We start from the raw sequence: 57671 nt of genomic DNA, 5'->3' as shown, positions 1-57671 counted from the left end.
TTACAATGCCCATCTTAGCGGCACGTTCCACTACGGAAGCACTCCATGAAGATGCTGGAACGTCCGTAAAACTTACATCGGGAGCAGATTTCTCTTTTTCCACGATAGCCTTAACTGCGTCTACATCTACCTTATCGTTGAAGACAGGCTTCGAAGGCGTTGGTGTTGGTGTTGGTGTTGGTGTTGGTGTTGGTGTTGGCGTTGGCGTTGGTGTTGGCGTTGGCGTTGGTGTTGGTGTTGGCGTTGGTGTCGGCGTTGGCGTTGGCGTTGGTGTTGGTGTTGGTGTTGGCGTTGGTGTCGGCGTTGGCGGCTCGATTTCTGTTGTTTTCACGACAGAAAACTCATCGATCATTTTACCCTCACTCGTACGTGCTTCCACATGAATCTTATCCTCGCTAATTTCAATAGCGGAATATAGGGGAACGTCTTCATCAAAGATAAAATTCAAATAATTATATTTAGTGCCATCATAGAATTTCCAGCCCGAAGCTCCACCATCCAGATATACAGTACCCTTATTTGTAGCTTTATTGGGCTTTCCATCCAGCATTGGATAGGTGCGCGCATACACATGATCATGACCAACCAAGATCAAATCAACTTTTTTCTCTTCTAATATAGGTGCAAAATACGTTCGTGTATACTCAACAAGGGATTCCCGGCCATTTTCTGTATGGTAGGCAGGACGGTGAAACATAGCAATGGTCCATTTTTTATCATTCTGATCCAAGTCTTCCTTCAGCCATGCTGCTTGATCAATCATTTGCTCCTCTGTACCTTCTGAGTTCAATACGACAAAATGAGTATCATCGACCTCATAAGAGTAAGCATATTGCATTTGGGATTCCGGCCCGTTCTCTGGGAAATTCGCACCTTTGGTAAATACATCTTTCCCTTCACTCTTCACATCATGATTACCCAAAGTTAGAGCAGTTGGAATTGTTGTTGCATAGACCGACGAAGCTTGCCAGAACTTTTGCCATTCTTCAAATGCGCCACCTGCATCAACCATATCTCCACCATGCATAATAAACTGGGTAGATGGATATTGTGTCATAGCGTTAGTCATTAATTCTTGATAGATTTGTTGTCCTTGTAATTGATTCGTATGAGAATCCGTAATAAACAAGAATGAGGTCGGTGTTGATTTGTTCTGATCTACAGTAGAATATTCATGCCACTCCGACCAATTGCCCTCATAGCCTACACGATATTTGTAAGTGGTATCTGCTTTCAAGCCTTCAATCAGAGCATTATGAAACCGGATTTCACCCTTCGTTCCATTTTCCTTCATACTAACCACTTGGAGCTCACTCTCAGCTTGATGCTGTTTTACATGATTGACATCAGGGCTTTCTCCTGTTCCCCATTCACTTGCTTCGATGTATTGAAGATAAGTAAAGGTTTGGTCCGGATTTGTTTGCCAGGCAGCGCTCAGTTGTGAAGACATATCTTCTGCCACATAGGTTTGAATATATTGAGGTTCATCCGTACCGTATTGCTCCACGACTTCATAATGGACAACCTTGCTGTTCTGATCACCGTTGACAGCTTGAACCTGATAGGTTCCTAGTGCCAATGTAGTTAGGTCTGTCGTTAATTGTCCTTTAGCATCTGTTTTACCAATGCTGCTGTTCAATAACTGACTGCTAACATCAGCTTCAGAGATATAGCCCGTTGTTTGGCCATCTGCGAGAATAACCTCGAATAATCCATCCTCAGCTTCTGCTGAAGCGTAGTAACGTTCACCAGCTTTTGCAACCATTAATACATTAGAAGACATATTATCATCCTCATATACATTAGACGTTACAGTTTTAACTGTAACTACTGAGCTTTGCTTTAATAATCCGGTGAAAACAATATCCGCACCTTCATACGGTTTGCCCTCTCGGTCTAACACTGTAAATGTAGAAGAAGTGCCCAAACCAACTCCCGTCATTTCCAGCTGATATGGAAATGCGATTGTATAGTGAATAGGTGCAGCCACCGTTGAGCTTGTCTGAACATCGCCCGCTGTAAGACTCGAATTACTCATAGTAATAGTTTTGTACTCTTCACCGCGCTCTAACAAGGCATGAGAGCTCACTCTGAAGTTAACAGTAACGACATCATGAGCTGCTGCTGTTACCTTATCAAGTGCTACCTGAACAATTCCGTGCTCATTATCAATATTTGAGGTTAGGACAACTCCAGCCGCTGGAGTAATACTTTCAACTTGAAGGGTGTTTGCATCATAATTCAGTGCAAATTTTGCCCCTTCTGCATTCAAGTAATCTTTGATGCTGACTTGAACAGAGTAGATTTCATTACTTACTGCTTCATTGCCAGCAGTCATGAACAAACGTTCTCCTGCATTCATTGTAAAATTGTATGTTTTCCCTGCCGGGTTACCAACCTTATCCCTCACTTCAATAACAAGCTCATGGTAACCGCCACCCACATATTTCCCTGGATAGGTTAATACATTTGTATCTGGAGAATAGTGCACTTCATCCGTAATATCCGTTCCATCCAGAAGAACAGATAATGTATCCAAATCCAAACCTGATCCGTTATCGGTCAGCTCAACCTTTAATTCATCAAGCGGAGTGTTTAATGCTTCATTTTCAACAGGGGCTATAGGTTTAATGTTTGGTACGTCTTTATCCTCATTCATTTCCTCATAGATGAAGGTAATATCATCTACCCAAATAGAGCCCTTATTTTTTTTGCTCATATTCGATTGTTTCAATTGGAGAAACAATTCAAGGACAAACGGTCCTTGTTTACCCTGCGGAACATCCGCCTCGATATATTTCCAACCAGACCAGTCTATACCGATTTGATTTTCATCATAAAATTCAGCCTGGAAAGAAGATCCGCCTTTATCTCTAAATTTTGTCGTTAGCAAATGGCCTTCCTTGTTCCCATAAACCCACATACCTACTTTAGTAGGGTAACCTGTTACTGGGATATTCCCTGTTTTATACCCTACTTCAATTTGAGAGGGGTTATCTACGATACCAATCATATCGTAATCAATTCTAGCCGAGTATTGTCCATTTCTTACATGCTTCTTGTTGTCTTCCAAGTGCAGCGTCGCATCATACATACGTTTAGGATTCAATTTCACATCTGAGATTCCATCTTCAAAATCTTCAACCATGACGGATGACGCAGTTTCATCTGCTGCATAGATATGATTATTTTGACCAATACCTGTATGCAGGGTTCCTCCTAGCAACGTTACCATTGATGCAATCACTACTGTCTTTTGTAATACTTTTGCTTTCATTACTTTTCCTTCACTCCTTAGTGAAATTATCATTCTAAGAGTACTATAACAATGCAATGTAAAATTAATGCACCATTACTATTAAGGATCTTTTCAATAAGCAGGATCTTAACATGCAGGAGTCAGACTTCCCATGGTGGGCGTCACCTGCCACTGTGACAATCGTGATCGCGCTCAGCAATGCGTCAATGCGAAGCTACGCAGAGAATACAAGCTGCGTCATAACGCAACTTAACTAACCAGAAAGTTTTCAACGAACATGCCATTACCCAATTGGTACAGTTGCTTTCTTGGTGAATAACCTGAGAAAAAAACGGTTAGCCAAATCGATAAAGCAAAATGCAAGCGTCACAGAAGCAGGTTTACGGCAGCTCCTGGCAAGCTTCAATGAGCATGTGGAACTCTTACTTTGAAAATGCAAAAAATCCACAACCTCTTGCGGTTGTGGATTCGAAAACGAATATCATCCTCTGCAATCCAATGACCACCTTGTTCGACACAAGATGAAACACGGTCTATATGCATTTGAACGTCCTCAAGGCCAATATAGTATACGAAAATTTCGTAACTGTTTTCTTTTGCAATTTGCATGTGTTTCAAAACAAACGATCCAGATAATGTCGTTTCAATAGGGAAGTTTGTACCACTTTTTATGAGAGATCGGATTCTTTTCACAGCTTCCCTTCCAGCAGACAGGTCAGCACTACGTGGATCCTCTGGCTTCAACTCCCTTGCAATCTGATCAGGATCAACAAGTTCTCCAAGCCACTCTCTCATTTGCATGCTGAGTGTACTTTTCCCTGCTCCATTGGTTCCACAAACACAGTCATGACTGGTTTAGTTTCACTCATGATACTCAAACTCCTGGCGTTTCCCAGCAGTATCGAAAATAATTTCGAATTTATTACCCGCAGCATCCTCACGAACGCGTTTATTATTCTTTATATAATAAATAGAGGCACCTGATTCTTTAGCTTGTTCGCGTGCATGTTGATTTGCTTTTTTTAAAATTTCTTGGAGCTGTTCTCGATTTTCAAACATCTTGAGTCCCCCAATCTAAATTTATGTTTTATTATATCATAAACAGAAAAACCACCAACCAGAACGCTGGTTGGTGGTTTTTGACTCTAATGGAGGCGAGGGGAGTCGAACCCCTGTCCGAAGATAACGGCACATAAGCTTCTACGGGTGTAGTCACAGTTTTGATGTCACCCGAGTATCGCCCCGTAACCGGCTATACGTTGGGTCAGCCTGATTGTCTTCTTCAGCACACCCCAGGCGGAGATGTGACAGCGTATCCCACTACTAGTTAGCCCCTATCCCTGTCACATGGGCGATGCAGGGTAGAAGCACGCACACAGTTTCTTAGGCTGCGAAAGCGTAGTTTGTTTGTTGTTTGCCGTTTAATAGGCTTTAGCGTTGATAAAGCGGACGCGTCCCCACTACCCGCTACCCATGCTCGAACTATCCCCGTCGAATCCATAAACGCCCCCTCAATGAAGAAGGGCTCCAGGATTAATCCGTGAATACGGAGCAAAGGTGCTGCACATCTTTTTCCTCCAAGGTAAAAAGATGCTTCTTTCAAACTCGGCATTCCTGTCTGCTACATGAGTAATCATAACACAGGACACATCACCGAAATAGTGCAGATTGCTGGAAGACATTCCAGCAGGCTGAGCATGTGTACAAGGTTATCCAATACAACAGGCTCAATCGTCTACATATTATACCGCGTCGCCAATCGGAAGTAAAGTTTACCCAGATCGGCTCACGAACAACGGCACCTAAGTATCTTACCCACGTTTCAGGCAAACTACGCAAAAGCTAAAAATTTAGATCCATCAACGCGCCAAGCTCCATGCTCCTACCGACATCCCTTCAACACATATCAAAGGAAATCACGACACAATACACTTCAGCTATTCACATCAAATCACCTTCCCCAAATACAAATAAAAAAGCCCCAATCTTGCCCATTGCAGGACAAACCTTGAGACTCCTTAATTCATACATCAATCTTCCTAGCTTCATCACAAAAACTATCTTATACACTTAAAAGTAAAGCATTTACGCCCAGCGCTCCACTTATCGTGCAACCTTCTGCTTCTCGCGCAGTACCCGTTGGATATCACGTTGAGCATCGCGCTTCGCGGCAGTTTCACGTTTGTCGTACTGCTTCTTACCTTTACCCAGTCCAAGCAAGAGCTTTGCATATCCATTGCGGATATAGATTTTCAGCGGCACAATGCTGTACCCATCCTGTTTCGACAGCCCGAGCAGCTTGTGAATCTGCACTTTATGCATCAGCAACTTGCGCGTACGTGTTGGATCGAGCGGATTATTTCGGTTCCCTTGTTCAAAAGGACTAATATGCATATTGTGAATATGAATCTCACCGTTTCGAATCGTGGCAAATGCATCACCAATATTCGCACGGCCGTTACGAAGAGATTTGATCTCCGTTCCGGTAAGCACCATGCCCGCTTCATACGTATCTTCAATGAAGTAGTCATGGGAAGCCTTTTTATTCTGTGCAAGCACTTTACTCTGTCCATCATTCTTGCCCATGTCCTCACTCCTTCTCCGTAAAATAAGCCGGTACCATGCTCTATAGCAGCGCACCTAATGTTGCACCAAGGTACCACGTGCCAGACCTTAATTGTAGCAAGTACGGCTGTTAAAATCAAGAAAGAGGCGACCTCTGCCGCCCCTCCTCATTACACCACTTTCAGACTGTGCGAAACAACACACATCTGAAGTGACTATTTCTCTAACGCTTAACCTGGAGGAACGAATTGAATTGTGATCCAGATCTCCAAGTTACGTTAGCTTTATTTTTTCTTTTTCCGTACAAAAGCTGCCGTGCCGTTACCAGTTGCACCTTTGCTCTTCTTCCGCTTGCGTCGTGGTGCTCCGCCTTCCTGAGCGCCACCAGGAGTTGCATTCTCTCCAATAAATACGCCGCTTGGCGAAGTGTTTTTGCGCCCACTTCCGCCTTTACCGCCGCCCTTGCCGGACTTAAAGCTTCCTTCACCGCGACCGCTGTTTAGGCCACTTCCTTGACCGCTCGTTGAACCACTGTCCTGTCCACTCGATGTAGAGCCGTATCCACCTTTACCAGAGCCAAAGCCAAAGCTCACCGCACCTTTGCCCCGGCCAGTTGATCCACCAGCATCACCAGCACGACGCTCACCTTTTGGTTTGCCGCCGCCTTTACCTGCGTAGCCACCAGATGAGCCTGCGCCCGCGCCTGCACTCGCTGCTCCACCGCGACCGCCACGTCCACCTTTGCTGCTTTCTTCCGTTGATCTGCCACCACGGCTGGCTCCAGCACCTGTCGAACTGCCTTTGCCGCCACGTGAACCGCTAAAACCGCCAGACCCGGATCCGCCTTTACCACCGCTTCGTCCAACGCCGCCAGCAGGACGTCCACCTTTACCGCCACGTCCGCCACTGAAGCCGCCAGGACGTTCAGCGCGAGGTTTCATATCCACCATTTCAAAATCAATCGTATACTCTTCCATGCTTACACGTGCCACACGGATCTTCACTTCATCACCGATGCGGAAGACTTTCGAGGTACGTTCACCAATCAGAGCCATATGCTGATCATCAAAATGGTAATAGTCATCCGTGAGCGCGCTCAAGCGAATCAGACCTTCAACGGTGTTCTCCAGTTCAATGAACATACCAAAGCTGGTCACACTGCTGATCATGCCTTCGAACTCTTCGCCTACTTTGTCGAGCATGTACTCGGCTTTTTTCATTTTCTCCGTATCCCGCTCAGCTTCTACCGCCACACGTTCACGTTCAGAAGACTGCTGCGCAATATCGGACATACGTGCTGCCAAATACTCCTGACGGTTCTCCGGCAAAGCACCATTATTTTCAATGACTTCGCGAATCACCCGGTGAATGACGAGATCGGGATAACGACGAATTGGAGACGTAAAGTGACTATAGAATTCTGCCGCGAGGCCAAAGTGACCTGACATTTCAGAATCATACTTCGCCTGTTTCATGGAACGCAGCATCATCGTACTAATCACGGTTTGTTCTTTCGTTTCCTTAATATCCTCAAGCAACGATTGAAGCGCCCGTGGATGGATTGCATTGCCACGTCCTTTGACTTGGTGTCCAAAATTCGCCGCAAAGGCGAGGAAATTTTGCAGTTTCTCCTGATCCGGATCTTCGTGCACACGATAAATGAACGGAACCTTCAACCAATGGAAATGCTCTGCCACTGTTTCGTTCGCTGCCAACATGAACTCCTCAATGATTTGCTCTGCAATCGAACGCTCCCGTTTTACGATATCTACTGGTTTGCACTCTGCGTCCACAATGATTTTGGATTCTTCAAAATCAAAGTCAACCGCACCACGGCGCATACGCATAGCACGAAGCTTCAAAGCAATCTCTTTCATCAGATGGAAATCATCTACCAGATCCTTATACCGCTCGAGCAATTCCGGCTCTTCACCTTCAAGGATTTTACGGACATTAGAATACGTCATCCGCTCTTTGGTTTTGATTACACTTGTGAAAATGTCATGTTTTACAACCTTCATCTGGTCGTTAAACTCCATTTCACATGACAGTGTCAGGCGGTCTACCTGCGGGTTCAAACTACAGATCCCGTTGGACAAACGCTGTGGTAACATCGGAATAACCCGGTCTACCAGATACACACTGCATCCGCGGTTGTAAGCTTCCTGATCAAGCTTGGAATTCTCCTGCACATAATAGCCAACGTCGGCAATATGAACACCCAAACGATAGTTCCCGTTAGGAAGTTTCTCTACGTTAACAGCATCATCCAGATCCTTGGCATCTTCGCCATCAATCGTGACAATGTTAAGTCCGCGCAGATCACGGCGACCCTGTTGTACAATCTCTTCATCCGTGATGGATTCAGGTGCTTTTTCCGCCTCTTCTACCACTTCATCGGGGAAAGCTTCAGGCAACTGATGCTTGCGAATGACGGACAAAATATCAATACCCGGCTCATCCTTATGACCGAGAATCTCGATCACTTCACCCTCGGCCGCCGCACGGCCCTCCGGATAGCTGACAATCTTTGCTACGACTTTCTGTCCATCAACCGCCCCAGCAAAATTGGTACGTGGGATGAAAATATCGCGATTAATCCGTTTGTCATCCGGAATGACAAATCCGTACACCTCATGGCTCTGGAACACACCAACGACTTGGGTCACAGCACGAGTAACAATACGGACGATCTCACCCTCCAGGCGACCACCTGAAGGTCCTTGAGACGTGACTTTAACGAGTACCGTGTCACCATTCATCGCACTTTTCATATCATTGGCGTGAATGTACACATCCGGGTGCTCCCGATCCTCAGGGATAAGGAAAGCGAAACCTTTGGCGTGAGCCTGTAAACGTCCGCGTACCAAATCCATGCGCTCTGGCATGCCATAGCGATTGTTACGGGTCAGCAAAACTTTACCGGATTCCTCCAGCGTATTAAGCATAATCAAAAAGGCTTTGAAATCAGCTGCATCTTCAATAGCGAAGTGCTGTTCCAACTCCTGATAAGTCATGGGTTTATAAGCGGTTTCCCGCATGAAGTCGAGCAATTGTTGTTCTGTTATCATTAATATATTCACCTCGGGAAACATAAAAGTGTAAGCAATCTCATCTCTTTATGTATCGGAATTATTACCATTTTCATGCAATGCAATATCACTGTTGTGAAGAGCGTAGTAGTGCAACCATACTATCTCATACCCTAGTATACACGAATTCAATCCGGCCCATCCGTACCTCGCAAAAAAACCACAGTTTGCCAAGCGCTCCACTAAAATCGCGCTTTCACGTATCTCTACAGACATTTTATGCGATACACGTGCTGTGCGCATCTGGAAAAGGACGACATGCGAAAATTTTCTGTACACATGACATTCATTATAGGGAGTGAGTTCGCGCAACGAATAAGCGAGAGACATACCATACATGATAGGGGTGTATTGCATATTAAGGAAGGAAAACCGAAACAGAAGTGAGAAGAAGACCGAAAATCATGGAGTCTATAGATTAGATTATTGGAAAAGTTTGGACGCGTAAGAATTTATTAAAAAACCCCCGTTTCTTCACGAAACGAAGGTTCCTCAATTAAGCCATTAGCTTAAGCTATTCATTGAAAAGCAGTTCCGAATCTTACTTGGAAACCACCGTAACAATAATAGACAAAATCATAAATCCTGCACCCAGTACCACCGTTGCACGTTGCAGGAAGAGATCCAATCCGCGCGCTTTCGTTTTACCGAAAAGATGTTCCGCACCACCGGAGATGGCACCCGCCAAACCAGCGCTTTTCCCGTGCTGCAGCAATACTACAGTGATTAGACCGATCGAGAAAACAACGAGCAGCAATTTCAAAGCAATATCCATTCTTTCCACCTCCTACCCATGTGGGCATAACATCTCACCATAAAAACAGTTACTTTAATTGTAACATAGCTATGGTTGTACTACAAGTAGTGATACAAATGATAAGGAACTACTCATCTCATCTGTAAGTCATGATAATATGGTTGTATGGTTATAACCACATTATGTTCTCATCCGAGATAAGGACTTACTTTGGAAGCATAAGAATTTAGGGAGGGCAAAATGATTCAAAGGTTTCATGCCACTGACGCCCTTAAAGGCATCATAGATTATATATGGATTGTAGAACAAGACAAGCTCACCCCAATGAACAGACAAGACATCATTATGCCGTTAGGTCATATTAATATTATTTTCAATTATAGATCCCCCTACTACCTCATCGAGAGAAAAAAACGAATTCTCATTCCCGATTCATCCGTGATCGGTCAGATTAAAAGAGCGAAGCATGTCAAGTATGGAAAAAACTTGTACCAAATTGGTATTTCATTAACTCCTGTGGGGTACATTCAATCTTTTGAGTACCCCATTTCTCGGCTCACCGAACGAATATGCTCAGTAGTCGACGTATCCTCTGGACTAGATCAGCTACGTACCCAACTCACCAATGCCAGAGATAACGAATCGATCATTACAGCGATAAACGATTATTTCATTGAAAGAATCAAGTTAAACTCTTTGGATACACACCGTGCCGATCATATGCTTTCTTATGTGGAACAGCAATGGGGAACCCTAAATGTCTCCCAGATGGCAGCATATTTCGGAGTTTCCATCAGTACGCTGGAGCGTACATTTAAGCGATATACAGGACTTACTCCCAAAGTGTATGGAGATATCGTAAAGTTCCAAAAAAGCATTGTGAACGCAGACTGGTCCACTGACATATATGAACAATACTACGACCAGTCTCACTTCATAAAGACATGCAGAAAGTTTGCTGGTAAAACCGTAAACGAACTTGAGAAGTCGGTTGACGAACTAACCCTTCGTTTTTTATGGCGAGCCAAAAATAAATTTTAAGTCCATATTTGAATGCTTATTTTTTACAATACAGCGAGCCTTATGACCTGATATGCTTTAGCCACAACGATGATGGAGAGGAAGGCGTTCGCAACAATGATGCTTATAGCAAGTATAATCGTATTTTTAAATGTGACTTTACTGGCGATCTTGGTTCCGGGTGGCCCCATTGAAAATCGGGATTTCTCCAAGCTTAAGGGAATTGTATTCTGGGGATTTAATCTGTTTTTGATTTTGCTTGGAGCTGGATCTTATATTGCCAGTTATCTCCTGCTGATTTCTTCCCCTCATGCTTTGTGGATTGCTCAAGTAATTGCCGTTCTGTACTTTATCGTGTACGCTGTTGATCTCGCTGGCATATTTCCAAAATCCCCAACAAAAATGAGCAAGCCATTACTCTTACTCGAAATTATCAATATCTCTATGGCTATTTTTCTATTTCTCTTTGTCACAGCTATTAGTTAAGGTGCAATATACATCCCTTGAACAAGTCCAATTACAGCAACCAGTCAGGTTGCTGTTTTTCTTTTTATCTATAACACAAAAAGACAGACCGATTTCGCGGTCTGTCTAAAATTTGTAAAAACAACTTATTTTTTAAGGTTGTAGAATCCTTTAAGACCATTGTATTGAGCCAGTTCACCCAGTTGATCCTCAATGCGGAGCAATTGGTTGTACTTCGCGATACGGTCTGTACGGGAAGGAGCACCCGTTTTGATTTGACCAGCGTTAGTTGCAACAGCGATGTCAGCGATTGTGCTGTCTTCGGACTCACCGGAACGGTGGGAGATTACAGCTGTGTATCCTGCACGTTTAGCCATTTCGATTGCATCAAATGTTTCAGTCAATGTACCGATTTGGTTAACTTTGATCAGGATGGAGTTACCGATACCTTCATCGATACCTCTGCCCAGACGCTCAGTGTTTGTTACGAACAGGTCATCACCAACGAGTTGTACTTTGTCTCCCAATTTCTCAGTGAGCAATTTCCAACCATCCCAGTCATCTTCGGACATACCGTCTTCGATTGTGATGATTGGGTATTTCTCAACCCATGAAGCCAGAAGGTCAACATACTCAGCGGAAGTGTAAGATTTACCTTCTCCAGCAAGTGTGTACTTACCATCTTTGTAGAACTCAGTGGAAGCAACGTCCATACCCAAGAATACGTCAACGCCTGGTTTGTAACCAGCTTTTTCAATAGCTTCGATGATTGTAGTGATTGCTTCTTCGTTCGAACCAAGGTTCGGTGCGAAACCACCTTCGTCACCTACAGCTGTATTCAAGCCTTTGGAGCTCAATACGGATTTCAAGTTGTGGAAGATCTCTGCACCTACGCGAAGAGCTTCTTTGAAGCTTGGTGCTCCAACTGGAAGAACCATGAACTCTTGAACGTCGATGTTGTTGTCAGCATGCTCACCACCGTTGATGATGTTCATCATTGGAACTGGCAATGCTTTAGCGTTGAATCCGCCCAGGTAAACGTACAATGGCAGGTCCAGAGCGTCAGCAGCTGCGCGAGCTACTGCCATGGATACAGCCAGGATTGCGTTAGCACCCAGTTTACCTTTGTTTGGCGTACCATCCAAAGTGATCATCAATTTGTCGATACCCAGTTGATCCAATGCATCCATACCGATAACTTCTGGAGCGATTGTTTCGTTTACGTTCTTAACAGCTTGCAGAACGCCTTTACCGAGGTAACGGGATTTGTCGCCATCGCGAAGCTCAACGGCTTCGTGGGCACCAGTGGAGGCACCGGATGGAACGATTGCGCGTCCGATTGCGCCGGACTCCAGGTATACTTCAACTTCTACTGTAGGGTTACCGCGGGAGTCGAGGACTTCGCGAGCGTACACGTCAGAAATAATAGTCATTTGTGATAATCTCCTTTAAATTTGAAATTTTATTTTAATACGTTCAGAACAAACATGTTTCACCAAGCCACTCCGCGTGCAGTACCGTCCTTCGATCGCTGTTATCCCCAAATTCTTTGAACTCCTTATACAAGGTGAGAATTAGGGGATAAAGGCGAGCGCTTCGCTTCTCCAGATCGGTTCTGCCCGCTTCGTTAAAGTGTAACTTAGGTCTTATTCGACAACCTATTAAAATTATATTATTTACGGGTAGAGATGACGGATGTACCTGTCATCTCAGCCGGTTTAGGCAATTGCATCAGGTCAAGGATCGTTGGCGCGATATCTGCCAGGATTCCGCCTTCACGCAAGGTTACATTTGCATCCGTAACGATGAATGGAACCGGGTTCGTTGTATGAGCTGTGAACGGACGTCCTTGCTCATCGAACACCATATCCGCGTTACCATGATCCGCAGTGATCAGTACAACGCCGCCTTTGGCAAGTACTGCATCTACAACACGGCCCATGCACTCATCTGTTACTTCAACCGCTTTGATGGTAGGCTCCAGCATGCCGGAGTGTCCAACCATGTCAGGGTTAGCAAAGTTCAGAATGATGGCGTCATGTTTGTCTGCTTCGATCTCACGAACACATGCGTCAGCCACTTCATACGCGCTCATCTCTGGTTGCAGATCATACGTTGCAACTTTTGGTGAGTTGATCAGTACGCGAGTTTCGCCCGGAAGCTCCACATCACGACCGCCGCTGAAGAAGAAGGTAACGTGCGGGTATTTCTCAGTTTCTGCAATACGCAGTTGTTTTTTATTGTTCTGTACCAGAACTTCACCCAGGGTGTTGTCGAGGTTCTTCGGCGAATAAGCCACATAACCTTCAACCGTCTCACTGAACAAAGTCAAACATACAAAGTGCAAGCCTACAGGGAACTTCGGACCACGATCAAAACCGCGGAAATCCTGGTTCGTGAATACTTGCGACAACTGGATCGCACGGTCAGGACGGAAGTTGAGGAAGATAACGGAATCGCCGCTCTCAACCAAACCTACCGGCTCACCATCCGCTTTGACGATAACCGTTGGTTCAACGAATTCATCAAATACGGATTTCTCATACGATTCTTCAACCGCTTTGAGTGGGTCAGTGTATTTTGGTCCATCTCCATAAACGATGGCACGGTATGATTTCTCAACCCGTTCCCAACGTTTGTCACGGTCCATCGCGTAATAGCGACCTTGAACCGTTGCGATTTTACCTACTCCGACTTCTTCAATCTTAGCGATCAGCTTCTGCATGAAGTCTTTACCACTGTCTGGCATAACATCACGGCCATCCATGAAGGCATGAATATATACATCGTTCATTTCTTCTTTTTTGGCCAGATCCAGCATAGCAAACAGGTGGTCGATGTGACTATGTACGCCGCCATCGGACAACAAACCGTAGAGATGAAGCTTTTTGCCGCTTTGTTTCGCTTCGCGAACAGCTTTGACAAGTGTTTCATTGTCGTAGAACTCGCCGTCACGAATGGATTTGGAGATACGGGTCAAATCCTGGTATACGATCCGGCCGGCACCAATGTTCAGGTGACCTACCTCGGAATTTCCCATTTGCCCTTCTGGCAAACCTACAGCTTCACCGCAAGCAGTGAGTGTTGTATGTGGGAATTGGCTCATGAAACGGTCGTAGTTCGGTTTCTTGGCTTGCGCTACCGCATTGCCTTCCACCGTGTTACGCAGACCAAAGCCATCCATGATGATCAGTGCTACAGGTTTTGGAGCTGTCATCTTACTTCGCCCCCTCAACAAGCGCGATGAACGAAGCCGGCTGCAAGCTGGCACCGCCAACAAGTGCGCCGTCGATGTCGCTTTGTCCGAGGTATTCTGTTACGTTCTCCGGTTTAACACTGCCGCCGTATTGAATACGAACTGCATTCGCAACCGTCTCGTTGTACAGATCCTTCACCAGCGTACGGATGTAAGCAATAACTTCATTCGCATCTTGGGAAGTGGAGGATTTGCCTGTACCAATCGCCCAGATTGGCTCATAAGCGATAACAACTTGTGCTGCTTGCTCTGCAGACAGACCTGCAAAAGCAGCTACTGTTTGCACTTTGCATACGTCTTTTGTTTGGTTCGCTTCACGCTCTTCAAGCGTCTCACCAAGGCAGAAGATTGGAGTCAATCCGTGACGGAATGCTGCATGCAACTTTTTATTGACAGTCTCATCGGTTTCCGCAAAATATTGACGGCGCTCCGAGTGACCAATAATGACATAATCCACACCCAGGTCTTTCAGCATCACGCCGCTGATTTCACCTGTGAATGCACCGTTATCTTCAAAATGAAGATTTTGTGCACCAATTTTGATGTTTGTGCCTTTAACCGCTTCTACCAGGGATGGCAGATTTGTAAACGGTGCGCAGATTACAGTTTCTACGCCTTCAACTTCCGCTTTTCCTTTAACTTCCTGAATGAAGTCATTGGACTCGGAAACCGTTTTGAACATTTTCCAGTTACCTGCGATAATCGGTGTTCTCATGGGTTTCAACTCCTTCATGCTATAGACTACTAAAACTTACTTGTCGTTCAATGCCACTACGCCTGGAAGTACTTTACCTTCCATGAACTCGAGCGATGCACCGCCACCTGTAGAGATGTGGTTCATCTTGTCAGCCAATTTGAACTTCTCAGCTGCTGCTGCGGAGTCACCGCCACCAATTACAGTGTAAGCTTCTGTCTCAGCGCAAGCTTCCGCTACTGCACGAGTACCGTGGGAGAATGGCTCGATTTCAAATACGCCCATTGGTCCGTTCCACACAACCAATTTGGAGTTTTTGATTACATCAGCATAGATCTCACGTGTTTTAGGACCGATGTCGATACCTTCCCAATCTGCTGGGATGCCGTCGATGTCAACGATTTGTGTGTTTGCTTTTGCACTGAAATCGTCAGACACTACGATATCTACCGGCAGGTAGAAGTTTTTGCCCAGTTTTTTCGCTTTTTCGATGAAACCGAGAGCAACATCAAGTTTGGAATCATCCAACAAGGATTGTCCAATTTCATGTCCTTGTGCTTTGAAGAACGTGTAAGTCAGACCGCCACCGATGATCACGTTGTCTGCAATGTTCAGCAGGTTGTCGATTACATCGATTTTGTCCTTAACTTTGGATCCACCAATGATAGCTGTGAAAGGACGCTCAGGGTTGGAGATTGCTTTACCCAACACTTCAAGTTCTTTCTCCATCAACAAACCGGACACTGCTGGAAGCAAGTGAGCGATTCCTTCAGTCGAAGCGTGTGCTCTGTGAGCCGCGCCAAACGCATCGTTAACGAAAACGTCAGCCAGTTCAGCAAATTGTTTTGCCAGTTCCGGATCGTTTTTCTCTTCGCCTGCGTGGAAACGAACGTTTTCAAGCAACAATACGTCGCCGTTGTTCAGTTCAGCGATTTGAGCTTTAACAGCGTCACCAACAGAACCGTCAGCTTTAACAACTGTTTTACCAAGCAATTCAGACAAACGCTCAGCTGCTGGAGTCAAACGCAAAGATTCAACCACTTCGCCGTTAGGACGACCCATGTGGCTTGCCAAAATGACTTTAGCGCCTTTTTCAATCAAGAAGTTGATTGTAGGAAGCGTTGCACGAATACGTTTGTCATCTGTAATTTTACCATCTTCGAGCGGCACATTGAAATCTACACGGACAAAAGCCCGTTTTCCTGTCAATTCGATATCGCGTACACTTTTTTTGTTCATCTGTATTTCCTCCGCACCCATGTATTTGGTGGACCAATCAAGAGCTAAAATCCCTCGTCAATCCTGGTGTTTTTGAGAAATTTGCAAAATGTAGATATATAAAGAGCGGAAACAATATAGCATCTGTTTCCGCTCTATGTTATTACAGATATTACTTAATCATTTTTGCAAAGTGCTCCAAAGTGCGAACCAATTGTGCAGTGTAGGACATTTCATTGTCATACCAAGCTACAGTTTTAACCAATTGTTGGTCGCCAACAGTCAGAACTTTAGTTTGAGTTGCATCAAACAGGGAACCGAAAGTGATTCCTTGGATATCGGAAGATACGATTTCGTCTTCTGTGTATCCGAAAGTTTCTGGATCGGAAGCTTCTTGCATAGCTGCGTTAACTTCTTCAGCAGTTACTTTTTTGTTCAGAACAGTTACGAGCTCAGTCAGGGAACCAGTAGCTACTGGTACACGTTGAGCTGCACCATCAAGGATGCCTTGCAGTTCTGGGATTACCAGGCCGATTGCTTTAGCAGCACCAGTTGTGTTAGGGATGATGTTTTCAGCTGCTGCGCGAGCACGACGGAAGTCACCTTTAGGGTGTGGAGCATCCAACGTGTTTTGGTCGCCAGTGTAAGCGTGAATTGTAGTCATCAAACCTTGAACGATTCCGAATTTGTCTTGCAGTGTTTTTGCCATAGGTGCCAGGCAGTTTGTTGTGCAAGATGCGCCGGAGATTACAGTTTCAGTACCGTCGAGGATTTCATGGTTTACGTTGTAAACGATGGTTTTCATGTCGCCAGTAGCTGGTGCGGAGATAACAACTTTCTTAGCTCCACCTTTCAAGTGTTTCTCAGCTGCTTCTTTAGTTGTGAAGAAACCAGTACATTCCAGAACGATATCTACGCCCAGGTCGCCCCAAGGAAGTTCTTCTGGGTTACGGTTAGCCAATACTTTAACTTCTTTGCCGTTCACTTTGAAGAAGCCATCGTGTACTTCAACATCGCCGTCGAAGCGACCTTGAGTTGTATCATATTTGAGCAAATGAGCGAGCATTTTAGCGTCAGTCAAGTCGTTGATTGCTACTACCTCGATGCCTGCTACATTTTGAATACGGCGGAATGCCAAGCGTCCAATACGTCCAAAACCGTTAATACCTACTTTAATCATGAGTAAGTTCCTCCCAAGTTTTGATTAATTTTTTATGAAACTTATATATTCAAGACAGACGGTGAAGTCCGTCAAGACAACAATAATTGTAATGCAAAGTAAACACTTATTCCATTTCAGCAACGATGACTTCGGCAGCAGCCTCATCAATAATCAGAATATCTTCCTGACCAAATCGCAACACGGAGTGTATTGCAGCAGCTTTGCTTTTGCCACCTGCAATTCCAATCACAACATCGGTTCGTTCAATATCCTGAAGTCGCATACCCAGTGTAAGCATGGTATGTACCACCTCACCCTGATCATTAAAGTAATAACCGAAAGATTCAGATACGGCCCCTTGCTCCTGAAGTTCATCTATAATCTCCGTCGCAAGTTTACGTCTTGTCGCCATCTCTACGGCATCACCAATTCCATGAATAACAATCCGCGATTTCCGAATCAGCTGCAGAATCTCCTGAACACTAGGGTCCTGGATTAATGATTCATAGGCATGATCACTAAGCAAATCCGGTACATGCAGGAGTTTGTATTGTGCTCCTACCCGTTTTGCCATTGTGGATGCAATCGTATTTGCCTGAATTTCAAGGCTTTCTCCAAGTCCACCGCGTGCCGGTACGAACCAGACACCTTTGAGCGATGTTGGCGGAGTCAGTTGCTCTGCGACTTCGGCCGTTGTTGATCCGCCAGTAACGGCGACAACGTCGTTGTCACTCATGATATTGCCGAGAGCCTTCGCTCCGGCTCTGCCCAGTTCCCTTTTGGCAAATGGAGAAACGTCCGAATCACCAGGAACCACAACTACCTTTTGCAGACCGTAGGCTTGCTTGATGCGCTCTTCCAGCTCGGATAATCCGAACAACTCTTTGGCTACGGGCTCTAACTGCTGCAGCAAATCATACCCTGCCTCGCTGATCTTCATTCCTGCACTGTCAATTTCAATAAGTCCCTGAGCCTTTAACAGATCGGTCTCAGCCCTCAGAACCCGCTCGGTCATCTGCATGGAATTAGCTAACGTTCTCCGTCCGATCACATCCGATAACATGATCTGTTGCAGAATCGTATACCTCTTTTTCAAGATATCCATGAGATCAGGCAGAAGCTGCTTTTGTACTTCTAAAATCGTTCGCATGCTTTCCACTCCCGCAAGTTCTCGTTCTAAGCTCTCTTTCGTGGCCCTAAAACGTCCCGGGTTAACTTTTTAAGTCCCACGTCTATTCTACCTAAAACTGACGTGACATGCAAGTGTTTCAACGTGTTATTTCGACACGCATTCAGCGTTTGTACGCGCCTATTTTCACAATCCTAGTCTTCCATGATCAAGGACTAGCTCACGCATACCATATATAGAAGAAACAAATGAACTCCATCTACATATCGCTCAGAATCACATTTCATACGGCATGTCCAAAACCTCTAATAGCATTTACTTAAATACACTCTTTATCCACTCTTCTTCATCATGATCATTTTTAGGTTAATCCAAACCAACACCACAACGAACTGCTTGCAATTAAATATTTCATGAGCTATAATCATTATTGCTGTCACATAATGTGCGCCCGTGGTCCAATGGATATGACGTAGGCCTCCGAAGCCTGAGATCCAAGTTCGATTCTTGGCGGGCGCGCCATTTTTATTTAACAGCTCATAACCCATTTAACCAATGAAACCGGAAAGGTTTCTTTTTTTTGTAAGTTAGTTTGACTTTCTTTGACTTTTTGTTTGGAATTGTTTATTATGTGGGTAATACGGTAACAGTTTAAGTATAAACACCAATAACATTTACATTCCAAGGAGGTTTTTCACGTGAGTTTTATTCCAATGGTCGTTGAACAGAGCAACCGGGGTGAGCGCGCCTACGACATCTACTCCAGATTGCTGAAGGATCGTATTATTTTCCTTGGTAGCGATGTTAATGACGTAGTGGCTAATGCCATTATGGCACAGATGTTGTTCCTGGCTGCGGAAGATCCGGAGAAAGACATTCACTTATACATCAACAGCCCAGGCGGATCGATTACAGCCGGTATGGCGATTTACGATACAATGCAATTCATCAAACCGGATGTATCTACCATCTGTGTAGGTATGGCGGCTTCCATGGGTGCATTCTTGTTGAATGCCGGTGCAAAAGGTAAACGTTTTGCATTACCAAACAGTGAAATTATGATTCACCAACCACTTGGTGGTGCACAAGGTCAGGCTTCTGACATCGAAATCCGTGCTCGTCGCATCCTGAAAATGCGTGATACGTTGAACCGCATCATCTCTGAGCGTTCAGGTCAACCGCTGGAGCGGATCGAGAAAGACACGGATCGTGACTACTTCATGAGTGCTGCTGAAGCCGCCGATTACGGTATCATTGATAAAGTCATCGAAAACGTAGGTTCCCAAGGTATCTAAGTGTTATGTAGACCACGGTCTACGCGCTAACATAATCAACACCTAACGTAATCAGCAACACCTCATTGTGTTGTCTATACGGGAAGAAGCCCTCATCATAATCATGATGAGGGCTTCTTTTTTTCATTTTATAACAAAGATAACTTAAGAGTGCATAATAATTATTCTTTATTTGGTTCCATTTACATTACTGAAAGGTTCTGTGCCTTTAGGGAGAAGCTCTTTATACGTAAATGGCATTTCAGGGAAGCCCTCTGCGTACGCCGTATATTCATACAACTGGAAGAACACAACTACACCCGTTGGTGTCACATAGAAATCTTGATCTTTATTTAACCCTTTATAACCGTCGAGGTATCCACCGCGGGCTTTCAGTTGATCGCCCACTTTTTTACCCAACGTCTCGCGCATGGTTTTGTTATTTTGCAGCACATCATCTAACGTAAGCTCCTTACCTGTGTCCAGTGCAAAGGTGTGGCCCGTACGGTATGTCATCCCGTGAGCGCCAGCATAATCTTCGTATCGTTGTGTAATAAGTCCCAGCACGCCTTTTTCGTTGTATGTTACCACGTAGGAGCTCTCAAATGCATATGGACGATCGGCCGTTGCACCGCCGAATTCAGATGTTTGTTTCTTGAAGGCAGCTACATGAGCATCCACTTCATCTTTCAATACTTTGTTGATCGCCACCTCAGCTTCTTTGCTCGCAAGGCCACTCACTTGCGGATATTGAACATCCACAATAGCATTTTTCACCGTAACATTGACTGTTGCCGCTTTAACTTTCACGTTATTTTGTTTCACCTTGCTGAGGGTCAACGTTTTGGTTTTGCCATCCCAATTTCCCTGTACACCCAGATAATCTCTCATTGCCGAGAATGGGATATATAATCGACCCTGAATCAATTTTGCTTCCACCTGAGGGTAATAACCGTTAATATAAACGTTTGGCTGTCCATCCATCAGGCTAACGGTCATCGCATTGTTGGCTGCTGTTACCGTATATGACTTGGTTTTCGCATCATATTTCAGCGTTCCACCTGCCACATCTTTAACTGCCGTAAGAGATACCCAAGTTGAACCACCTTGAAGAAGCCCTTTTTGAGTCAGTGTTTTTCCACCCGATTTCAGAGTTACCTCAGCCGGGGTTGTCACTTTGGAGGATACCGATGCTGCCTGAACCGAACTGTCCTGCAATACCGAACCGCTACCTACAATAATTCCTGCTGCAAGCAACGCACTTGTCCATTTTTTCCATGATGTCATATATAAAACTCCTCTCTGAATTCACAATTAGGGATCATTGCGTATGTAATCCTGACCTGATCGCATATCTCATACGCTCACCTCTCTATTATAATTAACCCAATCTCGGAAAGGTTTACAGCTCGAGTTACAATGTTGATGAATATCAGACCGAAAATATAACGGGATATGACCTTTTTGTCACGAACAACTATACAAAAAAGATACCAATATACAGCATTTCATGTTGCTTCAAAAGGGGTTCCTCCTATCCAACTTCATCAAAGTTTGCTTTTCCAACAAAAAAAAGACTCTGTCCGCAGGACAAAGTCTTTGTCATTATTTCGTTCTACCCTTCAAATGACCCTTGAAAAGGTTACTTGAGCTTACAATCCTTAATTCACTCTTGTTTATTTCATTTCATACGTGATATTCAGGATTGTGCTTACTTTAACCTGGCCTGTTTCAATCTCAGTGCCACCTGCTGTATCTTGTGCTTTGGACATCAACGCCTCACTTGCATAGAACACAGGCACATTGGCATCACCTTGGCTTACGGAAAGAACAGCACCCAGTTGACGTTTAACTGCTTTTGCAATGGCGCCAGCTTTCACATCTGCATTGGCAACAGCTTTCTCAATCACTTGGGATTCATAACTTTCCGGATTTTCTACAGTAAAGCGCACGTTTTCAATATTGTTGGCACCCGCACCCGAAGCAGCATCGAGCAATTCGCCGATCTTGTCCATCTCACGATATGTGACTGTCAGCGTATGATGCGCTGTATATCCTTTAATTTGCTGTCCGTCTTTTTCGCTATACGTATAGTTGGGTTGTACAGAGAACTGACTCGTTTGAATGTCGTCTGCACTGATCTTCCACGTATTTTTCAGCAAGTTGGATACCTTTTGAACTTTGGCAGCATTCGCTTTTTGAGCAGATGCAGCTGTCTCTGCAGTACTGTTCACACCAATGGACAGATAAGCGATATCAGGCTTCACCTGAATCTCACCTTTACCCACAACATTAATCACATTCTGTTGTACTCCCTGAACCTCTGCAGCGTAAGCATAGTTACCTGGTGCAACCCATGCTGTTCCTCCAACAAGCAACGTACTTGCCACCAGCACCGCACCAAACGGTTTCATCCATTGTTTACCCATCACGATAGCCTCCTTATGTGTTAACATCTCAAACTTTAAACGATTTGATACCTTAACAGACGGGACAAATTCCATAATGTTGCACTTGACGATAGCATAAACGTGAAAAACACAAAAAAGTCCCTTTCGGGACTTCTTCATTGGATTGATCATATCTTATTGGTTTTCGAGCTCTTCCTTGCTTACCAGACTAACTAAAGCGTTTACAGCCTGTTCGGCATCCGCGCCTTCTGCACTAATCTGGATTTCCGTACCTGTGCTAATCGCAAGGCTCATGATCCCCATGATACTTTTTGCATTAACTTTTTTGTCGTCCTTCTCGACGAACACTTCAGACGAGTACTTATTCGCTTCTTGAACGAACAGTGCCGCAGGTCTGGCATGGAGACCCGTTTTCAAACGGACAACTACCGGGTGCTTTGTCATGGAAACTTACCCCCTATTATGAAATCTGGACATTAAATACACAATTATATTTATACAACATTATACCATTAACCCGTGCAGGACACTAGAAGAAAAAACTCAGAGTGCTTTGGAGGACATTATCTTGCCCTAATTTCATCTTTTGCACAGCGCGTCCAATGACCTAAATAAGTCCCCTAGATCCTTAACGGTTGACTTCCCCGACCTTGTTACTTTACCCTACTCCGTCTTAACCATAACGTTCTGTGCGTACTTTCTCAGCCAGCTCATCAATTTTACGAAGCCGATGGTTCACTCCTGACTTGCTAACTGTACCTTTAAGGAGTTCGCCGACTTCCTTCAAATTGATATCTGGATGAGCCAGTCGAACCTCCGCCACTTCACGAAGCTTCTCAGGCAGCGACTCCAGACCAACTTCCTTTTGCAATAACCGAATATTATCGATTTGCCTTACCGCCGCTCCAATGGTTTTGTTCAGGTTGGCGGTCTCACAATTGACAATCCGGTTAACGGAGTTACGCATGTCTCGCATTATTCGTACATCCTCAAACTTGAACAAGGCCTGATGAGCACCAATGATGCTGAGCAGCTCAATGATTTTCTCGCCTTCCTTAATGTATAGGATGAATCCTTTTTTCCGTTCTATACACCGGGCATTCAGATGAAATTCATTGGCCAGGTCAACCAGTGCCTGACAGTGCTCTTCATACATGGACGCAATCTCCAGATGGTACGAGGAACCTTCCGGATTATTAACCGATCCACCGGCCAGAAATGCACCGCGAAGATAGGCCCGTTTACAACAGTTCTGCTGAAATAACTCCGTATTAATCCCTGGCGTAAACAGAAAACCTTCCGATACAATATGAAGACTATTGAGAATCTCCTGTACCATAGTTGGAATACGAACAATATATACATTGTTCTTTTTCAGCCGCATTTTTTTGCGGACCAGTAATTCCGTATGCACTTGAAAATGCTTTTTAAGCAGAGAGTATGCCCGTCTTGCAATGGCGGCATTCTCCGTCGAAATATCCAAGATCACTTTTTTATTCGATAACTGCACTGCACCAAGCATACGGATGAGGGCTGAAAGTTCCGCCTTTTCGCAGCACGGTTCGCTCTCGATCATAGTTAACTCTTTTTTGGTCTGTGCTGCAAACGACATGGGGCTTCACCTCTTCCGTAACATCCAATTTTGTACCAGTTGGTAGATGTGATGACTTAACTTGTCGGCATCATGACGCAGATAGGTTTTGAACAGAACAAGAGTATCTGCAACCACCTGATAACCGGCACTTTCGAGTACATTCATATCCAGTACAACCGGTTTTGCTCCTTTTTCCGCATACTTATTCTGCACTTGCAGCGGAATATCACCATTATTTACGATAACATAGTCGAAGAGCTGATGACCTATATGCTCGTGTACCGCCTTAAGGTGGTCACTTACCGTATAGTTATCTGTTTCTCCCGGCTGTGTCATAACATTACAGATAAACATCTTCACCGCATCAGCCTCTACCACAGCCTCAGCCAGCTTAGGTACGAGCAGATTGGGAAGGATGCTTGTATAGAGGCTGCCTGGCCCGATCAGAATGGCGTCAGCTTGACGAATGGCCTCTACTGCCTCTGGCAACGGCTCCACGTGATCCGGTTCAAGGAAAACACGTTTGATGCGTCCACCTGCCTCAGGAATCTTGGACTCGCCTGTAATAATTGTCCCATCTTCCATCTCGGCATGCAACACAACGGCCTGGCCTGCGGCTGGCAATACCTCACCTCGAACGGCAAACACGCGGCTAAGCTCCCGCACTGCGGTCACAAAGTCGCCCGAAATATCCGTCATTGCAGCCAAAATCAAATTTCCCAAGCTGTGGCCTGCAAGCCCCGCGCCTGTATTGAAACGGTACTTCAACATATCTGAAAGCAATGGTTCTACATCAGCCAGTGCCGTAAGCACGTTGCGAATGTCGCCCGGAGGCGGCATCTGTAGCTCATTGCGCAGGATGCCTGAACTTCCACCGTCATCTGCAACCGTGACGATGGCCGTGATATCCAGCGGCTTCTCTTTCAAACCGCGCAACATCACGGATAATCCGGTTCCGCCGCCCATTACAACTATTCTCGGACGTTCTCTTCGTGGTCCGGCCTCTTTCATCCCTTCACCCTCTTTAATGACGGTCCCGGTCAGCGTCGCGATGGCTCACGGTGACAGCTTCAGTCTCGCTGCTTCCCAACATCTTGCCCAAATATTCCGATATTGCTACCGAACGATGCTTGCCTCCGGTACAGCCGATTCCAATAATAACCTGGCTTTTGCCTTCCTTCCGGTATTGCGGAATCAGGAAATGCAGCATATCCAGCAGCTTGGTCAGAAACGCCTGTGTTTCTGGCCACTTCATAACATATTCGTACACATCACTATTCTGTCCCGTATTCGGTCGCAAATGATCAATATAATGTGGATTTGGTAAAAAACGTACATCAAACACCAGATCAGCATCAATCGGAATGCCATACTTGAATCCAAACGACGTAATATTCACCGACAGCATTTGGCTCTCGAGATGAGAAAAGCGGGATATGATGCGTTCTTTCAGTTGAGCAGGCTTCATCGTACTTGTATTCAGTACCTGAGTCGCAGAGTTTTTGAGTTCCTCCAACATCTTGCGTTCCAGTCGGATGCCGTCCAGCGGCATGCCCTCAGGAGCCAGAGGATGTCTGCGCCTGCTTTCTTTGTAACGCTGAACAAGTACAGAATCTGTAGCATCCAGGAATAAAATTTCGCAATGAATGGTAAAATGATCTTTAATATAGTTCAAAGACTCGGACAGAGCCGTAAAGAATTCACGCCCGCGCAGATCGATAACCAATGCAACCTTACCAATCTTGCCGTTTGACTGTTCAATTAGTTCCGCAAATTTTGGAATCAATACCGGCGGCAGATTATCCACACAGAAGAAACCCAGATCCTCAAGGCTTTGTACTGCAATGGTTTTACCTGCTCCGGACATGCCCGTAATGATAATGAGCGTGGCGCCTGTGCCTGGTGAGCCTTCACCTTCAAGCATAAATGTCCCCTCCTTATCATATTGCTGTCTTCATATATTGTTACGAGGATACTAGGAACGCAAGAGAAGACCTGCTGCACCCACAATACCTGCATTATTACCAAGTGTAGCTTCCAGAATCTGAACCCCATCTTGCAACGGTTCTGGCGTCAGCTTAGCAAACACAGTACGGATTTCATCAAACAAGAAATTACCTGCTTTGGATACGCCACCACCGATGATGAACATCTCCGGGTTAATGACAGCTGCTACAGTAGCCATGGACTTGCCCAGGTAAAAGGCCGCACGATTCACAATGCGCTGTGCCACTTCATCGCCTGCCTTGGCAGCATCAAATACTTCTTTGGCTGCAATCTTGTCGACGAGTGCCAGTGACGTATGATCCCCGCGCTCTACGGCATCCTTTGCCATACGGATAATACCCGTTGCAGACGATACTGTCTCTACACATCCCATTTTACCACAGCCGCACTTGATGGCCTCCAGATCAGGTACAACACTGATATGACCCAGTTCTCCCGCCATACCGGAGAAACCCTGATAGATGTTGCCATTCAAGATCAAGCCTCCGCCAACACCCGTACCGAGTGTATAACATACGCAGTTGTCTACGCCTTTGCCGGCACCTGCCCATACTTCTCCCAGTGCAGCCACGTTTGCATCGTTATCTATTTTGATTGGCTTGCCCAGACGTTCTTCCAGAATCGAACGAATGGCCACATTCCGAAATCCGATGTTAGGGGCATGAACGATAATTCCCTCGCGTACATTCGTGAAACCGGCCACTCCAGCACCTACACCCTCAAGCTGTTCCCAGCTGTATGGTGATTCGGCTACGATATGTCGGACATACTTCTCGATGTTGGCGATGACCGTGTCTACGCCCTTATCCACTTCAGTCGGTCCTTCATACGTATGCATTAGCTGACCTTGTTCATCGCATATACCGACCTTGATTGCTGTTCCGCCGAGATCGACCCCAACGTAGATTTTCTCAGACATGCTGCAAGCCACCTTTATCTATCTAAAATAGTTTAAGTCCTACGTACCAACTATAATTGAAGGATACGCCTGGGTCAAGACGATAAGACCTTGTATACATCATGCTTCACCAGGGTTGTGAACCACATCACATAGCATTTTTGAATACGTATACAATCTCATTACCTTCATTTATAAACGCACGCTTTATTCCTTCCTCCATAACAGAGGAAGCCTCAACTCATGATATTGCATCTTCACCCGTTCCATTCATAAAAGATGAACTTTGCCCCCTCATATAGGTGACTCGTCTTATGTACCCCGCCACCTGTCATTCTCATACAGAGAGCTATCGAATGACGGTATTGCCAACAAAAAAGCGCCTTCCACATATAGAAGGCGCCCTTACTTTTATGAAAATTCTGAAGTTGTAGAATTGGGGTTAAACTCAGTTGATTTTTCTGCGTTATAACTTCGTTTCCACACGTACCGGCTCTTCCGTCTTCTCCATCTTGTTCACATCCAGAATATCGAGCAGGAAGACAAAGATCGGAATACCAATGATCAATCCCCAGATCCCCAGGAAGTGTTGCGACAGAATTAGAACGATAAAGGTGTAGAACATTGGCAATTTGGTCTTGTGTGCCATCAGTTTTGGATTCAGGAAGTACGTCTCCAAAGCATGAATAACAATAATCATGATGATTACAATAATGCTTAATTTCAGTCCACCCATCTGATACCCGATCAGACAGAGCGGTACAAGTGAGATGATAACCCCCGCAACGGGAACCAGACTGAGCATGAACACCAGAATGGTCAGAGCGAACAGATACGGGAAACCCAGAATCCATAAGCCAAGTATCGTCAGTACCGTATTAAACACCGCAATAAGAAGCTGTGCCTCAATGACTTTACCAAAAGAAGATACGAACTTGTCTCCCAGATAAGCAACTTCATTGTAGAACCATCCAATTTTACTTGTTTTGAACTTGGACGTGAACTTGGATATCTCCTGCTTCTGCAACAAGAAGAACAGACTCAGAATGATGACGAGCAGAATAAACTCCAGCCATTTGCTCAAAGCGAAAATATATTTCAATGCATCATTGGTGTAATTTTTAATATCGAAGGATTGAAGATAACCCGCAATTTTGGACGCAAAATTATCACCGTCTGCACTATCCAGAAATTTCATAATCTCGTTTGTCAACTGAACGACCTGATCCACGATCCGTGGTGAATATCTGGAAATGCCAAGCACAATGACTGCGATCACAATCATATAGAGTAGGATGACCACAACTTTATAATTGATTGGAAACAACCGATTCAAACCACCTGTAATGAAATGCTGTAACCTGTTCATGACATACGTCACCAGAAACAACAGCAGAATCATGTGCAGCATACTCCCCATACTGAACAAAATTAAACAGAACAAGAGCAGGATCAAAAATCGTCTCACTGTCGCATTCTGTAACCAATCTTTTATCATTTCCCCCAAAATCTTCACCTCACAGCTAATATGCCCTATATGTATACGATCTCATGCCCACTGTAGTTTCAAAAAAAGAGAAGCCTTCCGGCTTCTCTCATTTCATGAGACTTCCCGTTGTCTCTTATTCCCAGCATATGCCTAACCTCACGCATCTAATGCTTATTTATCCAACGTTTCGCTCCAATCATGGACAATGCTTCCTTCAAGGAACTTCTCACAATCCATTGCAGCCATACATCCTGATCCTGCAGCCGTAATAGCTTGACGATACTTCGTATCTTGAACATCACCACAGGCAAATACACCTGGAATATTGGTCTCCGTTGTTCCGGGTTTAACGACAACATAGCCATGTTCGTCCAGTGCAATCGCATTACCCAGGAATCCGGTATTCGGTGTGTGACCAATGGCAACGAATACGCCATCTGCTTCAAGCAACTCTTCCTGCCCCGTCTCATTGTTGCGCACTTTCAGCCCTTTGACACCCAAAGCTTCTGGTACGACCTCGAGTGGAGTACGGTTCAGCGCCCACTTCACCTTTTCATTGCTGCGAGCCCGATCCTGCATAATCTTGGATGCACGTAATTCATCCCGGCGGTGAACCAATGTCACGTCTGTTGCAAAACGAGTCAGGAAACTCGCTTCCTCCATCGCGGAGTCTCCACCGCCCACGACCACGATTTTTTTGCCTCGGAAGAAGAAGCCGTCACATGTCGCGCATGTACTTACACCACGTCCCACATTTTCCTGCTCGCCCGGAATACCGAGATAACGAGCGGAAGCACCTGTGGAGATAATGATCGATTCAGCTTCCAGTTCACCGATTCCTCCAACTTTGACCTTGAAGGGCGGTTTGCTGAAATCAACCTCTTCCACCCAACCGTTTTTGAATTCCGCTCCAAAACGTTCAGCTTGCTTACGCATGTTGTCCATCAGTTCCGGACCCATGATACCTTGCGGGAAACCGGGGAAATTCTCAACTTCCGTTGTCGTCGTCAATTGACCACCCGGCTGAAGACCTTCGATAACCAGTGGTTTCAGATTAGCACGAGCCAGATATATCGCTGCTGTCAGACCCGCAGGTCCCGTTCCGATCACAATCGTTCTGTATTTAGACATATAGATACAGCCTCCTTAATTAAGGTGAGAATGTGTTGTACTAGCGATGAACTTGCCAAGATGATATCCTACAGGCGTTTACGAAGCCCATTCGTTAAGTTTACCCGTTTTCCCGGTTGTTGTATCCTTCACCTGATGATGTCTTTCTGAAAACGAGTTGAAGCGAACTTTCTATACTAGTGGTGGCTTGCTGTTACAAACCGAATGAATCTGTTTAGCATACTTGCTAACCGTTGATGCCGATATCCCATACCGCTCAGCAATGCTTTGATAGGTAACGGGCCGACTGTGATTCTTCGCTGCCAAATATTCAAGTCCTGCAGCCCAACCCTCAATCTGCTTCGTACCCGGAACTTCCGGATGTACCCGGGATACATAATCCGTCCAGAGCCGTTCCATCTCTTGCTGCAACTCAGCCTTTGCTTCAGACATCTGTAACGCACGATCAACAACCGCCTGCCAATGGGAGGTTGAACCAGTGTCCGATTGTTCTGATGTGGATTGAACCTTCCCAATAGACTTCAAGGCTACAGGAGAAAAGGGTCGAACCACCTGAGTATTCCGATCCTCATGTTCAGCCGATTTCAATCCGTTCAGTACAGTTTGTGCTACCTCAAGCAGATCCTGTTCTTCTCCAGGCTCTTCAATAAAGGATTGCAGAGCCTGTTGCACCTCATAGTCACCGATCATCCCAAGCGCATGGATAACCTGTAGCTTGGTTGCCCGATCACCATGACGCAATGCCCAGAAGAAGGATGAGCGAATCAGTGGATCATTCTTCATTTCTTCAGGTATGCCACTACCGTAGTTCTCCCACTGTCTGAATTGCTCATCAAATGGCAGATGATAGTGATAGCTCAGCTTCTCTGGCTCTTGCTCGCCTTGTTTTACAGCCTCAAGACCTGACAGATAATACCGGGATACTTCGGAACCCGGATCAAGCTTGGACACATGATGCCATAAACGCTCAGCAGCATCATAACGTTCTGTATTATAAGCCGCCACTGCTGCATAGTGAGCAAGTGCCGGATCAGCAGCTGTCTCTTCGTCCTTGAGCAAACGCCGGAAGTGAACATAAGCCGTATCGTGTTGGCCCAGAATTCCCATCGTTGTCGCCAGTTTGTAGACTTGTTCGTGCTGGAAGGGCACGATGACCCGCAATTTTTTGATCAGAAGCAGCACTTGATCAGCCCGGTTCTCATTTTGATGGAAAATGGCCAGATTACAGAGTGCATGCAGATTACCTGGTTCCTGTTCAAGCACTTCGGCAATAGTCTCTTTTGCTTTGGGAAACAGACCCATATAATAGTAGGCGAGTGCCAGATTGTTACGGGCAGCCAAGTAATCAGGATAATCAGAAGACATGCCTTCAAGCAATTCAGCAGCCTGTGCAAATTTTCCTTCTTCCAGCAGTTCCCGTGCCTGATCGTGCTCCACTACACCTTTGCGTGATTTGATTCGATTCAGTTTGGTCGGACGATCCAGCTCATAGTACAGAAGCTCCATCATCTCTTCGGCTTCCGTCATGAACTGACCTTGAGTGTCCTCCTCCAGATAGGTAACAAGTGCTTGCTCGGCTTCCTCAAACCGATCCATATTTGCATAATTGTTCGCCATATAAAAATAACATTCCGTCATTGACGGATCTACCACTTCCAGCACGTTAGCCAGAATGGCATTGGAGGCTTCGTAATCCCCCTTCTCCGATAATATACCCGCCATATTGCAATGATTTACCGGATTTTCCGGTTCGTATTCAACAGCTTTGCGAAAATATTTTAATGCCTTGTCGACATGATTACGGTCCAGCGAGCGGACAGCTCTTTCAAAGAAGAAAGAAGCATCCAAGTGAATCGGTATAATATTGGCAAGGTGTCCCTCAGCCCGCACTAGCTTGCCCTTCATCTTCCAAGGCACCTCCTCTTTGCATTTCATTCATACTCTTCAGTATACCACATCTTAAGGCCCACTTCTCAATATGTAGTTTCATGTCGTTTATGAAAAAAATGCAAAAGAAGATGATATTCCATTTTGCGGAAACCTATCGCCTTGAAATCTCAAGAACTGGATTTAGTATCCTTTGGTATAACCGGGTATCCTTTAAAATTAAATGATGTTGTACCTGAGGTGTACTCCGTTGAAGTGCCCGTGGAAGAAGAACCATATAGCCCTGAATTTATACATTTTTATATTTTCAATTCTGAAAAGGATCGCATAAATGGGACAAAAGAATTCAATAAACACATGGAAAAAGCCCAATTCACAACATTCCCTTTTCTATATAAGAAAAGAAATGTTCTTATCGTTTACTGGAGCAAAACCAAAGATAATCCTATGTTCACTAAACCAGTCGAAACTGCGTTAGAGCAACTGAAATGATAATAGTTCATACATTACTGGACTGAGCTCGACAGTGGGAATATCATTTTAGAACGTTAATTGCAGTCATTCGTCGTTCGTAAAAAAAAGAAGACCGCTTCCATAGGCTCGGTCTTCTAACTGTTATGGCTTAAATATCTAATAAATCTAGATCTTCAACGCCATCGAAGGAGAAAGTGTAATATGAAGGGTTTTATCAAACGGCGTCATGAAATTGACCAGCACAACCTTGCACTTGTCCGGCAGTTTTGCCTCCCGAACACTTGCCGCCAGATGCCCCAGCTCGCCCCCGGTGATCTCCAACCAGTCTTCTCCGCAGGTATATCGTAATGTACCGCCTCTCCACAAGTAGTGACCCTCACTCGTTTCAATCGCGTCCTCACAGGTCAGCTCACCTTCGCTTCCGAATACAAAGGATAACTGCATCATAATGTCCTCCGGTTCCTGTCCAGATAGATGCATGGTCCATCCGTTTTCCGTTGGCTGTAATTCTGCTCCTACACGGAAGGTCTGCTCATGAGTAAGCTGACGACTCTGATGAGGCAACAAGTACCATGGACTGATGGCTGATGCAGCCGATTCTGGCAGCAGGTTTGCAGGGATTGGGCCGTAGTAACCTTTTTTCTGCTCACCAGTTAGTCGATACCCTTCGGACAGCCTCGTCATTTGCTGCATAGGTACATACCCTGGATTAAAGTAAGAGGCCAGTTGCACAGCCAGCAGGCGCACCTTGCCATGACGAAGCGCGAAGAAAGAAGGAACTTCTGTCATCACAGTCACACTAGTAGCGCCATCCCGAATTCGGGCTACCGGAGCACCAAAGTCCGTATGCATCCGACTGTGCGAGATACGTCCGTGATGCCCTACTGAATCCATCTGTTTCAAATATTCGCCCCGTACAAAATGTTCATTCAGCATGACCTCATACTGTTCGGGTAATGCATCACGTGTATCATTCGTCTGCTGAAGCTCCGGCTCAAGCATTAATCGAATGAGCGTATTCACCGAACATACTCCCGGATCGGTCAATGTATCTCCAGCCCAGGCTGCCATACCTGCAAAAAGTGAATCACCGTCCAGGCGGGCCAAAATGGCATAAGGCAGATAGTAAGGTGACAGATCATGAACACTGCCCAGATCCTGTCGTCCTGAATAGTCCGTAACAATTTCACCCGTAGGATGGACCAGATACACCATCATGCGGAGATTGAGCCTCACTGGTTCCAGCAATTCAGGACGATTGAGCAGGCGCGCAGCATGAATTAACATGATGTCGCTAACTGCGCTGTATATCCCATTGCTCCGTTCTGTCCACTCCCCATCGGGTGTAATATCCATGCCTTCATCCATCCACTGCTCTGCGCGCTGCACAGCTTCCTCCAGATCAAATATTTCATGCAGGAAACCAAGCGCCGCGCATAGCACCCAGCGATGATTAGGCGTATGACAACCTCCCGTAAGCATGGTTGGGATTGTACGTTCCAGAAACAGCCTCATATTGTTCAATACAGGTTGAAGCGGCTCCCATTCTTGCTGCTGAAGAAGCTGATACAACTGTGAATACCCTACAACGACAAATGCAGTATCCGGAGGGGAATGGTAATTGGTCCAGCCAGGCGATATTGAACCATCTTCATGTTGGAAGCGGAGTACAAATTCCGTAGCTAACAGCAGTCGATTTAACAACGATTCATCCCGGTAATAGATAGAGTCCGGATTGGAGAGCGCAGCTCCCCAGTAACACATATCCGTGGGTGTTCCAGTCGTATGGTTGACCCAGGCAACACCTGTAAAGGGATCAATTGTCCCTCCATAGTAACGGCTTTCCGGGTCAAGCATCTGCCGGGATATGCCTCTTTCTACCGCTCTGTCATTACTGTCCACCAGTTGTTTGTACATGTGCAGTCCCCTCCATACCAATGCATTCTCACGATGTGCGGAGTATATTGCTTCAGTGCCTTCAATTCAGACCGGAAGCTTACTCATACCGCCCGTAGGTGAGTTCATTTTTCTCGTCAGTATATATCATATTTCTACATAAGTCGCCAGAAAATCTGTGCTTGTTTTACTACATTATTTATGGGTCACTGTCACTGAGGAAACAGTCATTAAACACATACTGTGAACATGCAAACTGTTTCCCACATCACCGCGCCTACTCTGTCACTCCAAGCTTCTTCATTAGCAAGTCATGACTCTCATGAATCTCTTCTGCCTTACAGGCAGACTTCAACTCATACACCTTCACCTGTGCCCGGCGAATCATCGGCAGATAGGCATCATAGAAGTTCATATCCTTACTGTGTACATACGGGCACCAGTGATCCGAGAGACCAAGTGTCTCATGGATATGGACCCCTACGATATCATCCATCAGGCCTTGCATTTCTCCCACACTGTCATAAAGGCCCATTCGGTCCATCATGATGGCATGACCGGTATCGTACCAGATACCAACCGGAGCCCCTTTGAGAGCTGTGATGATGGTCTTGGCTTCGGAAAGGGTAGGAATCTGTTGTGGTCGGGATCTCGTCTCGATACCAAAACGAACATCCAGACCTTTAGCTGCCGCCCGATTACATACCTCATCGAGACTGGCGATAATTTTCTCTACATACCCTGAACTGAGAGCTTCCCGCCGCTCCATCAATTCAGCCCATTTGCTGTGATACTTCGGTGAATCCGGACCTTCCTCGTTATAGATCTTTCCAAGGTCTTTGCTGATATCCTCAGGAAAAGGTACCTCTCCCGGGTGTACAACAACAGCTTCTCCCCCATAACGTTGGGCATATTCAGCCGACTCTACCAGCAGTTCGATCGCCCGCTTGCGTTTCACTTCATCTTCGAAGCCGAGCAAGATGGAATCCGTACCGTAGTCTGGATCAGGGTCATGTGGAAAGGTGTTGTGGACACTAGAAATTCCGATCTCTCCACGCTCAATCATGGGCTCAATCGTCGTGAGCATCTCCTTCGTCACATTATAATTGAGCTCCACCCGACGAAAGCCGAGATCCGCAATCTCCCGAATCATATCTTCCCCGACATCATGTTTTCGGATATTCCAGCATGTGGAGAACGAATATATCCCCTTATCTATGTGCTGCATCTGTTTTCCTTCTCCTCCCTCTGGCTAAAATTTTTACATCAGCCTTAACTCAACCTTTTACCGCGCCAAGCATCGCACCGCTGACAAAATACTTTTGCAGCCACGGATAAACGAGTAGAATCGGAACGGTTGCAAAAATAACGGTCGCGGCCTTGAGACTCTCGGGAGTCAATGGTGTACGGTTAGCACCCTCCATCTGGGTAAGCTCGCTGACCATATTGTTCTGTACCATTTGGAATAACTTCAGTTGAAGCGGGTACAGCTTCGGATCATTAATATACATCAGGGAATCCTGGAATCCATTCCAGCGTCCAACTGCATAGAAAAGAGCTAATGTAGCCAGTACTGGCATGGATAGTGGCAATATAATTTTGAAGAGCGTGTGTACATGGGAACTGCCGTCAATCTCAGCGGATTCTTCCAGACTTTCAGGAATACCTCTGAAGAAAGAAATCAGGATAATCAGGTTAAACGGACTGACCAGTCCCGGCAGAATCAGTGCCCACACGGAATTAAGCAAGTTCAAGTCACGAATGAGCAAGTACTCGGGAATGATCCCGCCACTGAAGAACATCGTAATGATGATGACATACATGAAGAGCTTGCGCCCTTTCAATTTTTTCTTAGTTAACGGGTATGCAGCTGCCAGTGTGAACATCATACACAGGACAGTAGTAGCAATTGTCAGAACTGTCGTGTATCCCAGTGAATAGATCATCGACTGATCAGAGAACACCTGGATATACGCATCCCAATTGAATTCTTTCGGGAATATGGTCACTTCACCTGACGTTATCGCACGGTTAGAACTGAATGAGATTGCGATCGTGTGCAGAAATGGAGCCAAGCAGAATATAACAAACAAGGTGATAAAGGAGATATTAACGATATCAAAAATCCGGTTTGAGGTGCGTTCACTCATATGCGCACAGCTCCTTTACTGATGGTCTATACAAACAAGCCGATTGGCGTCTCTTCCGTTCAACCACAACCTACAAAATACCTTCACCGGTTGCTTTCTTCGAAATATAGTTAGATCCTAGCACGAATATGAGTCCCACCACTGCCTGGAACAGTCCGACGACAGTTGCCAGCGTGTATTGTCCTGATTCAAGACCAACTCTGTATACAAAGGTACTGAGTACATCGGAATATTCACGCACGGCCGTATTACCAATGATATAAGGCCGATCAAAACCGATGCTGACCATATGTCCAAGATTAAGAATGAGCAGGGTCACAATGGTTGGTTTAATACTTGGCAACGTAATATGCCAGATTCTCTTCAGCCGTGATGCTCCATCGATCTCAGCTGCTTCAAACAATTCCTTGTTGACGCCGGTTAATGCGGCCAGATATAGAATGGTTCCCCATCCTGCACTTTGCCAGACACCTGTGAAGAGATACGTCACAAGCCATGGATTTTTTTCTGTCAAAAATGGTATCGAATTTAAGCCCATACTCTCCAGTACACCGTTAACCATACCGGATTGATTACCGAACAATTGGTACACAATTCCCCCGATGATTACCCATGAGATAAAGTGAGGAATGTACAATATCGTTTGTGAGATTTTTTTGAACCATTTGAATCGAACTTCATAAAGCATGATCGCCAGAATAATAGGAGCTGGAAATGAAACGACCAGATCAAGAAAATTCAGCATAAAGGTGTTGCGCAATGTCGTGTAGAAGTCCCGCATTCCAAATACTTCACGAAATGCATCAAAACCGATCCACTCACTGCCGCTAATTCCCTGAAACAGGTTAAAGTCCTTAAAGGCGATCTGTACACCGTACATCGGTCCATAACGAAAGATTAAAAAGTAGATAATGGGCAGTGAAATCAGAGCGTATAATTGCCAATACCTCTTCAAGTATGTGGTGGTCAAGTCGGTTTCCTCCTATCAACAAGGAAACGGCTGTGCCGCCAGTCCGGCGGCACACGTTCCTTTCTAGTTAAGCCGTAGTATGGGTATCTGTCTTGGATCTTGAAATGTGAAGTTACTTACTTTGCAGGGAGTGCTTGAACTGCTTCTTCAAGTTCTTTTTTCAGTTCAGTACCACCCAGAGACATGAAATCAGCCATTTCTTTTTCATATACCGCATCGAATTCTGCCGGCTTAGCCATCGCTGTTTTTACGATAATGACATTTAATTTGTCTTTGAGAGCTGTGCTGTACTTCATCTCTGCTTCAATCGGTTTGTCGAAAATGATCGGTCCTACCGTATCGGTGTTAGCAATATCAATGGATTGTTTCAGCATCTCCTGATTATTTTGCGGGAAGCCCATAATCCATGCCTTTTCATTCGTCGCTTGATCACCAATGTTTTTACCGTTCGAGATAATGGCTGTATCCCCTGCGTTAAACAGACGATCCTGTGCTTCCTGGGATGCATCCTCTTTCACAACCGGAATGCCGTCTACCAGATCATAGTTCTCGCCTTCCACACCACTGTAGATATCAATCAGATTGTTGTCAGATGCCATCCAGTCGAGATATTTGATCGCTTCGACGGAACGTTTGCTGCTCTTCGGAATCATAATGTACATACCATTTGTTCCGTAGCGTGACTTGATATGTTTGTTGTCTGCATTTGGATTGGTGTATACATCAACCGGCAACACTTCACTGCCACTCACATTTTTACGCAAATTATCCAGTGTGCCATCTCCGTAGAACATGGCATCCACATCTTCAGACCAGTAACCTACGTTACCGTTTTGAATGTCTTTCCCTAACTGCGTTTTGTCTTCATCCAAACTGAAGTCTTTGCTGATCAAACCTTCGTTGTACAGTTTGTTCAGGAACTGCATCGATTCTTTGAATCCTTCATGCAGCGGCAATTCATAACGTTGACCATAAGTCAGGTCGCCACTAACTGGTTTGATGAATGAGTAGATGAGCGTTTCGAATTGAGCTGGTGCAAGAGCCATACCCATTGGGATGTTTTTGCTTCCTAGACCACCAGGATCTTTATCCTTGAACGCTTTCAAAGTTGTATATAATTCATCCGTGGTCTTCGGCGCTGGCAATCCCAGCTTATCGAGCCAATCCTGACGAATGTAAGAACTGTATCGGCCTGTGATCGCACGTTTACCCGGAACTGCAAACTGTTGTCCTTCCACTTGCCCGAACTTCAAAGTATCTTCACCCAGGAACTTCTTCAGGTTCGGACCGTGCTGATCAATCAACTCTCCAACATCAGTCAAACCACCCTGCTGGGCATACCGATAAAACACGCTTGAGTCATAAACAAAGACAATATCAGGGACATCCGTATTGCTAGCCATCAGGACGTTCAGCTTGGTAACTTCCTCAGAACGCTGAACGGGTACAAACTGTACATCAATATTGTTGGGATCACCGAACTTCTCCTGAATCATTTTAGATAGATAGTTGTTCGTAATTGTGTACGGTGAAGGACTGTTACCACGGTCGAAAATCTCCACCTTTAAGGTAACGCGCTCGCCATTGCCTGATGTTCCGCCTTCAGCTGATTCTTCTGATGCTGATGAGCATCCCGCAAGTAAAGAAACGCCCATTACCATCGTAAGCGCCAAACCCATCCATTTCTTTAGACTCCCTTTGGTTGCTTTGCTTGTCATTTTTGTCATCCCCTTTGGCTTTGCGTGAATGTTTAAAGCTTGCCCAGAGTATTTCACATTTTTCCGTCATCCTGCAATAAACCTCTTTCGGAAGCGCTTACAAACGGATTATGGTTTATATGCTAAGCCTATTTTCGCAGACTGATTCTTTTCCCAAAGCTACGCCGCTCTAAGCTTTGACGGTACTCTTCACCTCAAGGATCAGAACTGCCTGTCCCAAGTCGGATAAACCATTTTCACACACTGCCTATATTCGTAAACGGGAAAAAAACAGGAATATTAGCTTGCTATCCTGCGAAAACAGTTGCATCGATCTCGGGCAGCAGAGAACTGTTCAACGAAAACAGGGCGAACCTCTGCAAGCCTCTCTCCTAAGTGGAAAGTGGCTGCATGAAATTCACCCTGTGTTATCCTGATGTATAGATCTCAGAATAGGTTCACTTCTGCGTTACTCATCGGGTTCTCGATTTTCACGTTTCAAACGACGATAATCTCCTGGTGTAATACCCGTTACCCGCTTAAATACACGTCCCAACGTAATTCCATTTGCATACCCAACCTTCAGGGCAATATCCTGCAAAGAGTAGTCGGTAGTGAGCAGAAGCTGCTCCGTCTCCTTCATGCGAAGCTCTGTAACAAAATCAACAAACTTCATGTTGAATTCTGTCTTGAACAAATAACTCGCATGTTTGCCCGTAATCTGGAATCGGTCGCTCAGATGTTTCAATGAAAGATCAGGATTCGCAAACTGTTCCTCGATATAATTTTTCATTTCGTTAACCATGGCTTTGTAACTCTTGGTTTCCGTTACCGCTACATACGTTCTGAACAAGTCCGTCAGACCATCAAACAAAAGACTTTTCACATCCGTAAGCGTCTCTGCCTCTTCCACAGTACTCAACCATCTGTTGATGTTTTCTTCGGACAGCTCTTCCTGGAGTCCTTCCGACATCATGGCCACCTCTCGGCTAAGCATCTGTAACATGGCCTGAATCAGAGAACGAATCTCATCATCCGGCAGTTTGTTCTGTTCAAACGCTGTAAAGATCTCCTCCAACTGTTCCCGCCACTGTCCACTCGACATCCGGAATCGCTTAACAAAGTCCGCAATCATCTGCAGATAGGTATAGGTATCCAGCAAAGGATGCTGTGTTTCACCGCAGTCCGCTAGGCCGACATCTCCATTCATCAACAGTTTACGTTGCATTACCGCTTCTGCGGCTGCATAGGAATCTCGTATTGAACCGATTCCCTGAGCAATAGGTCCAATGCCAAAGCTTAAGGAAATGCGTAGATTTTGTTCTACCCAAGATTTGCATTCCTCAGCTACAACACGAATCTGCCCAGACATATCCAAGTTGTTATCATTCTGTTCTTTCAACACAAAAAGGATTGCAATTCGATCCACACTAATCCATTCCGTCCAGCATTGGACTCCCGTATTACGTGACAGCTCTTGCAAAACGTTCATCAAGGCAAACTTCAGCGTATTTTGTTCACCTCTCGTGTACCTCTCCTGAAATCCCTTCTCATAACGGTTAATCTCTCCAACAACAACGACAAAACGCGACGAGTCATGCACATCATTCAGTGGAGAGAGCTCCTTTAATTGCTCTGCTGCATTTTCTATATGTTCACCATGCAACAGGGCATTGAACAACTTGCTGCGCTGCATGAGTACATTTTCCCTGCTTTTTTTGTCATAATCCATCATATGATTAATCAGATTCTCAAGCACACCGTCAATCATCTTCATCTCATCCGTGCGAGCACCTGAGTGTTCAAACGCCCGAATCTGATGAGACTCAATCCGGTTCATGATGATCTGAATGGGCTTATAGTTACGGCGAGTAATATACACGATATATACAATTGCACAGATAACAGTCACAATAGCAATGATTACCCATACATAAGATATAACAGATACCCAGCCAAATAAGTTGCCGGCCTTAATTCCACTGGATACTGTCCAGCCCAGTCTTTCTAGCGATAGCCTATTCAGTTCCTGACCGTCTATCGAGCCCTCTTGGTCCGAGTGTGCATTATACACAACCTTACCGTCCCGATCCGTAATCGTCAGGAATGAGAGCTGACCATTAACCATACTATCTACACTCTGTTCAATGCTGCTCATCTTGATATTAATGACCAATGTGCCCTGTGAGCCAAAAGGCAAAGGCATGTCCTTGTTCACGGTTAATACGCGAATAGGGGTACGTTGAACAGAGTCCGCATCGAATTCCCGGACCGGCTGCCAGCCTGAACCGATAGACCCGCTACCCATCTGATCAATCCATGCCTTATCCGAGAAACCTTCCGCTTCTCTGGAACCACTTATGGTCAGAACATGTTTATTTCGCTTGTCATATAGATAGATGGATTGAATCCATGAGGACGAATTGGATAGCTCACGTAAATTCTGCGCGATTGCATACACCGTGTCCGAGCTGGTCAGGTTTGTGTTATTAAAATAGAGTTTGTATGCCTGCTGACTCTGTACCGTCTCCAGGATGGATAGTTCAATATCCCTGATTGTGCGATCCACCGTGTCGATCATATAACTGGAGGAGATCCGGTCTGCTTTTTTTGTTTCTTCTTTAGAGATGTCATTGATGAATACAAACGCAATGAAAATGAGTATGGTCACCGTAAGAAAAAAAATTGGGAAATACGAAAACAATAACCGGTAGTACCAATTACGAGACAATAGACCCCACTCCTCACTCCACGATGCCAATGTTCTCAGCCGTGGTTCTACTGTTCAGCATCCATCTCACCTTAGAGGTTGAATACTATATGATAACGCTATCATAACTGATTTTATGTTATTATAGCACAAGCCTCTGAGCAGCAAAGCAAGAATTGAATTCTAAGAGCCAAAACAAAAAAACCGTGCTGAGCAGACAACAACTCAGACACGGGACAGTTTATCTGGCAGCACACCGTTATATCCTCGATGCTCTAAATGCCAGAATCCTTAAACAATGTGGCCATGGAGCCACCATCCACAATAATGCGTACGGCGCGGGCCAGCATTGGTGCAACAGGTAACACTTTGAAGCATTCAGGATGGTCATCTGGCAGTGCGATCGAGTCCGTAACGACCACCTCTTCAATTGACGGGTGATTCAATTTACTCACTGCCCCATCGGAGAACAATCCGTGTGTTGCACATACATATACATTTTTGGAGCCACGTTCCTTCAACCCTTCCACAACATTCAGAATGGTTGTTCCGGTGTCGATCAGATCCTCAATAATAATAGGTGTCCGTCCTTCTACATCACCAATGACATGGGTAATCACCGATTCATTATGGCTTGGACGTTTCTTGATCATAATGGCAAATGGAGAATCCAGACGGTTCGCCAGCTTCTCTGCCATCGATGCTCGTCCCGCATCCGGGGAGACGACAACAGGGTTCTCGATTCCTTTGCTTAACAAATAATCACTAATCAGATCCAGTGATGTCATATGGTCAACCGGAATGTTGAAGAATCCCTGAATGGCCGCTGCGTGCAGGTCGATCGTTACCACTCGATTGGCGCCAGCCGTAGTTAATACATCTGCTACCATCTTGGCCGAGATCGGTTCCCTTGGTGCGGATTTACGCTCTTGTCGAGCATAGCCATAATACGGAACAATGATGTTCACAGTGCGCGCTGAAGCCCTCTTTGCGGCATCAATCATCACCAACAGCTCGACAAACAGCTCATTGATCGGATGAGACAACGACTGTACCAGAAACACATCACAATTACGGATTGTTTCTTCATAATGAACGTATATTTCTCCGCTCTTGAACCTGGACAGCTTGATCTTGCCCAGTTGTACACCCAGCTTGTCACATACCTGTTCTGCCAGCTTAGGGTTCGATGAACCGGAAAAAATACGTAACGAATGCTGCATAATGCCCTCCCGAGGGTTGAAGTCCCTATATAATCCCTTAGCTAAAAGGTTATTTCCCTCATTATACTCCACTGGCTTATACATTTAAAGGAATGAACGAGCGATGACGGCCTTCAAAAACAGCGACTTCCGTACAGCCCAACTCATGTAAAAGTGCTTCAGCTTCAGGCAAATAATCCCCCAGCTTCAGTGGGTCATGTGCATCAGAGCCCATGGTTAATGGAATACCCAAGCGAATGGCTTCCGTCAGCATTCTGCGACTAGGGAACATCTCGGCACAAGGCTTCGATAACCCGGAAGCATTCAGCTCCATGGCGCAGCCACTTTTGGCAATAGCCTGCAGCGCTGCGTTCTCCAGTGAGATACGTTCTTCTGTCTGCTCTGTTGAAGGAACAAAGCCAAACCGTTTAATGACATCCGTATGGCCCATAATATCGTACATGCCCGTGGCGGCTGCCTTGCTTACGGCATCGTAGTACTGACGATATACTTCAAGGATGTCTTTGCCCTCCCAGTGATGGGTCTGGCGGAAATCCGTAATGTCCCATTCCCCGAGAAAATGCACAGAACCAATCACATAATCCCATGGATAACGCTCAATGATTGCACGGATCTCTGTTTCCCAGCCTTCAATATAGTCACCTTCCAGACCAACACGTACGTCAATCTGACCACGGTAACGTTCTTTCAGGGAGAAACACTCCTCTACGTAACGTGGCAGTTCATCCATAGGCATCGCCATTTCCGGATAATATTGAGCCGGATCGACATGCAACAATGGCATGTGATCGGACAATCCAATCTGGGATAGTCCGATCTCCACACCACGTTGCACGTACTCTTCCAGTTTGCCAATGGCATGTCCACACCGCTCATGGTGTGTATGATAGTCTATACGCACGAACTCGCCCCCTAATCGCGGCGAGGCCGTTCATGACGGCGGCTCAGTTCTGACATAATGTCGTCCAGCGGCAGCTTGCGCTCTTGTAACAGGACGAGCAGGTGATACATCAGGTCACTGACTTCCAGACGAAGCTCGTCATTATCTTTATTTTTGGCGGCGATGATCGTCTCGGACGCTTCTTCACCGATTTTTTTCAGTATTTTGTCTACACCTTTATCAAACAGATACGTTGTATATGCACCCTCAGGACGCTCACGTTCACGCTCTGCAATAACGGACTCCAGTTCAGCCAATACCTCAAAGCGACTTTCGGAACCGGAATTTGCAGAAGCAGATGCCTCACCCGTTTCATCCGAAGCCTTGTCTGCCGATTTCTCTGGCAAACCAATGATTTCATTATGGAAACAAGTTACCGCCCCTGTATGGCAAGCCGGACCGTTCGGTTTCACCTCAACCAACAAGGTATCACCGTCACAATCATATTTTAGGGAAGTAATCGTCTGCACGTTGCCAGATGTTGCCCCTTTATGCCACAACTCCTGACGCGAGCGTGACCAGAACCACGTCTCACCGGATTCCAGCGACAACTTCAGAGATTCGCGATTCATATAAGCCATCATTAAGACTTCCCGAGTATCCACATCCTGCACAATGGCAGGAACCAATCCGTCACTCCAACGAATGTGTTCCACAACCTGTTCCAAGGACAACTGTTCCTTGATTTCATCGCTCACTTTAGTCACGGATCTCCACCCCTTGTTCTCTCAAATGTTGTTTTAACGCCGGTACGGCGATTTCTTTGTAATGGAAAATCGTTGCGGCCAGACCTGCGTCCGCTTTGCCTGTGGTGAATACATCATAGAAATGAGACTCCTTGCCCGCACCGCCCGATGCGATGACTGGAATACGCACAGATTCGGATACTGCTGCCGTCAGCTTCAGATCGAAACCGTCTTTTGTTCCGTCCGCGTCCATACTTGTGAGAAGAATCTCCCCCGCGCCCAAGCTCTCAGCCTGTTTAACCCATTCCAACGCCTTGATCCCGGAGGGTTTCCGTCCACCATGTGTATAGACCTCCCACTCGCCCCAAGCTTCGTTATACTTGGCATCGATCGCTACCACGATACACTGCGAGCCAAAGCGACGTGCACCATCTGCGATCAACTGCGGATTAAGTACCGCGGCTGTATTCACTGCAATTTTATCCGCTCCTGCACGAAGAATCCGCTTCATGTCCTCCACCTTGGAGATGCCACCACCTACCGTAAAGGGGATAGCGATCTCGCCAGCCGTCTGCCGCACGACTTCTTCCATCGTTTCACGACCTTCTACCGAAGCGGAGATATCGAGAAATACCAATTCGTCCGCGCCCTCGCGGTCATATAGCGCCGCCAGCTCTACCGGATCACCCGCATCGCGGAGATTGACGAAGTTGACGCCTTTGACGACCCGGCCGTCCTTCACGTCCAGACAGGGGATGATTCTTTTTGCCAGCATGCTACCTCTTCCTCTCTATCCGAATATCCCTTACTTATTGACCGCACGTACAGCTTCAGACAGATCGATGCTTCCCGTATACAGTGCTTTACCCACAATTGCTCCACCAACACCATCATCCGCGTGGCGACTTAGACGAAGCAGATCATCCATTACACTCACACCGCCGGAAGCAATAACCGTCCGTCCGCTTGCCTTGGCTAGAGATACGATTGCTTCCACATTAGGACCCTGCATCATGCCATCACGGGAAATATCCGTAAAGATAAACGTTTCTGCCCCATACGCCGCCAATTCCTTCGCGAGTACCTCTGCCTGTACTTCCGATGTTTCAAGCCATCCGCGGGTTGCCACGTAACCATTACGAGCGTCGATGCCAATTGCCACTTTGTCGCCGTAACGTCCCAGTACTTCCTCTGTAAAAGCACGATCCTCAATTGCTGCTGTTCCAATGATCAGCCGGCTAACACCCAGACCCAGCAAACGTTCTACATCCGCTACTGTACGAAGTCCGCCGCCCACCTGAACAGGTACGTTCACAGCCGAGGCAATCCGCCCGATCAGCTCATCGTTAACAGGATGACCTGCTTTCGCACCATCCAGATCCACCAGATGAACGTATGTACCGCCTTGCTTCTCCCAGGATAGAGCTACTTGAACCGGTTCATCGTTATACACGGTCTCCTGATTATAATCTCCCTGCACCAGTCTTACACATTTGCCGTCCCGGATATCAATCGCCGGATATAGGATAAAAGATGACATACAAGGCCTCCTGAATATGAATTAGATTTGTACGCTTTCTATAGTTAAGAAGAGATGATGCTTTACCTTTGTACAGGCGCTCCTGTCAGAGCCAAAAAGTTGCCGAGCAGCTTCATACCAAGCTCTCCACTTTTCTCCGGGTGGAATTGCATACCGAAGTTGGATCCTCTGCCTACAATGGCTGTCACCGGATGTCCGTAATCCGTTACCGCCAGCAGATCGTCCCTCTTTTGAGTGAGCGCATGATAGGAATGAACAAAATAGACGTGTCCTGCCTCAAGCCCCGTAAAAAGCAGGTTTTCCGCGTGCAGGAACTCCAAACGGTTCCATCCCATATGAGGAACTTTCAGTTCTCCTGGTGCGAAACGCACCACTTTACCTGGCAAAATATCCAGTCCCTCATGTTCACCATGCTCTTCACTTGAGCTGAACAACAATTGCATGCCCAGACAGATACCGAGCAGTGGCTTAGACCCGGCAGCGGCTTCCTTCACCACCGTGTCCAGTCCACTCTCCCGCAGATGAACCATCGCATCACCAAAAGCACCTACGCCTGGCAAAATGACACCATCTGCGCCAAGAATCTCTTCCCGGTCACCCGTGACCAGCGCTTCGTAGCCAAGACGTTCGACCGCTTTGCCGACGCTGTGCAGGTTACCCATACCGTAATCGACAATTGCAATCGCCATCGTCTACAGCACTCCCTTCGTGGAAGGGACACCCGTTACACGTGGATCAATCATCGTAGCTTCATCCAGTGCACGTCCCAATGCCTTAAAGATCGCTTCAATCATGTGGTGGGTGTTCTGACCATAGTGTACAATGACATGCAATGTAATCCGAGCTTCCAATGCCAATTTCCACAGGAATTCATGTACCAGTTCCGTGGAGAAACTGCCTACCTGTTGGGAAGGGTATTCTGCACGGTATTCAAAGTGAGGTCGGTTACTCACGTCAATAATGACCTGAGCAAGTGCCTCGTCCATCGGTACAAAAACACTGGCGTAACGCTTAATACCGCGTTTATCGCCCAACGCTTCTCGCAACGTCTGTCCCAGACAGATTCCGATGTCTTCAACCGTGTGATGATCGTCGATGTCGATATCTCCGCGAGCCTGCACGTTCAGGTCGAATTGTCCGTGCTTGGTGAACAGATCCAGCATATGGTTCAGGAAAGGTACATCCGTTTCAATCGTGGATTGTCCTGTGCCATCTACAGTAAAGGCCAATTGGATATTGGTCTCATTAGTTTTGCGGTCCACCTCTGCTTGGCGCACTGCACCTTTGTTTTCAAGTTCCACACCATTATTTTGCTTATCCATTGTCCGATTCCGCCTTTCCTTCCTGTTCTAACCGTACAGCAATTGCACGGGCATGCCCTTCAAGACCCTCATGGCGGGCCAACTCTATAATAGCCGCTCCGTTCTTCAGCAGCGCTTCTTTACTATAATAGATCAGACTCGATTTCTTGATAAAATCATCCACGTCCACTGGTGAACTGAATCGCGCAGTTCCATTGGTCGGAATAATGTGATTGGGTCCGGCAAAATAATCTCCTACCGGCTCCGAGCTGTACGGGCCGAGGAAGATCGCACCGGCATTCTCGATCCGGCCAGCGTATGCCATCGGCTCCTGCACCATGATCTCCAGATGCTCCGGTGCAAGCCGGTTCACCACGTCGATTCCTTCATCGATGGAATCGACCACAATAATCGCGCCATACTGCTCCACGGAAGCAGCAGCGATATCACGCCGCGGCAGCACTTCAAGCTGCCGCTGCACTTCGCCCTGCACGGCTTCCGCCAGCGTGGTCGAATTCGTGACGAGAATGGCCGATGCCATCTCGTCATGTTCCGCCTGCGACAACAGGTCGGCGGCGACATACACTGGATTCGCCGTATCATCGGCGAGCACCACAATCTCACTCGGCCCGGCGATACTATCGATATCGACCGCACCGTACACCTCGCGCTTCGCGAGCGCCACGTAAATATTGCCCGGTCCACAGATCTTGTCGACCGGGGCAATACTCTCCGTGCCGTAAGCCAGGGCGGCGATAGCTTGAGCGCCGCCAACCCGGTACATCTCGCTCACGCCTGCTTCCGCAGCAGCAACGAGAATGTACGGGTTAATACCTTCGCCACCGTTCGTTGACGGCGGCGTCACAAGAACAATCTCCGGCACGCCTGCCACCTGTGCCGGAATCACATTCATCAGCACAGACGATGGATACGCTGCTTTGCCGCCAGGTACATAGACTCCGACCCGCTTCAGCGGTCGGATGACCTGGCCCAGCAGGCTGCCGTCCGGCTGCCAATCCATCCACGAGTTGCGTTTCTGTTTCTCGTGAAACGCACGAATGTTGGCGGCGGCTTGCCGAATCGCCGTCACAAAGGATGGCTCCACGGCTGCATAAGCCGCCTGCAGCTCTTCCTGCGGCACGCGTAGCTCCGCTGCCGTCAGCTTTGTGCGGTCCAGCTGCTCCGTGTAACGCAGCAGTGCCGCATCACCCTCACGGCGAATGTCGCTGACAATACGTCGTACCGTTTCATTTTGCTCCGGCGTGCCATACTCCACTTCCCGCTTCAGATCAAACTCCCGTGCAGGTACAATTTTCATACGTACAACCTCCTCATCCTCTGTAATACCTGCCTTCTTGTGGCCGATTTGCTTCTTTATTTTGTCTCTTACTCTTACTTTTACTTTTGCTTTACATGTTTCTCATCTATGTTTCCGAAGCAGTAATTCATCCCCGAAGGCTTCCCGCCGAAATTTCATTCGATGCCGGAATGACCTGCTGAAGTGCATCACACAAAGCCTGGATTCGTGCATTTTTCATCCGATAACTTACCCGATTGGCGATAAGACGGCTGGTGATGTTCAGAATGCCTGTCATCTCCACCAATCCGTTCTCGCGCAGCGTCTGACCTGTCTCCACCAGATCGACGATCCGGTCTGCCAGACCAATCAAAGGCGCAAGCTCAATGGAACCATTCAGCTTGATCACCTCAACCTGCTGCCCCTGCTCCCGGAAATACTGTGAAGCAATCCTCGGGTACTTCGTTGCAACACGTTGCTGGATGCCCGGCTTCCAGTCGGGAAGTCCGATCACAGACATACGACACTGGGCGATTCCCAGATTCAACAGTTCGTACACGTCCCGATCTTCCTCCAGCAGCACATCTTTACCAACAATTCCGATATCGGCAACACCGTACTCCACATACGTTGGAACATCTACTGGCTTCGCCATAATGAATTCCATTCCCGCTTCCGGTACTTCAATGACCAATCTGCGTGTATCGTCCACGTCTTCTGGAATATCCAGCCCCGCTTCACGGAACAATTTGGAGGCTTTTTTATAGATTCGGCCCTTCGGCATGGCCACCTTCAGAATATCCGACATCTCAGCGTCCTCCTTCTTCAGATCCGTAAGTAATAACCTGCTCAGCCTGATCGGTTCTTGCTTCACCCGATAGGGCACTCGCCTCAGCCCCGTCTTCAGGAAGAAGGAGAGTCACTACATTTTGTCCCATACTGCGTAATCTTGACGCTTCTGTTAATGCCTCAGCCCGACGTTTCGAGGTATATTGGATAAGTACCGGTTTTTTCTCCTCAATGGTAATGCCATGAACACCATCAATAATCCGGTTCGTTTTCAGTGCAAATCCTGTAGCTGGCAGCGAACGCCCGAATTGTTGTAACAGATTGTCATACCGCCCGCCACTACATACCGGAGACCCCAGTTCTGCCGCATACCCTTCAAACGTCATGCCCGTATAATAGGAGAAATCACCGATCATCGTCAGATCAATCAGCACATGCTCGGATACACCGTACGCTTCCAACACTTCGAATACGGCACACAGATGTGCAATCGATTGAGCTGCTTCAGCGCTTGAACTTAGCTCTACCGCATGTGTACATACTTCCTTGCCACCGCGCAGACGCAAGATTGCTTCAAGCTGTTCTTTCAACTTCGGCTCCAGGTTCAATGCTTCAATCGACTGGCGATAGCCGACATAATCACGTCCGAGCAGCCCTTCCTTCAATTGCTCCTGCTCCGCTGTCTGGCCTGGAATCACTTCCTCCAGTAATCCGTTCAGGAATCCCATATGGCCCATCGCTATTTTAAAAGAAGACACACCCGCTGCCTGCAAAGAGGCAATCGCAAGCGCAACAACTTCTGCATCCGCCTCAGGTGAGTCGTCTCCAACCAGCTCCACGCCCGTCTGGAAAAATTCAGCCTCACGCCCAGCTTCCTCTTCAATAGAACGGAATACATTCGCATGATAGGATAAACGCAGCGGCAACTGCTCATCTTTGAGCATGGATGAGACTACACGTGCAATCGGAGCCGTTAGATCCGATCTGAGCACCAGCGTGGTTCCCCGGCTGTTTAGCAATTTAAACAATTTACGATCTGATGTAGAGCTTGCTACACCGACCGTATCGTAATATTCAATCGTTGGTGTAATGATCTGACGGTAACCCCAGCGTTCCATACATTCCAGTACATTGCGTTCAATCGTCCGCAGCTTGGATACTACATGTGGTGTATAGTCGCGGAATCCGGTCGGTTTTTCAAAACCTTTTGGTTTGGACATTGGTAATATTCACCCCGAGTCAGTAGTTTAAGAGTCGCACTCGTTCTATTTCAACAGGATTTATGTAGTGTAAATCCCCATTCTATCTTATAAATCTTGAATCACAGTATTATCGCATAAGCCTTCAAACTATTGGTTTAGTTCAATCTTTATCATGCTTCATTTCTCCAATAATACTTTCACATGGTAAAGTGCTAACAAACTAAAGGATATGGGATATGATAACATGAAATCCGCACTACCGTCAACAATACCAAAGCTTAATTGACCTTGGAACGACATATCGTTTTATATACACACTGTTACGCTTCCAATCGGTATTTATATACGAAAAAAGCTGCCATAAGCAGCTTTTTACTTCAACCCATCTTCATTCATTACTTTATTGACTCAATGCACACTACCCTGAGAAGAATCATCCGTGTTAAAGACAGTGTCTTCCGTAGAAGCTGCCGCGCGGGATAAATCACGTAGTGGATTACCTCCAACAAAAGCTCCTGGTGCAACGTCCTTATGTACGACAGCTCCAGCAGCCACAACGGCTCCGTCTCCTATAGTGACCCCGGGCAGAATCGTTGTGTTGGCACCAATCAGTACATTTTCCCCGATAATCACCTCACCGAGCCTGTACTCCTTAATGAGATACTCATGAGCGAGAATCGTTGTGTTGTAACCAATGACCGAGTTTTCGCCAACCGTTATTTTCTCCGGAAAAAACACATCCACCATCACCATCAGGCCAAAGGCCGTATGTTTTCCCACCTTCATACCGAGCATTCGGCGGTAAATCCAATTCTTCACCGATAGGATCGGACAATAGCGTGACAACTGGATCCAGATAAAATTACGAACGCCCTTCCACGGACTCACTGTCTTGTAGATATGCCAAAGTGCATTCTGGTCCTCTACCGGATAGCGGGTTACTTTTCTCATGAACGTCCCGTTTCAATACGGATGAGTTTCAACAAGTCTCTCATGTCATGCAACATATGGTCGGGTCCATATCCGTTCAGGATTGTTTCTCCTTTAAGAGACCATGCAACCCCCGCCGATAGAGCGCCCGCATTCTGTGCCGATTGGATATCCACCGGACTGTCACCCACCATTAACGTTTTAGCAGGATCTGCACCCAGTTCCGTCATGGCTTTCAGTACAGGTTCAGCGTGTGGCTTCGGATTCGTTACATCGGTCACTGTTACAATTGTCTTCATATATTTCAGTAGGTCAAAACGCTCCAGCACCTTTAATGTAGATGGACGAATTTTGGTTGTGACCACACCCATCACAATGCCAGCCTGATGCAACGCCTCTACTACCTCAATAACATGTGGAAAAGGTCTAACCATCGCTTCATGATGGATATCATTATAAGCACGGTAACCTTTCACGTACTCGGAGACTTCCTCCTGACCAGAGAAGGTACGCATTTGCTGCTCCAGTGTGCCACCCATATGTGGAATGATCTGTTCCCGAGTCCATGGAGCTGAATGCTCCCATCCTCCCATGACATGCTGGAATGAGCTGATGATCAACTCATTGGTATCAATAATCGTTCCGTCCAGATCAAACAATACCGTGTCAATCATGTTGCATTACTCCTTTTTATCATCAACTTGCTTGGATTCATCTTTGGCTGGAGGTGTTAACTTACTCTCTTTGCCAGCAACTGTTCCCGTATGCTCCATATCATCTGAGGTAACTTTGGACGATACAATCGGATCACTATAACGAACATCTGCTTTACCTGTCACTCTTCTCACCACAATGAATATAACAGCAACAATAATGATGCCAATCGCGAGTAGTTGTGAGATTCTTACGTTACCGTAAGCAGGGTCAAGATATCCTTGTTCGAAGCCCATTGCAGTCATTGGAGACCACAACCCGTTCACTAGTGAAGCAACCCACTGTGGAGCCTGGAAGCCCAGACTGTCCGTACGCAAAGCTTCAATAAAGAAGCGACCGATAGAGTACCAGATGAAATAAGACATGAACAGTTCAGCTGAACGCAGAAACTTCTGACGACGCAGAACCAGCAACAAGACCAGACCAACGAGACTCCACATCGATTCATACAAAAACGCAGGATGGCGGAATACCCCGTCTACGTTCATTTGATTCACAATAAAGTCCGGCAGATGGAGCTTGTCTCTCAAAAATGATTCTTCTACAGGACCGCCGTAGGCTTCCTGGTTTACAAAGTTCCCCCAGCGTCCGATCAACTGTCCAACGAGCAGTCCAGGCGCACAGATATCGGCCATACGCCAGAAGTTATACCCTTTACGACGGAAGAAAATAACTGCACAGATGATTGCACCAATAAGGGCACCATAAATGGCTATACCGCCATTCCATATTTTAAAGACATCCCAAAAATTATCCTTATAATCTTCCCACTTAAATGCTACGTAGTAGATGCGGGCACCAATAATGGCAGAAGGCACACCCAGCAGGACCATGTCCATGAACACTTCCTGTGGAATATTGTATCGTTTGCCCTCCCGGATCACGAGCAGCAGTCCTATAAGTGCAGCGGCACCAAGAATAAGCCCGTACCAGTGAACCTTTAACGCTCCAATAGAGAACGCAATCGGGTTCAACAGTAATAATGTATCCATTCATTCACACTCCTATTTATTCAATCAATCGCACGCATGACGAATGGTTGGCATACCCTGCGCCTTAAGAGAGCAGTACATGTCAACCATTTATCAGCATGTCCTTGTATAAAATATTCCTTAATCCATGTCTTCCATATCTTCCGAGATGGTTGCTGTCAGCTTGTTCGTGAATTGCAGTGCAGCATTCAGACCCATCTGTTTCAGACGATAGTTCATACCTGCCACTTCAATAATAACCGCCAAGTTCCGTCCCGGACGAACAGGGATCGTAACCAGAGGCACATCGGTATCAATGATACGTGTAGTCTCTTCATCCAGACCCAGACGATCATATTGTTTATCTTGCTGCCATGCTTCCAGACGTACAACCAAGGTAATCCGTTTGTTATTCCGAACCGCACCAGCTCCGAACAATGTCATGACGTTGATAATACCGACACCTCGAATTTCGAGCAAGTGGCGGATCAATTCAGGTGCAGTACCGTGCAGCTGAAAATCTGACGTTTGGCGGATTTCTACCGCATCATCGGCAATCAGTCGGTGTCCACGTTTCACCAGTTCAAGCGCTGTTTCACTCTTACCAATACCGCTGCTACCTGTGATCAGCATACCTACGCCATAGACATCACAAAGTACACCGTGAATGGTTGCTGTTGGTGCCAGTTTCTTCTCCAGGAATCCTGTAATCCGGCTGGATAGAATCGTTGTTGCCATATTGCTGCGAAGTACAGCCAGATTCTGTTCTTCACTGATATCAATCAGCTCTTGTGGAACTTCCAATCCACGCGTGACAACGATACAAGGCGTCTCTTCCGTACAAAGACGTTGCATACGATCCCGCCGCTCTTGCTCAGGTAACATTGCAAAGAAAGCTAACTCCGTTCTTCCGAGTAGCTGTACCCGTTCTTGTGGATGGTATTCAAAATAACCGGCCATTTCCAGACCAGGACGGTTCAGATCATCTACCGTAATGACTCTTTTCAGTCCGTGAGATCCAGAAACAACCTCCAACTGAAATTGTTGCACCAGTTCAGATACTTTCACTTTTTTCGCCATTTGTCTCTTCCTTTCAGCATTAGCTGTCCCTCTATGTACATCAGATCGTGTATCAGTTATTTCCATTATTAGCGCATTCACAACATGGGGTACAGACTGCATACCCTTCCAACAGTCGATTCTCTCAAATATATGAGAAGACAGACCTTCAAATAATCTTAAATGAATTCCGGGATGAATGCAATCGCAGCCTCCGACAACCATTAGTAAGAAAAGTCTTCTGATCGAAGCGCCATCGAAATACTACATTCGTAGTTTAACGGTTGTTTTTCTTGCCATTATTAATCCTTCAGATCCGCCGAAACTTATAATTCCAATAATCTTAAAAAAGCCCCTTCCAGCAATAACGGAAGGGGCTCTCATTACAATGTATAATTGCGTTAACTGTCAGGTTCCATCGTCACCGAGGAATCCCAGTATTATTTGTCTTGAAGAAGTACGTTCACTTCAGTCTCTTTGTCAAAGATATGAACTTTGTTCATGTCGATGGCCATTTTAACTGTAGAACCATCACGAGTGTTAGAACGTCCGTCTACACGTGCGATCGTTGTATCATTACCAACACCGCTCAAGTAGAGGAGCATTTCGTGACCCAGGTTCTCTGTAACATCTACGTGTGTAGAGAATACAGAGTTCGGGGATGCTTCCAGGAATACTGGCTCTTCGTGAATGTCTTCTGGACGAACACCCAGAATCACTTCTTTGCCAATGTATCCTCTAGATTTCAGTACTTGTGCTTTACCTTGCGGGATTTCAACATCCACACCAGGAGCTATGAAATGCATGCTAGTACCTTGCTCAGCGAGTTTACCCGAGATAAAGTTCATTGTCGGGGAACCGATGAAACCAGCTACGAACAGGTTAGCCGGCAGGTTGTACAACTCTTCCGGAGAAGCTGCTTGTTGGATGATACCATCCTTCATAACAACGATCCGATCACCCATCGTCATCGCTTCGATCTGGTCATGCGTTACGTAGATAACAGTTGTTTCCAAACGTTTCGCAAGTTTAGTGATCTCAGCACGCATTTGACCACGCAGTTTGGCATCCAAGTTGGAGAGAGGCTCATCCATCAAGAATACTTGTGGATCACGGACAATCGCACGTCCCAAAGCGACACGTTGACGTTGACCACCGGACAATGCCTTAGGCTTACGCTCAAGCAAATGCTCGATATCCAGGATTTTAGCTGCTTCACGTACACGTTTGTCGATCTCATCTTTTTTAACCTTACGCAATTTCAAACCAAACGCCATGTTTTGATATACGCTCATATGCGGATACAAGGCATAGGATTGGAATACCATCGCGATATCGCGGTCTTTAGGTGCAACATCATTAACGACACGGTCACCGATATAGAGTTTACCTTCAGAAATTTCCTCAAGGCCTGCGATCATACGCAGTGTTGTTGATTTACCACAACCGGACGGACCTACCAGTACCAGAAATTCTTTATCTTTAATGTCCAGGTTAATGTCAACTACAGTTGCTTTATCAGAACCCGGGTATTTTTTGAAAATATGCTCTAAACGTACTCCAGCCATGATTGTTGCCTCCTCAGAGATCATTTTGTAATCGAATACAATTTGTATTTTTATAATACCCTATCTACGTGAGGTTTGACTATTCGCAAACTGCACAAAAATATCAATGCTTTTTCGTCACTTTGTACATTAGTAGTAAAAACTGCACTAGAACAGCACTTTCAAAGTGCCTCACATCATAGCCAATCTCCTGTTTGATCTTATCCAGACGGTATACCAACGTATTACGATGAATGAAAAGTCGTTTTGCTGTCTCGCTGACATTACAGTCCAGGCTAAAAAAGGTCTCCAGCGTAGCAAGTGTCTCACTGTCATTGAAGATTACCGTGTCTTTACCAGTTTCCTTTATAAAACGTATACGTTGGTCATCTGGAATGCTCGCTACCAACCGCTCCAGGTGAAGGTCCCATGGGAGATGAATATGCTGCGTAACATGGAATGCTCTCCCTAAGTGAACACTCTCTCTAAGAAGAGTTGTGACCGATACAAGTTGTTGCGCAGGAATGCATGGCAGAGATGCAGACAGATGGAACACCCCAGCCCACTCACTGGCAACCAATTCATGTAACCCCAGACAAAAAGCGTTCAGTGAATCCTTTTTGGCTTCCGTTGTATCTTCTTCGGCTTCTTCAGTAACAATTTCTTTATCACCCATGAAAATCCACTCTTGCTCCCCCAAAGGAATCAAGACAATCTCCTCGCCAAAGTAACTCTCAAGCAACTTGTTGAGTTCCTTGGACCGCAAACGATGTGCATCCGGTGTATCTCCTTGCAGCAAGAAGAGAATCTTCTCAGCATTTAATCCTGCAGGCGCCACAAAGCGATCAGGAACCGCTTCAGATTTCTGCTTGTTTGGTTCTTCGATCTGCTCTTTAAGCCAGAGACCCAATTCAGTCAAATACTGCTCCCTATCATTCTCATATACAACAGGTTGTGCCTCATCGGGTAGAGCCGTGTTAGTACGGATTACAAGCTCGATCAATTGTCGTGTTTCCAAGGTAATAGATCTTGCAGCGCATCCCCAACACACAACGGTCTCTTCTTTCTCAATCATTCGAACCTTAAAAAATATACGCTTTCCCGTATTCAAACTGATCACATCGGATGAACTTGGAGATGTAGATTGGTCAGATAACTCCCGACGCTCAACTTCATCACTAAAGGTCTCTGAATTCTCATGATGACCAATCAGATTTTCCACGGATTGCATCCATTCTTCTATTGTAATTTCATATTCGTCCAAAGTTGTGCCAATAATGACTTCAATTTGCTGTTTTAGATCAGGTATGAGCTTCATATAATGAACGTCACCACTCTGCATGTTTTCTACTAGTTTATCATATCTTGCCGAGTATTAATAAATATCCATATTGAGTTAAAATCACATAACAAAAAAGAGCGACTAATCAAATTAATGATTAATCACTCTTTTTATTAAAGATGAGTCATGAAGGGCTCGAACCTTCGACACCCTGATTAAAAGTCAGGTGCTCTACCAACTGAGCTAATGACTCATAAAACTGGTGGAGGATGATGGATTCGAACCACCGAACCCGTACGGGAGCAGATTTACAGTCTGATGCGTTTGGCCACTTCGCTAATCCTCCAGGGATTAAAGGTGGCTCGGGACGGAATCGAACCGCCGACACGAGGATTTTCAGTCCTCTGCTCTACCGACTGAGCTACCGAGCCATATTTAATTTTTAGGATTAATGGCGGAACCGACGGGATTCGAACCCGCGATCTCCTGCGTGACAGGCAGGCATGTTAGGCCAACTACACCACGGTTCCAGGCATTAATGGTGCCGGCGAGAGGACTTGAACCCCCAACCTACTGATTACAAGTCAGTTGCTCTACCAGTTGAGCTACACCGGCGTATATGGTGGAGGCTGAGGGGATCGAACCCCCGACCCTCTGCTTGTAAGGCAGATGCTCTCCCAGCTGAGCTAAGCCTCCTGGGTAATATGGTAGCGGCGGAGGGGATCGAACCCCCGACCTTACGGGTATGAACCGTACGCTCTAGCCAGCTGAGCTACACCGCCATATTAATTGTGTCTTGATTGCTTGTCCATCTTTAGGTAAAGATGGCGGAGAGAGAGGGATTCGAACCCTCGCACCGCTTACGCAGTCTAACCCCTTAGCAGAGGGTCCCCTTATAGCCACTTGGGTATCTCTCCAAATAACAATCATCAACATCATTCAAGGATTGCTCCCTGAAAACTAGATTCGAAACGAAACATGCGAA

48 protein-coding genes, 9 tRNA genes and 1 other RNA gene (1 of these 58 running past the window's edge) are annotated in these 57671 nt (G+C 46.1%); 5 read left to right on the top strand and 53 right to left on the bottom strand.

Annotated features, from left to right (window positions below; genetic code table 11):
- The 7 genes from AC6CIF_RS22495 to secG form a co-directional block, all read right to left on the bottom strand.
- On the bottom strand, window positions 1-3310 hold the 5' portion of the coding sequence (locus AC6CIF_RS22495; RefSeq protein ID WP_498201610.1) for an S-layer homology domain-containing protein. The gene continues 449 nt to the left of window position 1, outside the view; the window shows 3310 of its 3759 coding nt (coding positions 1-3310); it begins with the start codon at window positions 3308-3310; its stop codon lies off the left edge, out of view.
- Between the two features lie 351 nt (window positions 3311-3661).
- Window positions 3662-4060 (bottom strand): hypothetical protein, encoded by a 399-nt coding sequence (locus tag AC6CIF_RS22490; protein WP_498201609.1) that lies wholly within the window; start codon window positions 4058-4060, stop codon window positions 3662-3664.
- Between the two features lie 60 nt (window positions 4061-4120).
- Window positions 4121-4318 carry a hypothetical protein gene (locus tag AC6CIF_RS22485; protein WP_498201608.1) on the bottom strand — a complete coding sequence of 66 codons (198 nt, stop codon included), beginning with the start codon at window positions 4316-4318 and terminating at the stop codon, window positions 4121-4123.
- A gap of 87 nt (window positions 4319-4405) precedes the next feature.
- Window positions 4406-4770: a transfer-messenger RNA gene (ssrA, locus tag AC6CIF_RS22480) on the bottom strand.
- Between the two features lie 592 nt (window positions 4771-5362).
- The gene (gene smpB / locus AC6CIF_RS22475; RefSeq protein WP_036674736.1) at window positions 5363-5845 is read right to left on the bottom strand and encodes an SsrA-binding protein SmpB; all 483 of its coding nucleotides are present in this window, start codon (window positions 5843-5845) and stop codon (window positions 5363-5365) included.
- Between the two features lie 263 nt (window positions 5846-6108).
- Complete coding sequence (gene rnr, locus AC6CIF_RS22470; protein WP_498201607.1) at window positions 6109-8895, bottom strand: ribonuclease R; 2787 nt, start codon at window positions 8893-8895, stop codon at window positions 6109-6111.
- Window positions 8896-9457: 562 nt separating this feature from the next.
- The gene (gene secG / locus AC6CIF_RS22465; protein ID WP_062837740.1) at window positions 9458-9691 is read right to left on the bottom strand and encodes a preprotein translocase subunit SecG; all 234 of its coding nucleotides are present in this window, start codon (window positions 9689-9691) and stop codon (window positions 9458-9460) included.
- 222 nt (window positions 9692-9913) lie between these two features.
- On the opposite strand from secG, the gene AC6CIF_RS22460 reads away from it, so the two are divergent.
- Together AC6CIF_RS22460 and AC6CIF_RS22455 are read left to right on the top strand one after the other, a co-directional pair.
- A complete protein-coding gene (locus AC6CIF_RS22460; protein WP_498201606.1) occupies window positions 9914-10714 on the top strand; it encodes a helix-turn-helix domain-containing protein in 801 nt (266 codons plus the stop codon).
- 96 nt (window positions 10715-10810) lie between these two features.
- Window positions 10811-11179 carry a DUF8051 family protein gene (locus tag AC6CIF_RS22455; protein WP_498201605.1) on the top strand — a complete coding sequence of 123 codons (369 nt, stop codon included), beginning with the start codon at window positions 10811-10813 and terminating at the stop codon, window positions 11177-11179.
- A gap of 125 nt (window positions 11180-11304) precedes the next feature.
- Here the strand turns inward: AC6CIF_RS22455 and eno are convergent, their stop codons facing one another.
- The 6 genes from eno to AC6CIF_RS22425 form a co-directional block, all read right to left on the bottom strand.
- Entirely contained in the window at window positions 11305-12591 is a 1287-nt protein-coding gene (eno, locus tag AC6CIF_RS22450) for a phosphopyruvate hydratase (RefSeq protein WP_062837741.1), read from the bottom strand.
- Window positions 12592-12830: 239 nt separating this feature from the next.
- Window positions 12831-14375 (bottom strand): 2,3-bisphosphoglycerate-independent phosphoglycerate mutase, encoded by a 1545-nt coding sequence (gene gpmI / locus AC6CIF_RS22445; RefSeq protein ID WP_221822440.1) that lies wholly within the window; start codon window positions 14373-14375, stop codon window positions 12831-12833.
- Window position 14376: 1 nt separating this feature from the next.
- Window positions 14377-15129: a triose-phosphate isomerase gene (tpiA, locus tag AC6CIF_RS22440; protein ID WP_036616221.1), complete on the bottom strand. Its 753-nt coding sequence runs from the start codon at window positions 15127-15129 to the stop codon at window positions 14377-14379.
- 36 nt (window positions 15130-15165) lie between these two features.
- Window positions 15166-16347 (bottom strand): phosphoglycerate kinase, encoded by a 1182-nt coding sequence (locus AC6CIF_RS22435; RefSeq protein ID WP_036616219.1) that lies wholly within the window; start codon window positions 16345-16347, stop codon window positions 15166-15168.
- A 151-nt stretch (window positions 16348-16498) separates the two neighbouring features.
- Window positions 16499-17506 (bottom strand): type I glyceraldehyde-3-phosphate dehydrogenase, encoded by a 1008-nt coding sequence (gap, locus tag AC6CIF_RS22430; protein ID WP_017691243.1) that lies wholly within the window; start codon window positions 17504-17506, stop codon window positions 16499-16501.
- 106 nt (window positions 17507-17612) lie between these two features.
- Window positions 17613-18638 carry a sugar-binding transcriptional regulator gene (locus AC6CIF_RS22425; protein ID WP_498201604.1) on the bottom strand — a complete coding sequence of 342 codons (1026 nt, stop codon included), beginning with the start codon at window positions 18636-18638 and terminating at the stop codon, window positions 17613-17615.
- 426 nt (window positions 18639-19064) lie between these two features.
- On the opposite strand from AC6CIF_RS22425, the gene AC6CIF_RS22420 reads away from it, so the two are divergent.
- Both AC6CIF_RS22420 and clpP read left to right on the top strand, forming a co-directional pair.
- Window positions 19065-19139: transfer RNA gene (locus tag AC6CIF_RS22420), tRNA-Arg, on the top strand.
- 176 nt (window positions 19140-19315) lie between these two features.
- The gene (gene clpP / locus AC6CIF_RS22415) at window positions 19316-19912 is read left to right on the top strand and encodes an ATP-dependent Clp endopeptidase proteolytic subunit ClpP (RefSeq protein WP_017691245.1); all 597 of its coding nucleotides are present in this window, start codon (window positions 19316-19318) and stop codon (window positions 19910-19912) included.
- 168 nt (window positions 19913-20080) lie between these two features.
- Here clpP and AC6CIF_RS22410 read toward each other — a convergent pair whose 3' ends face one another.
- The 10 genes from AC6CIF_RS22410 to AC6CIF_RS22365 all read right to left on the bottom strand — a co-directional run bounded on the left by AC6CIF_RS22410 (window position 20081) and on the right by AC6CIF_RS22365 (window position 31326).
- Window positions 20081-21178, bottom strand: coding sequence for a stalk domain-containing protein (locus AC6CIF_RS22410; RefSeq protein ID WP_498201603.1), 1098 nt, complete (start codon window positions 21176-21178; stop codon window positions 20081-20083).
- Window positions 21179-21567: 389 nt separating this feature from the next.
- The gene (locus AC6CIF_RS22405) at window positions 21568-22320 is read right to left on the bottom strand and encodes an SIMPL domain-containing protein (RefSeq protein WP_074092967.1); all 753 of its coding nucleotides are present in this window, start codon (window positions 22318-22320) and stop codon (window positions 21568-21570) included.
- A 156-nt stretch (window positions 22321-22476) separates the two neighbouring features.
- Window positions 22477-22746: an HPr family phosphocarrier protein gene (locus AC6CIF_RS22400; RefSeq protein WP_017691248.1), complete on the bottom strand. Its 270-nt coding sequence runs from the start codon at window positions 22744-22746 to the stop codon at window positions 22477-22479.
- Window positions 22747-22975: 229 nt separating this feature from the next.
- Window positions 22976-23914, bottom strand: a complete 939-nt coding sequence (gene whiA, locus AC6CIF_RS22395; protein WP_091038642.1) for a DNA-binding protein WhiA — start codon at window positions 23912-23914, stop codon at window positions 22976-22978.
- Between the two features lie 6 nt (window positions 23915-23920).
- Window positions 23921-24907 carry a gluconeogenesis morphogenetic factor MgfK gene (mgfK, locus tag AC6CIF_RS22390; RefSeq protein ID WP_017691250.1) on the bottom strand — a complete coding sequence of 329 codons (987 nt, stop codon included), beginning with the start codon at window positions 24905-24907 and terminating at the stop codon, window positions 23921-23923.
- Between the two features lie 13 nt (window positions 24908-24920).
- Window positions 24921-25820: an RNase adapter RapZ gene (gene rapZ / locus AC6CIF_RS22385; protein ID WP_017691251.1), complete on the bottom strand. Its 900-nt coding sequence runs from the start codon at window positions 25818-25820 to the stop codon at window positions 24921-24923.
- Window positions 25821-25871: 51 nt separating this feature from the next.
- Window positions 25872-26822, bottom strand: a complete 951-nt coding sequence (locus tag AC6CIF_RS22380) for an ROK family glucokinase (protein ID WP_017691252.1) — start codon at window positions 26820-26822, stop codon at window positions 25872-25874.
- A gap of 445 nt (window positions 26823-27267) precedes the next feature.
- Window positions 27268-28299 (bottom strand): AI-2E family transporter, encoded by a 1032-nt coding sequence (locus tag AC6CIF_RS22375; protein ID WP_036616412.1) that lies wholly within the window; start codon window positions 28297-28299, stop codon window positions 27268-27270.
- A gap of 162 nt (window positions 28300-28461) precedes the next feature.
- Window positions 28462-29421 (bottom strand): thioredoxin-disulfide reductase, encoded by a 960-nt coding sequence (gene trxB, locus AC6CIF_RS22370; protein WP_036674745.1) that lies wholly within the window; start codon window positions 29419-29421, stop codon window positions 28462-28464.
- Between the two features lie 171 nt (window positions 29422-29592).
- Window positions 29593-31326, bottom strand: a complete 1734-nt coding sequence (locus tag AC6CIF_RS22365; protein WP_076329606.1) for a tetratricopeptide repeat protein — start codon at window positions 31324-31326, stop codon at window positions 29593-29595.
- A 144-nt stretch (window positions 31327-31470) separates the two neighbouring features.
- On the opposite strand from AC6CIF_RS22365, the gene AC6CIF_RS22360 reads away from it, so the two are divergent.
- Window positions 31471-31800, top strand: a complete 330-nt coding sequence (locus AC6CIF_RS22360; RefSeq protein ID WP_498201602.1) for a hypothetical protein — start codon at window positions 31471-31473, stop codon at window positions 31798-31800.
- A 147-nt stretch (window positions 31801-31947) separates the two neighbouring features.
- Here the strand turns inward: AC6CIF_RS22360 and AC6CIF_RS22355 are convergent, their stop codons facing one another.
- The 30 genes from AC6CIF_RS22355 to AC6CIF_RS22210 all read right to left on the bottom strand — a co-directional run bounded on the left by AC6CIF_RS22355 (window position 31948) and on the right by AC6CIF_RS22210 (window position 57603).
- Window positions 31948-33699 (bottom strand): hypothetical protein, encoded by a 1752-nt coding sequence (locus AC6CIF_RS22355; protein ID WP_498201601.1) that lies wholly within the window; start codon window positions 33697-33699, stop codon window positions 31948-31950.
- 256 nt (window positions 33700-33955) lie between these two features.
- Window positions 33956-34906, bottom strand: coding sequence for a sugar phosphate isomerase/epimerase family protein (locus AC6CIF_RS22350; RefSeq protein ID WP_498201600.1), 951 nt, complete (start codon window positions 34904-34906; stop codon window positions 33956-33958).
- 49 nt (window positions 34907-34955) lie between these two features.
- The gene (locus tag AC6CIF_RS22345) at window positions 34956-35828 is read right to left on the bottom strand and encodes a carbohydrate ABC transporter permease (RefSeq protein WP_091038632.1); all 873 of its coding nucleotides are present in this window, start codon (window positions 35826-35828) and stop codon (window positions 34956-34958) included.
- A 70-nt stretch (window positions 35829-35898) separates the two neighbouring features.
- Window positions 35899-36798 (bottom strand): ABC transporter permease, encoded by a 900-nt coding sequence (locus AC6CIF_RS22340; protein WP_036616191.1) that lies wholly within the window; start codon window positions 36796-36798, stop codon window positions 35899-35901.
- A gap of 116 nt (window positions 36799-36914) precedes the next feature.
- A complete protein-coding gene (locus tag AC6CIF_RS22335) occupies window positions 36915-38516 on the bottom strand; it encodes an extracellular solute-binding protein (protein WP_498201599.1) in 1602 nt (533 codons plus the stop codon).
- Between the two features lie 448 nt (window positions 38517-38964).
- The gene (locus AC6CIF_RS22330) at window positions 38965-41226 is read right to left on the bottom strand and encodes a helix-turn-helix domain-containing protein (protein WP_498201598.1); all 2262 of its coding nucleotides are present in this window, start codon (window positions 41224-41226) and stop codon (window positions 38965-38967) included.
- A gap of 254 nt (window positions 41227-41480) precedes the next feature.
- Entirely contained in the window at window positions 41481-42428 is a 948-nt protein-coding gene (locus tag AC6CIF_RS22325; protein WP_036616184.1) for a ribose-phosphate diphosphokinase, read from the bottom strand.
- Window positions 42429-42504: 76 nt separating this feature from the next.
- Entirely contained in the window at window positions 42505-43329 is an 825-nt protein-coding gene (hisJ, locus tag AC6CIF_RS22320; protein ID WP_498201597.1) for a histidinol-phosphatase HisJ, read from the bottom strand.
- 11 nt (window positions 43330-43340) lie between these two features.
- Window positions 43341-44075: a bifunctional phosphoribosyl-AMP cyclohydrolase/phosphoribosyl-ATP diphosphatase HisIE gene (gene hisIE / locus AC6CIF_RS22315; RefSeq protein ID WP_498201596.1), complete on the bottom strand. Its 735-nt coding sequence runs from the start codon at window positions 44073-44075 to the stop codon at window positions 43341-43343.
- Window positions 44068-44829, bottom strand: coding sequence for an imidazole glycerol phosphate synthase subunit HisF (gene hisF, locus AC6CIF_RS22310; protein ID WP_017691268.1), 762 nt, complete (start codon window positions 44827-44829; stop codon window positions 44068-44070). Before hisF ends, hisIE begins: the two co-directional genes overlap by 8 nt.
- A gap of 30 nt (window positions 44830-44859) precedes the next feature.
- Entirely contained in the window at window positions 44860-45594 is a 735-nt protein-coding gene (hisA, locus tag AC6CIF_RS22305) for a 1-(5-phosphoribosyl)-5-[(5-phosphoribosylamino)methylideneamino]imidazole-4-carboxamide isomerase (RefSeq protein WP_498201595.1), read from the bottom strand.
- A 62-nt stretch (window positions 45595-45656) separates the two neighbouring features.
- A complete protein-coding gene (hisH, locus tag AC6CIF_RS22300) occupies window positions 45657-46283 on the bottom strand; it encodes an imidazole glycerol phosphate synthase subunit HisH (protein WP_498201594.1) in 627 nt (208 codons plus the stop codon).
- 3 nt (window positions 46284-46286) lie between these two features.
- Window positions 46287-46916, bottom strand: a complete 630-nt coding sequence (hisB, locus tag AC6CIF_RS22295) for an imidazoleglycerol-phosphate dehydratase HisB (protein WP_197997954.1) — start codon at window positions 46914-46916, stop codon at window positions 46287-46289.
- The gene (hisD, locus tag AC6CIF_RS22290; RefSeq protein WP_498201593.1) at window positions 46909-48213 is read right to left on the bottom strand and encodes a histidinol dehydrogenase; all 1305 of its coding nucleotides are present in this window, start codon (window positions 48211-48213) and stop codon (window positions 46909-46911) included. Before hisD ends, hisB begins: the two co-directional genes overlap by 8 nt.
- A 127-nt stretch (window positions 48214-48340) precedes the next feature.
- Window positions 48341-49000: an ATP phosphoribosyltransferase gene (gene hisG / locus AC6CIF_RS22285; protein WP_498201592.1), complete on the bottom strand. Its 660-nt coding sequence runs from the start codon at window positions 48998-49000 to the stop codon at window positions 48341-48343.
- 1 nt (window position 49001) lies between these two features.
- The gene (locus AC6CIF_RS22280) at window positions 49002-50201 is read right to left on the bottom strand and encodes an ATP phosphoribosyltransferase regulatory subunit (protein ID WP_498201591.1); all 1200 of its coding nucleotides are present in this window, start codon (window positions 50199-50201) and stop codon (window positions 49002-49004) included.
- 390 nt (window positions 50202-50591) lie between these two features.
- On the bottom strand, window positions 50592-51134 hold the full coding sequence (locus tag AC6CIF_RS22275; protein ID WP_498201590.1) for an acyltransferase: 543 nt from the start codon (window positions 51132-51134) through the stop codon (window positions 50592-50594).
- The gene (ppaX, locus tag AC6CIF_RS22270; RefSeq protein WP_017691276.1) at window positions 51131-51787 is read right to left on the bottom strand and encodes a pyrophosphatase PpaX; all 657 of its coding nucleotides are present in this window, start codon (window positions 51785-51787) and stop codon (window positions 51131-51133) included. Before ppaX ends, AC6CIF_RS22275 begins: the two co-directional genes overlap by 4 nt.
- Before the next feature lie 6 nt (window positions 51788-51793).
- The gene (gene lgt / locus AC6CIF_RS22265; protein WP_498201589.1) at window positions 51794-52819 is read right to left on the bottom strand and encodes a prolipoprotein diacylglyceryl transferase; all 1026 of its coding nucleotides are present in this window, start codon (window positions 52817-52819) and stop codon (window positions 51794-51796) included.
- 120 nt (window positions 52820-52939) lie between these two features.
- A complete protein-coding gene (hprK, locus tag AC6CIF_RS22260) occupies window positions 52940-53878 on the bottom strand; it encodes an HPr(Ser) kinase/phosphatase (protein ID WP_017691278.1) in 939 nt (312 codons plus the stop codon).
- A 419-nt stretch (window positions 53879-54297) separates the two neighbouring features.
- Window positions 54298-55425: an ABC transporter ATP-binding protein gene (locus AC6CIF_RS22255; RefSeq protein WP_017691279.1), complete on the bottom strand. Its 1128-nt coding sequence runs from the start codon at window positions 55423-55425 to the stop codon at window positions 54298-54300.
- Between the two features lie 103 nt (window positions 55426-55528).
- Window positions 55529-56722 (bottom strand): PucR family transcriptional regulator, encoded by a 1194-nt coding sequence (locus tag AC6CIF_RS22250; RefSeq protein ID WP_498201588.1) that lies wholly within the window; start codon window positions 56720-56722, stop codon window positions 55529-55531.
- Between the two features lie 144 nt (window positions 56723-56866).
- Window positions 56867-56939 (bottom strand) — tRNA-Lys (locus tag AC6CIF_RS22245).
- A gap of 7 nt (window positions 56940-56946) precedes the next feature.
- Window positions 56947-57032 (bottom strand) — tRNA-Tyr (locus tag AC6CIF_RS22240).
- Between the two features lie 12 nt (window positions 57033-57044).
- Window positions 57045-57117, bottom strand: a tRNA-Phe gene (locus tag AC6CIF_RS22235).
- 21 nt (window positions 57118-57138) lie between these two features.
- A tRNA-Asp gene (locus AC6CIF_RS22230) sits at window positions 57139-57216 on the bottom strand.
- A 9-nt stretch (window positions 57217-57225) separates the two neighbouring features.
- Window positions 57226-57301 (bottom strand) — tRNA-Thr (locus tag AC6CIF_RS22225).
- Between the two features lie 5 nt (window positions 57302-57306).
- Window positions 57307-57382: transfer RNA gene (locus AC6CIF_RS22220), tRNA-Val, on the bottom strand.
- A gap of 9 nt (window positions 57383-57391) precedes the next feature.
- A tRNA-Met gene (locus tag AC6CIF_RS22215) sits at window positions 57392-57468 on the bottom strand.
- 43 nt (window positions 57469-57511) lie between these two features.
- Window positions 57512-57603 (bottom strand) — tRNA-Ser (locus AC6CIF_RS22210).
- Between the last annotated feature and the right edge of the window lie 68 nt (window positions 57604-57671).

It is taken from the genome of Paenibacillus sp. GQ49 (assembly GCF_059759055.1).
Note: the sequence above shows the minus strand (reverse complement) of the source record. Positions and strands in the feature narration are given on the sequence as shown.

Bases quoted from the DNA above. Each gene is read 5' to 3' on its own strand.
- rnr (WP_498201607.1), bottom strand. From the start codon at position 8,895: ATGATAACAGAACAACAATTGCTCGACTTCATGCGGGAAACCGCTTAT.
- gap (WP_017691243.1), bottom strand. From the start codon at position 17,506: ATGATTAAAGTAGGTATTAACGGTTTTGGACGTATTGGACGCTTGGCA.
- eno (WP_062837741.1), bottom strand. From the start codon at position 12,591: ATGACTATTATTTCTGACGTGTACGCTCGCGAAGTCCTCGACTCCCGC.
- AC6CIF_RS22380 (WP_017691252.1), bottom strand. From the start codon at position 26,822: ATGTCTGAGAAAATCTACGTTGGGGTCGATCTCGGCGGAACAGCAATC.
- rapZ (WP_017691251.1), bottom strand. From the start codon at position 25,820: ATGCTTGAAGGTGAAGGCTCACCAGGCACAGGCGCCACGCTCATTATC.
- smpB (WP_036674736.1), bottom strand. From the start codon at position 5,845: ATGGGCAAGAATGATGGACAGAGTAAAGTGCTTGCACAGAATAAAAAG.
- hisH (WP_498201594.1), bottom strand. From the start codon at position 46,283: ATGGCGATTGCAATTGTCGATTACGGTATGGGTAACCTGCACAGCGTC.
- gpmI (WP_221822440.1), bottom strand. From the start codon at position 14,375: ATGACAGCTCCAAAACCTGTAGCACTGATCATCATGGATGGCTTTGGT.
- AC6CIF_RS22425 (WP_498201604.1), bottom strand. From the start codon at position 18,638: ATGCGAACGATTTTAGAAGTACAAAAGCAGCTTCTGCCTGATCTCATG.
- AC6CIF_RS22410 (WP_498201603.1), bottom strand. From the start codon at position 21,178: ATGACATCATGGAAAAAATGGACAAGTGCGTTGCTTGCAGCAGGAATT.
- AC6CIF_RS22365 (WP_076329606.1), bottom strand. From the start codon at position 31,326: ATGAAGGGCAAGCTAGTGCGGGCTGAGGGACACCTTGCCAATATTATA.
- hisG (WP_498201592.1), bottom strand. From the start codon at position 49,000: ATGTCGGATATTCTGAAGGTGGCCATGCCGAAGGGCCGAATCTATAAA.
- ppaX (WP_017691276.1), bottom strand. From the start codon at position 51,787: ATGATTGACACGGTATTGTTTGATCTGGACGGAACGATTATTGATACC.
- hisA (WP_498201595.1), bottom strand. From the start codon at position 45,594: ATGTCATCTTTTATCCTATATCCGGCGATTGATATCCGGGACGGCAAA.
- hisF (WP_017691268.1), bottom strand. From the start codon at position 44,829: ATGCTGGCAAAAAGAATCATCCCCTGTCTGGACGTGAAGGACGGCCGG.
- mgfK (WP_017691250.1), bottom strand. From the start codon at position 24,907: ATGAAAGAGGCCGGACCACGAAGAGAACGTCCGAGAATAGTTGTAATG.
- AC6CIF_RS22275 (WP_498201590.1), bottom strand. From the start codon at position 51,134: ATGAGAAAAGTAACCCGCTATCCGGTAGAGGACCAGAATGCACTTTGG.
- AC6CIF_RS22335 (WP_498201599.1), bottom strand. From the start codon at position 38,516: ATGACAAGCAAAGCAACCAAAGGGAGTCTAAAGAAATGGATGGGTTTG.
- AC6CIF_RS22405 (WP_074092967.1), bottom strand. From the start codon at position 22,320: ATGGGTAAACAATGGATGAAACCGTTTGGTGCGGTGCTGGTGGCAAGT.
- AC6CIF_RS22255 (WP_017691279.1), bottom strand. From the start codon at position 55,425: ATGGCTGGAGTACGTTTAGAGCATATTTTCAAAAAATACCCGGGTTCT.
- AC6CIF_RS22355 (WP_498201601.1), bottom strand. From the start codon at position 33,699: ATGTACAAACAACTGGTGGACAGTAATGACAGAGCGGTAGAAAGAGGC.
- whiA (WP_091038642.1), bottom strand. From the start codon at position 23,914: ATGTCGTTTGCAGCACAGACCAAAAAAGAGTTAACTATGATCGAGAGC.
- lgt (WP_498201589.1), bottom strand. From the start codon at position 52,819: ATGGATACATTATTACTGTTGAACCCGATTGCGTTCTCTATTGGAGCG.
- AC6CIF_RS22460 (WP_498201606.1), top strand. From the start codon at position 9,914: ATGATTCAAAGGTTTCATGCCACTGACGCCCTTAAAGGCATCATAGAT.
- AC6CIF_RS22400 (WP_017691248.1), bottom strand. From the start codon at position 22,746: ATGACAAAGCACCCGGTAGTTGTCCGTTTGAAAACGGGTCTCCATGCC.
- AC6CIF_RS22485 (WP_498201608.1), bottom strand. From the start codon at position 4,318: ATGTTTGAAAATCGAGAACAGCTCCAAGAAATTTTAAAAAAAGCAAAT.
- AC6CIF_RS22490 (WP_498201609.1), bottom strand. From the start codon at position 4,060: ATGCAAATGAGAGAGTGGCTTGGAGAACTTGTTGATCCTGATCAGATT.
- AC6CIF_RS22280 (WP_498201591.1), bottom strand. From the start codon at position 50,201: ATGTCCAAACCAAAAGGTTTTGAAAAACCGACCGGATTCCGCGACTAT.
- hprK (WP_017691278.1), bottom strand. From the start codon at position 53,878: ATGGCGAAAAAAGTGAAAGTATCTGAACTGGTGCAACAATTTCAGTTG.
- AC6CIF_RS22250 (WP_498201588.1), bottom strand. From the start codon at position 56,722: ATGAAGCTCATACCTGATCTAAAACAGCAAATTGAAGTCATTATTGGC.
- AC6CIF_RS22350 (WP_498201600.1), bottom strand. From the start codon at position 34,906: ATGCAGCACATAGATAAGGGGATATATTCGTTCTCCACATGCTGGAAT.
- AC6CIF_RS22325 (WP_036616184.1), bottom strand. From the start codon at position 42,428: ATGCAGCATTCGTTACGTATTTTTTCCGGTTCATCGAACCCTAAGCTG.
- secG (WP_062837740.1), bottom strand. From the start codon at position 9,691: ATGGATATTGCTTTGAAATTGCTGCTCGTTGTTTTCTCGATCGGTCTA.
- trxB (WP_036674745.1), bottom strand. From the start codon at position 29,421: ATGTCTAAATACAGAACGATTGTGATCGGAACGGGACCTGCGGGTCTG.
- tpiA (WP_036616221.1), bottom strand. From the start codon at position 15,129: ATGAGAACACCGATTATCGCAGGTAACTGGAAAATGTTCAAAACGGTT.
- AC6CIF_RS22435 (WP_036616219.1), bottom strand. From the start codon at position 16,347: ATGAACAAAAAAAGTGTACGCGATATCGAATTGACAGGAAAACGGGCT.
- AC6CIF_RS22345 (WP_091038632.1), bottom strand. From the start codon at position 35,828: ATGAGTGAACGCACCTCAAACCGGATTTTTGATATCGTTAATATCTCC.
- AC6CIF_RS22455 (WP_498201605.1), top strand. From the start codon at position 10,811: ATGATGCTTATAGCAAGTATAATCGTATTTTTAAATGTGACTTTACTG.
- AC6CIF_RS22375 (WP_036616412.1), bottom strand. From the start codon at position 28,299: ATGATAAAAGATTGGTTACAGAATGCGACAGTGAGACGATTTTTGATC.
- hisB (WP_197997954.1), bottom strand. From the start codon at position 46,916: ATGGATAAGCAAAATAATGGTGTGGAACTTGAAAACAAAGGTGCAGTG.
- hisD (WP_498201593.1), bottom strand. From the start codon at position 48,213: ATGAAAATTGTACCTGCACGGGAGTTTGATCTGAAGCGGGAAGTGGAG.